Annotated in this window: 64 protein-coding genes; 9 read left to right on the forward strand and 55 right to left on the reverse strand. The window is 46.3% G+C overall.

The features are described from left to right. Positions 1-46: 46 nt before the first annotated feature. Positions 47-580 (reverse strand): hypothetical protein, encoded by a 534-nt coding sequence (locus tag EDD73_RS10795; protein ID WP_131919810.1) that lies wholly within the window; start codon positions 578-580, stop codon positions 47-49. A gap of 148 nt (positions 581-728) precedes the next feature. On the opposite strand from EDD73_RS10795, the gene EDD73_RS10800 reads away from it, so the two are divergent. After that, complete coding sequence (locus EDD73_RS10800; protein WP_131919811.1) at positions 729-1,685, forward strand: helix-turn-helix domain-containing protein; 957 nt, start codon at positions 729-731, stop codon at positions 1,683-1,685. Here EDD73_RS10800 and EDD73_RS10805 read toward each other — a convergent pair. From EDD73_RS10805 to EDD73_RS10975, 38 genes are all read right to left on the reverse strand, one after another. Further along, positions 1,605-2,621 (reverse strand): toprim domain-containing protein, encoded by a 1,017-nt coding sequence (locus EDD73_RS10805; protein ID WP_131919812.1) that lies wholly within the window; start codon positions 2,619-2,621, stop codon positions 1,605-1,607. The two genes, EDD73_RS10800 and EDD73_RS10805, sit on opposite strands and share 81 nt — an antisense overlap. A gap of 250 nt (positions 2,622-2,871) precedes the next feature. Continuing rightward, a complete protein-coding gene (locus EDD73_RS10810; RefSeq protein ID WP_131919813.1) occupies positions 2,872-4,140 on the reverse strand; it encodes a DnaB-like helicase C-terminal domain-containing protein in 1,269 nt (422 codons plus the stop codon). Then, on the reverse strand, positions 4,140-4,901 hold the full coding sequence (locus tag EDD73_RS10815) for an ATP-binding protein (protein ID WP_131919814.1): 762 nt from the start codon (positions 4,899-4,901) through the stop codon (positions 4,140-4,142). The genes EDD73_RS10810 and EDD73_RS10815 overlap by 1 nt, the downstream gene beginning before the upstream one ends. A 13-nt stretch (positions 4,902-4,914) precedes the next feature. Next, entirely contained in the window at positions 4,915-5,790 is an 876-nt protein-coding gene (locus tag EDD73_RS10820; RefSeq protein ID WP_165876464.1) for a helix-turn-helix domain-containing protein, read from the reverse strand. A 7-nt stretch (positions 5,791-5,797) separates the two neighbouring features. Further along, positions 5,798-6,004 (reverse strand): hypothetical protein, encoded by a 207-nt coding sequence (locus tag EDD73_RS14910; RefSeq protein WP_165876465.1) that lies wholly within the window; start codon positions 6,002-6,004, stop codon positions 5,798-5,800. Positions 6,005-6,109: 105 nt separating this feature from the next. Next, on the reverse strand, positions 6,110-6,334 hold the full coding sequence (locus EDD73_RS10825; protein WP_131919816.1) for a hypothetical protein: 225 nt from the start codon (positions 6,332-6,334) through the stop codon (positions 6,110-6,112). A gap of 104 nt (positions 6,335-6,438) precedes the next feature. Then, a complete protein-coding gene (locus EDD73_RS10830; RefSeq protein WP_131919817.1) occupies positions 6,439-7,119 on the reverse strand; it encodes a peptidoglycan recognition protein family protein in 681 nt (226 codons plus the stop codon). Positions 7,120-7,134: 15 nt separating this feature from the next. After that, the gene (locus tag EDD73_RS10835) at positions 7,135-7,419 is read right to left on the reverse strand and encodes a BhlA/UviB family holin-like peptide (protein WP_131919818.1); all 285 of its coding nucleotides are present in this window, start codon (positions 7,417-7,419) and stop codon (positions 7,135-7,137) included. A 44-nt stretch (positions 7,420-7,463) separates the two neighbouring features. After that, positions 7,464-7,634: a hypothetical protein gene (locus EDD73_RS14915; RefSeq protein WP_165876466.1), complete on the reverse strand. Its 171-nt coding sequence runs from the start codon at positions 7,632-7,634 to the stop codon at positions 7,464-7,466. Further along, positions 7,634-8,011, reverse strand: coding sequence for a hypothetical protein (locus EDD73_RS10840; RefSeq protein ID WP_131919819.1), 378 nt, complete (start codon positions 8,009-8,011; stop codon positions 7,634-7,636). The genes EDD73_RS14915 and EDD73_RS10840 overlap by 1 nt, the downstream gene beginning before the upstream one ends. A gap of 27 nt (positions 8,012-8,038) precedes the next feature. After that, on the reverse strand, positions 8,039-8,656 hold the full coding sequence (locus EDD73_RS10845; RefSeq protein WP_131919820.1) for a hypothetical protein: 618 nt from the start codon (positions 8,654-8,656) through the stop codon (positions 8,039-8,041). After that, positions 8,656-9,387 carry a hypothetical protein gene (locus EDD73_RS10850; RefSeq protein ID WP_131919821.1) on the reverse strand — a complete coding sequence of 244 codons (732 nt, stop codon included), beginning with the start codon at positions 9,385-9,387 and terminating at the stop codon, positions 8,656-8,658. Before EDD73_RS10850 ends, EDD73_RS10845 begins: the two co-directional genes overlap by 1 nt. An 11-nt stretch (positions 9,388-9,398) precedes the next feature. Next, positions 9,399-9,818: a hypothetical protein gene (locus tag EDD73_RS10855; RefSeq protein ID WP_131919822.1), complete on the reverse strand. Its 420-nt coding sequence runs from the start codon at positions 9,816-9,818 to the stop codon at positions 9,399-9,401. Continuing rightward, a complete protein-coding gene (locus EDD73_RS10860; protein ID WP_131919823.1) occupies positions 9,815-10,243 on the reverse strand; it encodes a hypothetical protein in 429 nt (142 codons plus the stop codon). Before EDD73_RS10860 ends, EDD73_RS10855 begins: the two co-directional genes overlap by 4 nt. Continuing rightward, positions 10,195-12,426 (reverse strand): hypothetical protein, encoded by a 2,232-nt coding sequence (locus EDD73_RS10865; RefSeq protein ID WP_131919824.1) that lies wholly within the window; start codon positions 12,424-12,426, stop codon positions 10,195-10,197. The genes EDD73_RS10860 and EDD73_RS10865 overlap by 49 nt, the downstream gene beginning before the upstream one ends. Beyond that, on the reverse strand, positions 12,426-14,456 hold the full coding sequence (locus EDD73_RS10870) for a tape measure protein (RefSeq protein ID WP_165876467.1): 2,031 nt from the start codon (positions 14,454-14,456) through the stop codon (positions 12,426-12,428). Before EDD73_RS10870 ends, EDD73_RS10865 begins: the two co-directional genes overlap by 1 nt. Before the next feature lie 66 nt (positions 14,457-14,522). Beyond that, entirely contained in the window at positions 14,523-14,849 is a 327-nt protein-coding gene (locus EDD73_RS10875; protein ID WP_131919826.1) for a phage tail assembly chaperone, read from the reverse strand. Continuing rightward, entirely contained in the window at positions 14,846-15,142 is a 297-nt protein-coding gene (locus EDD73_RS10880) for a hypothetical protein (protein ID WP_131919827.1), read from the reverse strand. Before EDD73_RS10880 ends, EDD73_RS10875 begins: the two co-directional genes overlap by 4 nt. A 72-nt stretch (positions 15,143-15,214) precedes the next feature. Next, entirely contained in the window at positions 15,215-15,634 is a 420-nt protein-coding gene (locus tag EDD73_RS10885; RefSeq protein ID WP_131919828.1) for a phage tail tube protein, read from the reverse strand. A 13-nt stretch (positions 15,635-15,647) separates the two neighbouring features. After that, complete coding sequence (locus EDD73_RS10890) at positions 15,648-16,010, reverse strand: minor capsid protein (protein WP_243116896.1); 363 nt, start codon at positions 16,008-16,010, stop codon at positions 15,648-15,650. A gap of 13 nt (positions 16,011-16,023) precedes the next feature. Next, positions 16,024-16,470, reverse strand: a complete 447-nt coding sequence (locus EDD73_RS10895; RefSeq protein WP_131919830.1) for a hypothetical protein — start codon at positions 16,468-16,470, stop codon at positions 16,024-16,026. After that, positions 16,471-16,782: a hypothetical protein gene (locus EDD73_RS10900; protein WP_131919831.1), complete on the reverse strand. Its 312-nt coding sequence runs from the start codon at positions 16,780-16,782 to the stop codon at positions 16,471-16,473. Beyond that, the gene (locus tag EDD73_RS10905; RefSeq protein ID WP_131919832.1) at positions 16,779-17,126 is read right to left on the reverse strand and encodes a hypothetical protein; all 348 of its coding nucleotides are present in this window, start codon (positions 17,124-17,126) and stop codon (positions 16,779-16,781) included. Before EDD73_RS10905 ends, EDD73_RS10900 begins: the two co-directional genes overlap by 4 nt. A 29-nt stretch (positions 17,127-17,155) precedes the next feature. After that, a complete protein-coding gene (locus EDD73_RS10910) occupies positions 17,156-17,356 on the reverse strand; it encodes a hypothetical protein (RefSeq protein WP_131919833.1) in 201 nt (66 codons plus the stop codon). Between the two features lie 73 nt (positions 17,357-17,429). Beyond that, complete coding sequence (locus EDD73_RS10915; protein WP_131919834.1) at positions 17,430-18,347, reverse strand: major capsid protein; 918 nt, start codon at positions 18,345-18,347, stop codon at positions 17,430-17,432. Positions 18,348-18,424: 77 nt separating this feature from the next. After that, positions 18,425-19,027, reverse strand: coding sequence for a hypothetical protein (locus EDD73_RS10920; RefSeq protein ID WP_131919835.1), 603 nt, complete (start codon positions 19,025-19,027; stop codon positions 18,425-18,427). Between the two features lie 158 nt (positions 19,028-19,185). Then, positions 19,186-19,341 (reverse strand): hypothetical protein, encoded by a 156-nt coding sequence (locus tag EDD73_RS14920; protein WP_165876468.1) that lies wholly within the window; start codon positions 19,339-19,341, stop codon positions 19,186-19,188. A 1-nt stretch (position 19,342) separates the two neighbouring features. Continuing rightward, complete coding sequence (locus tag EDD73_RS10925) at positions 19,343-21,067, reverse strand: phage minor capsid protein (RefSeq protein WP_131919836.1); 1,725 nt, start codon at positions 21,065-21,067, stop codon at positions 19,343-19,345. After that, entirely contained in the window at positions 21,067-22,581 is a 1,515-nt protein-coding gene (locus EDD73_RS10930; RefSeq protein ID WP_131919837.1) for a phage portal protein, read from the reverse strand. Before EDD73_RS10930 ends, EDD73_RS10925 begins: the two co-directional genes overlap by 1 nt. Before the next feature lie 13 nt (positions 22,582-22,594). Continuing rightward, a complete protein-coding gene (gene terL, locus EDD73_RS10935) occupies positions 22,595-23,833 on the reverse strand; it encodes a phage terminase large subunit (protein WP_243116892.1) in 1,239 nt (412 codons plus the stop codon). 664 nt (positions 23,834-24,497) lie between these two features. Continuing rightward, positions 24,498-26,684, reverse strand: coding sequence for a DEAD/DEAH box helicase (locus tag EDD73_RS10940; RefSeq protein ID WP_131919838.1), 2,187 nt, complete (start codon positions 26,682-26,684; stop codon positions 24,498-24,500). 14 nt (positions 26,685-26,698) lie between these two features. Further along, positions 26,699-28,288, reverse strand: a complete 1,590-nt coding sequence (locus tag EDD73_RS10945) for a site-specific DNA-methyltransferase (RefSeq protein ID WP_131919839.1) — start codon at positions 28,286-28,288, stop codon at positions 26,699-26,701. Between the two features lie 284 nt (positions 28,289-28,572). Continuing rightward, positions 28,573-29,316 (reverse strand): tyrosine-type recombinase/integrase, encoded by a 744-nt coding sequence (locus EDD73_RS10950; RefSeq protein ID WP_243116897.1) that lies wholly within the window; start codon positions 29,314-29,316, stop codon positions 28,573-28,575. Positions 29,317-29,800: 484 nt separating this feature from the next. Further along, positions 29,801-30,235: a phBC6A51 family helix-turn-helix protein gene (locus EDD73_RS10955; protein WP_131919843.1), complete on the reverse strand. Its 435-nt coding sequence runs from the start codon at positions 30,233-30,235 to the stop codon at positions 29,801-29,803. Positions 30,236-30,881: 646 nt separating this feature from the next. After that, positions 30,882-31,841 (reverse strand): hypothetical protein, encoded by a 960-nt coding sequence (locus EDD73_RS10960; RefSeq protein WP_131919845.1) that lies wholly within the window; start codon positions 31,839-31,841, stop codon positions 30,882-30,884. An 11-nt stretch (positions 31,842-31,852) separates the two neighbouring features. Beyond that, complete coding sequence (locus EDD73_RS10965; RefSeq protein ID WP_131919847.1) at positions 31,853-32,740, reverse strand: DUF1848 family protein; 888 nt, start codon at positions 32,738-32,740, stop codon at positions 31,853-31,855. A 235-nt stretch (positions 32,741-32,975) separates the two neighbouring features. Further along, positions 32,976-33,179: a hypothetical protein gene (locus EDD73_RS10970; protein WP_131919848.1), complete on the reverse strand. Its 204-nt coding sequence runs from the start codon at positions 33,177-33,179 to the stop codon at positions 32,976-32,978. A 553-nt stretch (positions 33,180-33,732) separates the two neighbouring features. Further along, positions 33,733-34,212, reverse strand: a complete 480-nt coding sequence (locus EDD73_RS10975) for a hypothetical protein (protein WP_131919850.1) — start codon at positions 34,210-34,212, stop codon at positions 33,733-33,735. A gap of 634 nt (positions 34,213-34,846) precedes the next feature. Between EDD73_RS10975 and EDD73_RS10980 the strand changes: the two genes are divergently transcribed. The 6 genes from EDD73_RS10980 to EDD73_RS11000 all read left to right on the forward strand — a co-directional run bounded on the left by EDD73_RS10980 (position 34,847) and on the right by EDD73_RS11000 (position 40,802). Beyond that, positions 34,847-35,719: a hypothetical protein gene (locus tag EDD73_RS10980; RefSeq protein ID WP_131919852.1), complete on the forward strand. Its 873-nt coding sequence runs from the start codon at positions 34,847-34,849 to the stop codon at positions 35,717-35,719. A gap of 46 nt (positions 35,720-35,765) precedes the next feature. Continuing rightward, positions 35,766-36,326: a hypothetical protein gene (locus EDD73_RS10985; protein ID WP_131919854.1), complete on the forward strand. Its 561-nt coding sequence runs from the start codon at positions 35,766-35,768 to the stop codon at positions 36,324-36,326. A gap of 1,092 nt (positions 36,327-37,418) precedes the next feature. Further along, positions 37,419-37,547, forward strand: coding sequence for a hypothetical protein (locus tag EDD73_RS15475; RefSeq protein ID WP_264672929.1), 129 nt, complete (start codon positions 37,419-37,421; stop codon positions 37,545-37,547). A 79-nt stretch (positions 37,548-37,626) separates the two neighbouring features. Beyond that, entirely contained in the window at positions 37,627-37,959 is a 333-nt protein-coding gene (locus EDD73_RS10990) for a PadR family transcriptional regulator (protein WP_131919856.1), read from the forward strand. 2 nt (positions 37,960-37,961) lie between these two features. Beyond that, positions 37,962-39,158 carry an FtsW/RodA/SpoVE family cell cycle protein gene (locus EDD73_RS10995; RefSeq protein ID WP_131919858.1) on the forward strand — a complete coding sequence of 399 codons (1,197 nt, stop codon included), beginning with the start codon at positions 37,962-37,964 and terminating at the stop codon, positions 39,156-39,158. A gap of 477 nt (positions 39,159-39,635) precedes the next feature. Beyond that, entirely contained in the window at positions 39,636-40,802 is a 1,167-nt protein-coding gene (locus tag EDD73_RS11000) for a diguanylate cyclase (protein ID WP_165876470.1), read from the forward strand. Between the two features lie 573 nt (positions 40,803-41,375). Here EDD73_RS11000 and EDD73_RS11005 read toward each other — a convergent pair. From EDD73_RS11005 to EDD73_RS11080, 16 genes are all read right to left on the reverse strand, one after another. After that, positions 41,376-41,732, reverse strand: a complete 357-nt coding sequence (locus EDD73_RS11005) for a hypothetical protein (RefSeq protein WP_207668872.1) — start codon at positions 41,730-41,732, stop codon at positions 41,376-41,378. After that, positions 41,732-42,028 (reverse strand): sigma factor-like helix-turn-helix DNA-binding protein, encoded by a 297-nt coding sequence (locus EDD73_RS11010; RefSeq protein ID WP_243116893.1) that lies wholly within the window; start codon positions 42,026-42,028, stop codon positions 41,732-41,734. Before EDD73_RS11010 ends, EDD73_RS11005 begins: the two co-directional genes overlap by 1 nt. A 57-nt stretch (positions 42,029-42,085) precedes the next feature. Then, positions 42,086-42,631, reverse strand: coding sequence for an AAA family ATPase (locus EDD73_RS11015; protein WP_131919862.1), 546 nt, complete (start codon positions 42,629-42,631; stop codon positions 42,086-42,088). Continuing rightward, positions 42,632-42,847 carry a hypothetical protein gene (locus EDD73_RS11020; RefSeq protein ID WP_131919864.1) on the reverse strand — a complete coding sequence of 72 codons (216 nt, stop codon included), beginning with the start codon at positions 42,845-42,847 and terminating at the stop codon, positions 42,632-42,634. It abuts the gene before it with no gap. A gap of 11 nt (positions 42,848-42,858) precedes the next feature. Next, positions 42,859-44,121: a DNA-methyltransferase gene (locus EDD73_RS11025; RefSeq protein ID WP_131919866.1), complete on the reverse strand. Its 1,263-nt coding sequence runs from the start codon at positions 44,119-44,121 to the stop codon at positions 42,859-42,861. Then, on the reverse strand, positions 44,118-44,330 hold the full coding sequence (locus EDD73_RS11030; RefSeq protein ID WP_243116894.1) for a DUF5049 domain-containing protein: 213 nt from the start codon (positions 44,328-44,330) through the stop codon (positions 44,118-44,120). Before EDD73_RS11030 ends, EDD73_RS11025 begins: the two co-directional genes overlap by 4 nt. A gap of 69 nt (positions 44,331-44,399) precedes the next feature. Beyond that, on the reverse strand, positions 44,400-45,308 hold the full coding sequence (locus EDD73_RS11035) for an FAD-dependent thymidylate synthase (RefSeq protein ID WP_131919868.1): 909 nt from the start codon (positions 45,306-45,308) through the stop codon (positions 44,400-44,402). A gap of 19 nt (positions 45,309-45,327) precedes the next feature. Beyond that, positions 45,328-45,519, reverse strand: a complete 192-nt coding sequence (locus tag EDD73_RS11040; protein ID WP_131919870.1) for a hypothetical protein — start codon at positions 45,517-45,519, stop codon at positions 45,328-45,330. 3 nt (positions 45,520-45,522) lie between these two features. Further along, entirely contained in the window at positions 45,523-46,005 is a 483-nt protein-coding gene (gene dut / locus EDD73_RS11045) for a dUTP diphosphatase (protein WP_131919872.1), read from the reverse strand. A 13-nt stretch (positions 46,006-46,018) separates the two neighbouring features. Further along, a complete protein-coding gene (gene nrdD / locus EDD73_RS11050; RefSeq protein WP_131919874.1) occupies positions 46,019-48,898 on the reverse strand; it encodes an anaerobic ribonucleoside-triphosphate reductase in 2,880 nt (959 codons plus the stop codon). Next, entirely contained in the window at positions 48,895-49,344 is a 450-nt protein-coding gene (locus tag EDD73_RS11055; RefSeq protein ID WP_131919876.1) for a 4Fe-4S single cluster domain-containing protein, read from the reverse strand. The genes nrdD and EDD73_RS11055 overlap by 4 nt, the downstream gene beginning before the upstream one ends. Beyond that, on the reverse strand, positions 49,341-49,676 hold the full coding sequence (locus tag EDD73_RS11060; RefSeq protein WP_131919878.1) for a PDDEXK family nuclease: 336 nt from the start codon (positions 49,674-49,676) through the stop codon (positions 49,341-49,343). The genes EDD73_RS11055 and EDD73_RS11060 overlap by 4 nt, the downstream gene beginning before the upstream one ends. Then, positions 49,676-50,602 (reverse strand): PD-(D/E)XK nuclease family protein, encoded by a 927-nt coding sequence (locus EDD73_RS11065; protein ID WP_243116895.1) that lies wholly within the window; start codon positions 50,600-50,602, stop codon positions 49,676-49,678. Before EDD73_RS11065 ends, EDD73_RS11060 begins: the two co-directional genes overlap by 1 nt. Next, positions 50,581-52,860 carry a DNA polymerase gene (locus tag EDD73_RS11070; protein ID WP_131919882.1) on the reverse strand — a complete coding sequence of 760 codons (2,280 nt, stop codon included), beginning with the start codon at positions 52,858-52,860 and terminating at the stop codon, positions 50,581-50,583. The genes EDD73_RS11065 and EDD73_RS11070 overlap by 22 nt, the downstream gene beginning before the upstream one ends. Further along, positions 52,860-53,540 (reverse strand): hypothetical protein, encoded by a 681-nt coding sequence (locus tag EDD73_RS11075; protein ID WP_131919884.1) that lies wholly within the window; start codon positions 53,538-53,540, stop codon positions 52,860-52,862. Before EDD73_RS11075 ends, EDD73_RS11070 begins: the two co-directional genes overlap by 1 nt. Positions 53,541-53,546: 6 nt before the next feature. Further along, on the reverse strand, positions 53,547-54,230 hold the full coding sequence (locus EDD73_RS11080) for a hypothetical protein (protein ID WP_131919886.1): 684 nt from the start codon (positions 54,228-54,230) through the stop codon (positions 53,547-53,549). 143 nt (positions 54,231-54,373) lie between these two features. On the opposite strand from EDD73_RS11080, the gene EDD73_RS11085 reads away from it, so the two are divergent. Further along, positions 54,374-54,784, forward strand: a complete 411-nt coding sequence (locus EDD73_RS11085; RefSeq protein ID WP_165876471.1) for a helix-turn-helix domain-containing protein — start codon at positions 54,374-54,376, stop codon at positions 54,782-54,784. A gap of 22 nt (positions 54,785-54,806) precedes the next feature. Then, positions 54,807-55,154: hypothetical protein (locus EDD73_RS11090; protein WP_131919890.1), on the forward strand; the 348-nt coding region annotated here is incomplete at its 3' end.

Here is a 55,154-nt window from a genome sequence, read left to right on the forward strand (position 1 = left end):
TACGGTTTGCGGCTATTTTCTTGATTAATTTGGAAAAAACACGGTTTCAACGGATACCATACTTGGTTCCATTGGGTTCCTGGACGGACTCTAATAGCATCAATTCTAGGATTTTTCCGAATTGCTCGTTGGTTCTCGTAAAACCAGCGAGCTTTTTTTCTATATCTACCTTTGCAATCACTTCTTCTTCTAGGTTGAACCTGTCTTCAAATAAGTTTTTATATGAAAGATTCTCAGCTGATCGAAGCGGAGCATCCATTGAAACTTCGGTACATAAAGTTCGTTTTAATCGATTACAATACCTTATGAAATCGATCTCTTTATCTTTTGCATAGGTATGAAATCGTTGGGTAAAAGCCGATCTCCCGTCATACCCCACCGACGCTTTCCAGACCACTTCTTCTAATTCACTAATAATCAGGTTCAATTCTAGTCCGGTTAGCCGGGAATACTTCCTTGCAGTGTGTTCGACAACAGGGGCCATGAGTTCCAGAAGGCGGGCTAGTGACTCTTCGCTAGGATCTTGGTCACACATCAACGCTGTTTTATTTATTAACGTCATGTCGATTATTCTCGCCATTTCTCACCCCCCTTTCAATGATATTAGATGCCGCCATAGTCGTAATTTCGTGACGGAAAATTTAATTGATAAAAGTAGATGTTTCGGGAAATACTTCTAGGGCATATTCGATTCCATACATAATTAATTTCAAGGGGTAAAATGTTTAATGGCTGCACGAAGGGCCGATCCTATTTCTCCAGAAGAACGGGTGGAAATATTAAAAAAACAGGTCGAAGCCGGTGCTTATCTCGCTCATTTACGTAAACAAAAAGGCTTAACGTACTCACAACTAGGTGAACAATTAGGGGTTTCGGCATCCTATTTATCCCGATTGGAAAAAGGTGGGGAATACCCCAGTGATCATCTTGTACGGAAGATCGCTAATCATTTCGAAATAATGGAATCTGATCTTTTTGAAAAACTAGGTCGTAGCCCATTGATCGCCCGGGAAGTGTTGGAACGTCATCCCCACCTAGCGAAAGCATACGAACAGGTTGAAAAAGATCCTGATTTCGACGACATTGAAAAAAATCAATTTTATGATGAAATTGCTCAGATGTATCAGGTAGTTTACGAAAGACGTAAATCATCTATTAAATCAGTTTCTAGTAGCAGCAAGGGGGCAGTTCTTATCTTGGGTACGAGTAGTTTCTTCTCCTACCTGATAGAAGGCAGGGACGCTGTTGACGCTTTTTTTATAGCCAGAATGGGCTGGCATAACTACGTGGTATTGGAGGATTTACTCACCTTATTTTTAGGAGGAATAGTTTTCGCACCGTTGATAACTTACGTAAACTATAGGTTGCTAAAAGGTGTTCATAAATGGGTTACTAAAGTCAGTAAGAAAGTTCAAATCGTAAATGTCATTTCTGAGGACGGAGCAGAACATCATTTTTCCGATCCTGAAAACTTTTCGGATTATATCGATTTGCTCTACTTGGCAATTTTTCCACAAAAGCGACAATTGCTTTCGAGACAAAATGGAGAAACCCTGTATTACATTAAAAAAGATCTTCAACGCTCCAGGGCTATTTGGAAATGGCTAATTACTATCGTATTGATTTTTTCGATTATCGCTTCGGTCTTGGTTATTGGAGTTACACCTGATCCCACTCAAAAATGAAGATTGAAAAGTATTCATCCCATCAATGATTTTGAGTAACTCTCCTCTGCTTAGATCGTTCACATCCTTAACATGATCAGGCAGTTGAAGTTGTTCCAGTTCCACAAAACCACCCATCTGATCGGTTACTTCTTGGGCAATTTTCTGTCCGGCCCTATCATTATCAGTTGCTAACACCAGTTTCCGAATGGGGGATTGAATCAGAAGGTTTCTCTGTTGCCTGCATAAGTTCGCCCCACCCAACGCTACCGCAGGAAATCCTGCCTGCCATAGCGTAATCGCATCGATCTCACTTTCAACGATGAACACTCGCTCCGCATTAACCTTATAAACGACGTTTAAACCGTAAATATGATTACGCACAGGCTGCCCACCGAGGAAATACCAAAACATTTTCCCATGAACACTCCGAAACTTTATATTCACTAGCTGTCCAACCTTATCGAACCAGGGGAAAGTTATGGCCCGGCTTTTCCGGTCGTATCCGATATGAAAAGCCCGTTGATACTTTTCACTTATTCCTCGTTGCTTTGCAAGGTAAGGATGCCGAAAAGAATAATCCTGTAAAACTGCCGGGTCTAATAAAAGACTCGGCTTTTTCTTTTCTGTCAAGTTCAAATTCAGCGTCAAAGAATCTGGATCGGCAATTTTGCTCCCATATTTTTGGAGCAGGTAATCTGCCGTTTCCTCAAATGTCTCATTTCGTAGCCAGGAAAGCAGTTTTACAAATTCGCCTTTATTCCATTCGGGATCATGTGAGCCGCTGTCCAACCATACCCCACGTTCTAAATGAATAGCGAAACTGGGGTTTTTCTCATTCCGGAATGGGGAACATGCTATAAAGTTCTTTTCCGTCCAACGGGGCCGCTGCCACTCATAATTCTCGATCTCTGCCCTGATATTTACCCGAATTTCGTACCCCCGGACGGTAATCATATAGCAACCCGTTTCCCAGTGACGGCTTCAGCGAAGTCTACCCACTTGGGCAGTTTGTTTTCTGTTTTGGTTCCATACGCTTCAGAACGTTGGGACTGAAATTGTTGCATTTTCGTTCACCCCTTCGTTTATTCTTTTTTTGAAGTAATAACGTTTTGACGTAAAAACTTCATAACAAACTGCTTTGCTATATTAACGAATGGACATACATTAGTCTATCTGTAATTCGCGGTAACTTTCCCAAACTAAACTAAAATAGGTCAGTTACATCCGTTTCTCGTACATATCCCAGGTTAAAATTCACGGATAATTCTACAACTTTCCCCACATTTGGTTTCCGGCATTTCTCGATTGAAATTTTGCCGATTCCGTCTGCTGCATCAAAGGTTAGGACGGTTGCCGCATCTTGGATCACCGCTATAGTTTCACTATAATCGGTCAGCTTCGGGGGCTTTACGATTCTGTTCCCCTCGTCATCTTGCTTTGCCCCCTCTTTTTCCGCAGCACCGGGGGTTTGGTGAACCACTAGACCCGCCACCCCATACCGCCCGAAAAGCTGCCGAAGTCGCCGCGAAGTCGAAGTCATAGCATCCCGTAGCCCTTTTCCCTTGCCATGAATCATCAGGTTAAAGCCATCGATGATCACCATTTTTGTATCGGGAAAGGTTTGCAGATCGGCTTCGATGGCCTCCAAGGTTAACCCGCCCGGCAGGTCTTCCATCGTCTTGATAACATAGGCACCCTGGAATTCTGCTACCTCTGGGGAAAAGGCTTCTAGGTATCTGAAATAGGCTTCTTCGTTGTCCAGCAAGCCCCGTCGTAGCTTCACATTATCGAATTTGCCCATAAGCGTATCCAGGCGAAGGCTTTGCTGCTTCTTTGAAAGTTCAGGCGAATAATGCAGCACCGGAAAACGATTTTCCCAGGCCGTAAGGCCGATATGCGAAGCGATCCACGATTTACCCCGGTTCGTGAAAGCCATTAGCAAGATAAAGTCGCCCGTTTCGAATCCCCCTGCTAAGTCTTCGGTCAGGGTCGCGTATGGGGTAGGAATATAGATCGATTCGCGGGCTGTCTTCGCTTCGTCGTACCATTCCCGCCGTTCGTTACCGTTGGCTGCATAGTTCGTTCCCAAGGAAAAGGTCGAAGCGGTTAGGGCTTCAATCCGGGCCGTTTCTTCCTTTAGCCAGGTAATGAATTTATCACCCGGTAGTTCGGAAAACTTGCTCCCAGCCTGATTTTGCAGCAGTTCGAAGGCTTGCAGCTTTGCGGTCTGGGCCTTTAATCGGGTACAAAGAAATTTGAAGGTGTCCGATACGCTGGGCATATAATCAAATTCAGTGAATTCCGCTGCCACCGTCCGGGGATCGGGGGCTTGTCCGTTATCTTTCACATAGTCACGTATAAATGCATACACCTTTTCCAGTGTGGGGAAATCATCGCTGTCAATGTTGTATAAATAAAGTTGCTGAAATGCATTTTCATCGATGGCTTTGGAAAGCAGTTGTGATTCCAGCATTAAAAAAGCCCCGCCTTTCTATGGTCTACACCCCGGAATGAAACGGGGATCGCGGCCCCCTCGATCCGGCTTGCGATCCGATCATCCAGCAGTCCGGCGATCTCGTTCAATGGCAGGTTCGACGTGTAAATGCTCGTCATTCCCTCGATGATCCGCCCGTCGATCACTTCGTAGAATTCGGATCGGTAGGCTTCCGTTGCTTCACGAACCCCAATATCATCTAAGACCAACAATTCGGCCCGCAGCATTCGCCTTTTTAGTTTGTAATATTGATAGCTTGCAGCTTGCTGCATCTCTGGGGTTCCGCGAAACTGGGCATTAAACGCATTCTGATACTTCGACGCATTGACAAAAAGGGCAGGGATTTCGTCGATCTGCCGTTCCTTTTTTACATGCTGAATCGTCCGGGCCACCATGAATTCATTCAGGATCGCCACCGCTGCCGTTGTCTTCCCAGTTCCGGTTCCTTTGGGGTTGTCCAACTGGGGAATCGAAAAAAGATATAGCCCGCAGCCCTTTGCCACTTTCCCCAGCACATCGGCACAATATTTTTGAACGGCAGTACAGGCCACCGGATTATCCTGTTCGAAGGGAAGTCTTGCCGCTGTCACCCCGGCATAGGTCTTCGGAATCCCGGCCAGGCCCCAGATCCCGCCGCGTCCTGTTTCCCCTTGCAGCTTTAGAAAGGCATAACATAGGGGGCCGCAGAAGGCGAGGTTTCCGGCCTGCTTGCACTTGCTCTTTAATAGGCAGTTGTCCACGCTTCACGCCCCCTTAAATCCGGTCTATCAATGCCAGCAGTTCATCGTCTGTCCTGCCACCATGTTCCGGTATATTCATTCTTACTTCCCGCTGCTGGGCTACTGCTAGGGCCTTTTCCGCCATCCATGTAGCCAGGGCCGCTATGCTAGGCCGGGGGAATTTTTGAAGGCTTCCCCATTTCTCGTACATTTCCACTGAAATGTCTACCATCTGCCGCAGTTGTTCCGACGAGTATTGCCCCATCAGATTCTTTTTCACCAGCTTTGTTTCCCTGGGCCAGTTAGGGGAATAGTTCGCGTTGTATTTCTTCCGGTATCTCTGGCAGAAATAGCGGATCACACTTTGAGCCGTCGCAAGGTCTTCAGCGATTGCCGCCGTTGCTTCATCAGCTTGAGCCGCTGCTGTCTTACTGTTATTACAGTTAATAACCGGGGGATCAGATATATCCGTATTCTTTGTATATACAAGATGAACGGGGTCGTTCGTTTCTGCTATGGGGTCGTTCATTTCTAATACGGGGTCGTTCATTTCGTATATGGGGCTGGGCATCACCTGGGCCGCAGGAAGGATCTTATAATGGGAATATTCGGCCTGGGAATTCGGCAGCTTCCGCATTTCCCGCACAAAAATTGCTTCCCCATTCCACCGGAATTCAAGTAGTGAGTTCACCCACCGGCTAATTGTGCATCGGTTTTTTCCTGCTAACATTGCAAGGGTTGTCTGGGAAGGCCAGCATTCGCCTTTTTCATCCATATGGGCCGCGATAATGCACAGCAGCATCCATCGTTCCGGCCCCAGCTTGGCGATCAATTCGCTCGTTATCGCTGACTTTAACACCCGAAATCCAATTAGTTCGGCCTCGGGGTGTTGAATGTTTGCGGTTTCCATGATCTCGTTACCTCCGTTCCCTGGGTTTGATACCGACATTTCCCCACAAGTGGTTTATCGTTTTTACATGGAAGTCATGATCGGACATTCCACAGTCCGGGCATCTCTTGTATCCCGTCCAGTTATCCTTTTTAAAATTCCGCCATTCACCGCAGTACGGGCACCACAGATCGCCCTTCCGCTTTTTCTTTGCCGGGTCAATGAATTTGATCATCTTTTTAAACCTCCTTATGCTGTTTTGATTTCGTTTCGTGTTCTGATTTGTGACAAAAAAATAAACCCGCCAGCCATACGGCCAGCGGGCAGACGTTCCTTTTCTTTAATTGTGAAGGGTCTTTGTGACATCATATAAGCCACAAGCGGAAAGACCAGAAATAAGTCCGTTCAAAATTCCGGTTTGCAGGTTATCTGCCGGTACCAGAAATACACCACCAAGAATACCCAAAACAAGAGAAATCGCGGGGACATACTTGGGGTCAATATAATTTTTTGCAAGTTGGCCTAGGGCCACAATAACCCCGGTAATCATACTAGCTTCGAACATTAAAAAATCACCTCAATAATTTAATGGGACAGGGGCAGCACAGAAGTCGCTTCCTCTGTCCCGTGCTATTTAGATACCGCTTCCGGGTATGATTTGTAACACGATCAAGCACTTAGTTTTTCAAATAGGCCCATTCTGTCTAATACCACCACGATACGGTAAAAAGATTGATCCCCCAGGGGGTCAGTAATCAATCCTTTTTGGTGTAATTTGATCAAGGTTGGTCGTGCCCACTCCGGGATTTTGTCATAGAGTTTCTGGGCTTCAATTTTGGCCTGCTCCGCTGCTTGCCGGGCCATTTCTGCATCCAGTCGGGTTTTTACTCCCGCGATAAATTGATCCCAGTGGGGAAGGATCAAATGGGGGCAATCTTTACCCGTCCAGTTTTTATGAGGCACCACGTTTTCAAGCGGGATTCCGTTTTCAATCAGTAGCTTGCAAACAAGATCCTGGGCATTGGCTTCAGCTTTCGCCAGATCCCCATCAGCATTTTCACAGATTTCGATTCCCACGCTGGTTCGGTTGCCGGGGCCATTTGTGCCATCCCCGGCATGCCAGGCGTTTTCAGTGATCGGCAAATGTTGAATGATCTGCTTATCGTCAACGGTATAATGCCAGCCCGTAGATCCCGCAGCCGTTGATTTGATATATTCTACATGCCCGGCAGCATTGGCTCCCTTGCTGCTGTTCCCAGTATTGTGAATCGTGAGATATGCAGGTTTCATCGGATAGCCGGGCCGATTTCTTGCACCCTTTTGGATCAATTCTTGTGTGATTTCTACCATGTTCTTTCTCTCTCCTTAGCTGTTTTTGTGGTTCCGAATCTCGTTTTTAATCTCTTGCACATCATCAGAAAGCCGTTCATACTGCCGGGCCAGGGATTCAAACTGTTTTGACATCTCAGATAAAAAAGCCGTCAACTTGTCCTCTCTACCCCTTGATTCATTTTGCTGCCGCCTGCCCTCTTGCAGTTGATAGACGTAAAGGGAAACAAAAAGGCCCGCCCAAACCCCTTGTTTTAATGCTTCACTTACAAGGGTATCCACCATCTCACCCCCGGCTGCATGTTTAGCTTTTGAGTTCAATAACAACGGCACTTGAAAAATAAAAAAAGACGTTGTTTCACGTCTTAATCTTTGGAAAGCATATCGATAATCAGATCCAACTTTTCAGCCAGGGAATCCAGGGTGGCCTTCTCGCCCTTTGCTTTTTTGCTTGCATGTTCCGCGATCTTCGCTTTGATCAACTGTTCCTTAATCTCTGCTTGTGTTTTATGGATGGTCAGGGTTGGCTTGCTCATTATTCTTCAACCTCCACCATGAGATAGGCAGGATCACACCCCGGCATGATCGTGCTAAGTGTAATCGAAATAACCCCTTTGGCGTTGCTGATAAAATCGAATTCAGCTTTGCTATTCACAGGGGCCAGGATCAAGTTTACGGGGTCGGCCCCCATCCGGGCCACTACCACTTCAATCGGTTCGGTAATACCCGGCTGGGGGGTGTCCTGCCAGTCCATGATCTCAACATTCAACGGCAGGGCTTCCCCGATCTTGATCACGTTCTTTCCCCCGGTTACAGTGATTTTCTTTGCCCCACAATAAACAGACTTTGAAAAGGTAAAATCGCCATCCTTTTCAATCTTATAGATGATTCCATTTTCTTCAATGTAGTCCACCGAATGCATCGAAAAACCTCCCAATTATTAAACCATCCGAATATAGTACACAGCCCATTTAGGGTTAGGGGTTGAGTTACTGCTGCCTGATCTCACGGAAAGTTTGAAGTTAGTATCACAGTAAAACATTGGGGGAATCGTAAATTGTGCCTTGGTGGAAAAAGTTACCGATGAATGGTATGGGTTGGGCAAGAAATACGCATTGCTTCCGTGTGACGTACTTGTAACATCGTTGTTTGTAGTATTGTAATACTCCACAATGCCGTTTGATCCGTTAGCCGTTGAACCCGATACGTTAAAAATATTGGCCCCATCAGCCACCAGGGTATAGTAGGCATATTGGCTGGTCGTGCCCAGGTCAACGTAGCCACCCAGGATCAGAATCGGCCCGGTTAATTCAAACATATCCACAGTAATATTCGCTGAAACCGTGTTTTGGTATCTTCCATATTGAATATATACTTTTTTGCCCGCCATCCACGGGGTTCGGGCTAAGGCTGTATTCACGGTCGAAAAGTTAGTATTCACGGTGTCTTTAAGATCGCCCAGCTTTGAATGAACGCTACCTGTGCCACTAGACGAATCTGTCCGAACCCCTAGCTGCCGTTGCAAAAAGGAAATCAGTGTTTCCGTTGCTCCAAACATTACAAAGCCCCCCGTTTCAGGTATGATCCGTTCCATGTGAAGGTTAAAACATCCCGAATCCCACCCTGGGACGTACCCGCAGGGGGCAAATATCGGTACATTTTAGAAATCACTTCACCGCTATATTCAACGGCAGTAAAGCCGCTGCCATAAATCCCGTGCCTGAACAATCCGCTTTCCCCGGAAAAAATCTTGTAATGGGCTGAATTCACTTGGCCCCAGGCCCCCGCCCCGTTGCGTTGATAGGTTGGATAGTTGGCATCCTGGGCCGCTTCTCCATGCAGCCGAATATAGTTGGTTGCATCCCCAGCTTTCCGCACTACTAACCAGTAACGTGCCCCGCTGGTTAGGCCCGTAAGGTCAAAGGGGATAGATACATAGGCTTTTGACGTAGTAACGAATTCAGCAGGCAGCACCATCTTTTTTAATAAAATCCCTTCGCTGCTGTCGTCCGTCACTAACCCCGCCCGGATTTCGATCACTAGATCGGCACCACTCCCACCCTTGACCAGTTCCAGTTCCACCCGTGCGACCTCCGTTACCCCCAGGGAAGTGAAATAAATTGCCGTATCATAACTTGAATTATCGAATTGATACACGCCCGCCCCGGTTTTCCCGTCCACTTGGGTTCCGTCATAAACAAGGGCGAAAGGCTGAATAGAGATCAGGGAATTCATAGTTGCTTCATCGATCACCGTTGTTCCATTCTTAAAAGCATTGATCACCGTCACTGGGCCACCCCCTATTCTTCCGCTGCAATAGTGATCCGGGCTTCCACCGTCAGCACGGTATTTCCCGCTTTCGACCAGGGCTGGGTTAGCAGGTTTAACATTGTCCCGCTACCCGCCACATCGGTTCCACCGATAAAGATTGCCGCTTTGGTATGATCACCGTTACATTCACCCTGCAAAATTTGAGTCCTGAACCTGATCAAGCTGCCTGATACGATAATCGTTGAAACGGGTTTCCGCAGCACTTCCACGATTGTTTCACCGGGGGCGGAATCATCCCCCACCACTAAATAAGGGCTGGGCAGTTCTGCAATGGTTTGGGATAAAAGCAGCAGCCCAGCAGAAGTAATCGAATTAAAAAGGGGGCCGCTCACGGCTCCCCCTTCTTCTTCAAAAAACCATTCACCCTTCAGCTTTACATTTTCCATCATTGGGAAATAACCACCTCACCGCATAGGTTGATCGTTTCATCAAGGATCTTCTTTGTGTTTTTATAGCGAATTCCCCCGCCATAATGGGCCAGTTTGAAAAATCCGGGGTAAGGTACGGTCACAGGTTCACCCAGGGCCACTTCCTGCCACCCGGTATAATTCACCCCGTCTGTACTTGTTTTCACCTTTGCCGTTACTCCCGGCAGGTTGGAATCCTTGGGCAGCACCAGCAGCCGCGATCCCACCGTTGCAATACCGGGCCTGCTTGTACCTTCAACGATCAAGGAAAAATAATTCAGCTTGGGGGAAGTAGGAAGGTCGGTCGTCAGGCTTTGCCGCACTTGCAGGGCTGCCGTTGAAAGGTCTAGCCCAGGGGTTAGGCCCGGCACTTGGCCCCGTTGGTTGCCGCCTGCCACCCTTGCCACGTCCCGCCCCCATCGGTTGAAAGGTTCGTTTCAATCACCACATCGCCGGGGAATTCCAACACCGTGAAATCAATATCTGCCGTCCCGTTCCCGCCATCATGGTTCACCACTACCACGGGACGAATAAAGGCCACCCCTGTTTTCACCGGGCCAGGGCTTGCCGGGTTGGGGTACGTTGTTACCGTTGGACTATCACTATACCCTTTAACGTACCCCGTGAACGTCTGCCACCCACCCGCCACGGTAAGGGGCGTCCCGTTTGAAGCATAGAAATATTGTCCAGTATGGGCATCGGCCCCGGCTGCATTGATCAACGTCAACCCATCAGCCGCCAGCCCTTCCACGCCCACAAAACAAGCCGCCCCGCCTGCCGTTGGGTCTACGGATTGCCTGATCCGGGCCTTGATCACATATACCTTGGTAGCATCAAAGGGGATTAATGTTTTCATGCAGTTCCACACCATGCCACCGGCACAACGTAGGCAGACCCCATCGGTTGCCGTCCCGTCATAATAAATAAATTTCGTTACCGTGCCCGATCCGCCCACGTCATCCCAGGCATCATTCAAGGTCAAGAATTGATCTTCCGCAAGGGTTCCCGCCATCGCTTCCCAGCCGATCCGGGTTTGGTCTACGCTGCCCAGCCCGGACAGGGAAAGCTGCTGCACCCGGTTCCCGCTGTTGCCCGTTGTAATGGAAAGCGATCCGTCCGTGTTGGCCTGTACGTTGGTAAGGGTTCCAGATTGGAAGTCGGCCTGCACATCTTCAATTCTTGTCACCGTGTAGGGGGTTTGGTCCAACAGTTCTTCCCGGCTACTCTCAATATAAAAGGGTAGCTGCCCCGCCTGGGTAACAAGCTGATCGCCAAAAGAAAGCCCCTCTGTACCGTAAACCAGCTTATTCAGTAAGGTCGTGACGTTGATCCCGGCCTTCTGGGCACTTACCAGGGATTGCAGCACATCCGGGATTCCCACCAGCCGCCCGCCATAACTAACCTGATACGTCCACAGATCCGGGGTTAAGGGGGTAAGGGTTACTTTTTGGATCATGAAAGTATTTTGAATTCCCCGGTCGGGTAGATCGATGGATACATATTGGCCCGGCATCCATCCCGGCATCTCTGTTTCAAAGCTGCCGCGAACCTTGGGGTTTGAATTCTGCCGTAAGTCAGCCATGCCCGCAGCTTCAGCCGCTTCGATAGTGGAAAGGGCTTTGTCAACGATCACATGCTCATACACGCCATCGCCGCCCTGCACCCCCGCAAGGGCCGCCTGGGATTGCAGATCGTCCACCGTTGTAATCACGTCCAGATCGTAACGATAGCTGAAAGTCAAGGTTGCCCCGTTTGTAGGGGTTACGGTCTGCTTGCTTGCTTTCACATACTTTTCATTGACGTTCACCAAAAAGGCCACAGCTTCTTCTTTGTCCACCCCTTCAGTTCCCACGATTACGCCCGCCCCGGAAATCTGCATGGTTAGGTTGTGGGGTTTATGGGGAAGGGGCCACGTCCGGGCCGCTCCATCTGCTTTAATCTCATAAACAAAAGGGGCGGAAAGCATAGTCCCGCCCCGTACATAAACCCGGTTACGCAGCCCGGCAGTATCCACCGAATGCTTTAGGTTGCGAAACGGGGCTGAATCGTTAAGGGTTGCCGTCAAATAAGCGGGTTCTTCCGCTGGATCAAAAAACCACACATCCCGGCTATAATCCACAAACCATTCCCACCCGCAGTATTCAGCCAGCTTTTTGAAACAGTCCGAAGGGGCCATGTAATCAAACAAGATTATCGATACTGTAGGGGCACCGGGCCTAACATGATCGGTCGTGAAAAGGCCCTGCCCATACTTCAGAATAATATCTTTGGCGATCCAGTCTGCCGTTTGCCCTTCGTAGGTTTCCACCACTAGCCGCCGGTTCAGTTGGAACGTGTAATCCTGGGCTGTTACGTCCCAGATATGCAGGCCGCCCACCGTCCGGGCCAGGTTCACCGAATCGATGATCCCGGCAAACATACGCACCCCGGAAAGTTCAACGATGATCTCGTCACCCTCTGAAGGCTGCACGTTTTTGATAGAGAAAGAGCAGGTATCAACAACAGAAGTTAATACCTGCTCGATAGAAATACCTTCAAGAAGCACATTTGTAATCTGATCTTCACCCGCGATCAAGAATACATCAGCCATTAAAATTTAACCCCCCGCCGAATCAATTGTCTTTCCAGTTCGGCCCAGATTTCTTGCCCGTTGCTACCGTTGATCGTGATATTGAAACTGTTCCCCTGGTTGCCCACAGAAAGATCCGGGGCCGTCATTGCCGGGGCCGCATATCCACCCAGGCCGCCCACCGCAGCAGCCGCCATCGCTTGCCCGGCAGCCGTCACTGTTCCAGCTTCCGCACCCATCCCCAGGGCAAACCCTTGGGCAGTATATTTCCCCATCTGCATCATTACACGGGAAGGGGAATGAATATCTAAGGCCCTTGATGCTGCATCTGTTACCCGCCGAAACACACCCAGGGCCGCATTGTATAAATAACTTGCGAAGCTGGTTAAACCACTAACAAACCCCATGATCACGTTTTTTCCCATCGTTACAGCATCGGTTTTGATCAAGTTCCAGGCGTTCATCAGGGTTTCTTTTACCGTCTGCATGCAGATCATAAGTTTAGCTGGGGCCGCGTTGAATGTGTCCATGATCCCTTGCCACAGGGCCACCGCTAACCCCCACAGGGCCACCTTTCCTTCGTCCCATAGGGTTTTCATGGTTTCCCAGGCCGAAGCGGTAATGGTATTGATCCCACCCAGCTTTTCCGTTGTCATTTGCTGAATACTGCTTGTGGTACTATTCCAGGTTCGGGAAATCCCCGCCCATGCCGATTCGACCGCACCTTGGGCCGATTGCATGGCCCCGGAAATCGCCCCCTGCACACTTTGAAAGACTGAAGCAGCCACCCCGGAAATACGGTTCCAGGCTTCGGTCAAGGTCTGGACCACGGCTGCCCCCGCCTGGGCCACTTGGTTCCATACGTTAGAAAGATAGGCAGAAATCGAACCCCAGTTCTGATAAAGATAGATCCCGGCAGCCACTAGCAGTCCGATAGCCACGACCGCAGCCCCCACCGGGCCAGCTAGGGCCGAAGTTGCAAGCGAAAAGGCTTTAATAGCTGCCGTCGCTGCCTGCACCTTCGCGATCACTTCAAAGGCTGCAAACCCCGCCGCGATCCCGGTTAAGATCGGGTAGATAATAGGCCAGTTAGTTACTAATAGGGTAAATAAGCCGGTTACTGCTGCCGTGATAGCGTTAATAACCGCAGCCACCCCAGGGGGAAAAATGGCTTCAATGGCCCCGGCAAGCCCGCCCGCTTTGAAGCCGTCCGAAAAGGCATTAACAAAATTGATCGCCAGGGGCATCAATTCCTTTAATTTTGCCGAAACGGGTTCAAACACCATTCCCAGCAGCATGTTCACGTTATCGGAAAGAGTGGAAAGCATACCTTTGAACGATTGGCTTTGCTTGTCCATCGCCCCGGCGAATTTCGTGCCCATCGCGTCAATCAAGGCAGGCACCGCTTGTTCCGCCATAATCTTACCTTGGGACGATAGATCCATAAGCTGCTGCTTACTCATGCCCATCTTTTGGGCCATCAGATCCCAGGCCGGGATTCCTCTTTCCGCTAGTTGGTTCATTTCCTCCGCCGAAACTTTCCCCTTCGTTGCCATCTGCCCCAGGGCCATCGTAACACCTTTTAACATCTCCTGATCGCCACCCACGGCAGCTACCGCATCACCCAAGGCTTTCAAGTTGGGCATCACGCTTTCAGCTTGGAAACCCATCGCCAGCATCAGCTTTGCCGAATCTTGCAGGCCGGGGAATTCGAACGGGGTTGAAGCCCCAAACTGCTGCAAGTCCTGGATCATGGCTTTGGCCCGGTCTACCGATCCCAGCAGGGTTTCGAATGAGATCGCCGCCTGTTCTAGATCGGCGTTGAAAGAAACACCTTTCCCCAGGGATAGGCCGCCCAAGGCTGTACTCACTGCACCGATGGCAGGCAGGGCCACCGCTTGGAAGCCGCTGAACGCTCTACCCATCAGCCCGCCCGATTCGCCCATTTCCTTGCCAGCGTCACGAACCTGCCCCATCGCTGTTTTAATTGAATTCTGGACGTTGGAAACATCAGCCGTAAATTTAACTAATACGCTGGACAATGCCGACATACTGATCCCCCTTCCAGGCATAAAAAAAAGCCCGCCGCCGCCATCACACAGGACAGCGACAGCGGGTTAATTCCGATCTTTGTTGAATTGTTTCTGCAATTTTTCCAGGGTTTGCAGTTGTTCTTCCCTATCGATTCGCTTGTATTCCGTCTGCTTGCCCAGCAGCAGATCCGGGGTAACGGGCCGCTTTAAGTTGCCGCTTGCATTCATCAAGTTCGCAGCCAGCCACGCCGTCCGGTTATATTCAGCTTCTTGAAGTTCCCTTTCCTTTTCATGGACAGCTTCTAACATGGTCAATAATTCATCCAGGGTTAGGTTCCAGAATTCATCGGGGGTAATCCGAAGCGATCTGAAAGCCGCTTTTTTCAGCAGGGGCCAGTCGCTTCGGTCTATACGTTTTTTCTTGTTGCCACTTCAAAGGCAGCCGCGATCTTTTCTTGCACTTGGGCAAAATTTTCAAAGTCCACCATTTCACCCACTTGGGTTTCGGTCAATTCAGTATCTTCATGGATCAGGCCCGCCCACAGGATCACCCGGATTGCCTTGATCCCCAGGTTGGCCCCGTCCATTTCCCCCACGTTCACGCCCAGCTTATCTTCAATTTCAGCCAGGGCATTTAATGTATATCGAAGGTTCCGGGGCTTATCCAGTTCGATTTCCACGATTCCACGATGTTTATTAGCCACGATCTAGCCCTCCAAAAAATGAAGCCCGAAGGCTTGCGGCAGCCATCGGGCCTTTTAATTTTCAATCAAATATTAGGCGTTAGTTGCCACCGTCAACGCACCCGAACCCGTTAAGGTCAGTTTATACGTCCCGCCATCATCAGCCGGGAATTCATAGGAAAAATCGGTGATATACACGTTGCCCGTGTATTTTTTACCGGAAGGCACTCGGATTTCCGCTTTAAGAACGTCTCGCCCGTTAAAAGCGGTGTCCATCGCGTCCAGGGCAGTATCACCCGTCACCATGAAGCCATCGCAATCAATCGACCAGGAAAGCACCCCGGCAATGTTTTCAGCCCAGGCCCCGGTTTCTTTGGACGTTGTATCGATCACCTTTGCCGAACGGTTCAAGGTTGCCCCGTTTTGGCCGCCCAGCACGGTATAAGTTGGGGTTTCAGGAGTTCCACCCGTTTGAACATACAGCAGCACGTCCACGCCCGCCACTTTAGCCATTTTCGTTTCCTCCTTATAATTGTTCAATTAGGGTTTCAAAATTAAGGGAATACAGCACCCGCCCGGTTTCATCGGTTCCAAGAAATAAGGGGGCCGCTTGTTGGGCAATACAAAAAATAACGTGAGTATTCCCCACGTTAAAATCACGCTTACCGTTTAACAGGTCGTAAATCTCCCAGGCTTTTGAATCGGCTAATGCCGGGGCTGTCCCTCTCACCAGGATTTGAAAAGTCGGTCTGCCCACGTTGGCCCGATCATCCACCGGCCTACCGCCTGTTACCTTTACTACTCCGCAGTTAGGGCCTGCCGTTGCCGGGAATGTATTAGCAAAAAGGGGCAGGTCAATCGCGGGGCCGATATACTCAATAAGTTCCATCAACCGCACGATCTTAGCCCCCTTTTTTGATCAGGTCTTGCAGTTCCGCTTCAATATGCTTTCTGTACGCTTCTTTCTCACCTTCCAGGGGCCGGGTTAAAAACTTACTGCCTACCGGGTAATGCTTATCGCTCATACCCACCCCGCCCGGCTTGTTTTCCGATCCCGGCCCCAGCTTATATTCCCCTTCGTGCATGATGATCGCATAATTGAAGTTCGTGCTTTTCTTGCCCCGTCTTTCCCGGATTGTATAGGAAACCGTTGCCGTTACATTGTCCGGGCCTGCCTGCACTTCTTTAGCAAAGGATTTTTCAAGAATACCCTTATCATGGGGGGCAGTTTCAGATGAAACCCGAACAAGGTCATCGGCACAATCATCGACAGCCCGCTTTAACCTCTGTTCTAGCTTACCCTGCACCTTTGCCAGCACTTTATCGTTGATCGTTACCTTCACGCCCATTTATACCGTCACCTTTGTAAAAAGGGGCTTGCCGCCTAGATCCCGGATAACCTGCACAACCAGCGGGCTTTTCACATACGCCAGCCCGCTTTCATCTACCCATTCAATAGCATCACTGAAGCCGATCTGTACTAGCCCCTTGATCAGAATATCAGCCGTTGTCTGCACTTCGCCACCGTTGGGGCCTTGAATCCGATCTGTCTTTTCATCAATCCGGCATTTATACGCTGTTTGAATACCCGCCGCCGGTACACCCCAGGCATCCAGTTCGCCGCCCTTGGTAATACTGACCGTCTGCTTTAAGGGGATCATCGGTCATACCTCCCCACACGCCGCCCCAAAAGGATCAGGACTTCAGGGGAAATCGGTTTCACCGTTTCACCGCTAACTTGCACCCCGGCAACGCCCACACTCCGAACCCCTTGCTGGGTTTTTCTCACCGCTTCATCCATTCGTAGCAGCCAGATCGCTTGTTCATACATTGCAGCAGCGGGCAGGGGCCGGTTGTCTGGGGTGTAGATCTTAAAATATCGATAAAGCTGCTTTTCGGCCTGCTCTAACGCCCGCCGCTTGGTGTCTGCATCAGCTTCCACCCATTCCGCGTTATGCAGCACATCGGCAAAATAAAGATCTGCTGCCGTTACATCAGCCGCCATTTGTAATCGTCACCTCCCGCTTTCCGGGGCTACTTTTGGGCCGCAGGTTTAACTTTTTTCGATTCACCCTGCTTCACTTCTTCAACGGGTTCGCAGGCATAGCCATAATCGTTCACAAGAATGAATCTTTTTTGTTCATCCTCCACAATGGCTTCACCAATGACAAATAAAACCCCATCCGTCACCCCGCTATAAGTCGGGTTTGGGGTTGTTACGCGATATTTCGCCACCGTTCAATCCTCCCCTATATAGAAATAAAAAACGTGATAGGGGGGTTAATCCCTATCACGTCATAGAAATCGATTAGCCAGCCACAACACCTTTTTTAACATGGTTAAGACGGGCAGCAGCACGGGGATGGAATACAGCCATACCACAGTAGAATTCGATCCGGGTACGGAAAACAGGTTTTTCAGCGATTTCGCCCAGGTCACGCACGTTCACGCCGCCATTCCGTAAGCCGCCGACATACTGTTCAGCACCGAATTTCACAGCATAGAGGGAAGCCGTGTCGGTTGTGCCGCCAGCTTTTGCAGCTTCCGTAAAGCCCAAAATTTCCGTGCCCGTTGCGTCCGTTTCAATTACACGAATGGGGATGCCGCCATAGGTTGCCACGGCACGACCGAAGGCATCAGTCCCGTTTTCAATGTAGTGAGTGGACTTTTGAAGCAGGGTTTTCAGTTCACGCCGCATCGCTTTGGACATGAAAAGGGCATCGGGTTCGCCTTCTACGGCATCGATCAATTCGTCAATCATGCCGATGGTCAGAACACCATCGCCCCCGTCAATCACTTGGGCACCAGTAAGACGTTTCTGCAAGCCATCGAATTGACCTGTTTGGGCAGTATCGCCTTTGAAGAAAGCACGAGTGAATTCAAGGGCCAGGGCTTTTGCTTTCATTTCCGTATGAATGGCCCGGATGTCTTGGACGTTGCCGCGGGTTTGCACTAAAAATTTGTCAACGTCTACATCGCCACCCAGAATGTAAAGACCTTCAGAAAGTTGGTTCACAACGCCTGCCGATTCCGTGTATGCGTTGTTCACAGTACGAAACGCGATACCGGGCAGGGTTTCTTCTTGGTTGTACTTATACGAGTTACCCGCGATTTCCATCCAGGGCAGCAGTTCCATAACCGCAGAATTCCGGGCGAAGGTTTCTACAACGCCACGTTGCAAGGTATCGGTAGAAAGTTTAGCTACTTCAGTAATCGTCAAAGCCATTTTGCTATTTTCCTCCTTAGTAATTGCGGGAATTAACATAATCGGGCATAAAAAAAGAACGGGGTTTCAATCCGTTCTTACTTGCTGCCATAAGCAGCCCGAAGCAGTTGGGCCGGGGTCAGTTTGTTCAGATCCGTAGTCTGGGCTTGTCCGGGATTGGTTGCCGCTCCCACAGGTTCTTCCCGTTTGGTACTCTTGAAAAACCCTTTGCTTTCCGCTTGGGTCAGCCATTCCAGTCGAGCTTCAGGGGCCATACTGCCGGGGATCAGATCATGGAATTCTTTTGGCACCGCTTTCAGCTTTGCTTCCAGCATGCCGTTGATCAGGGCTTCAAGCTGCTGCACACGGTTGGACGTTGTTTTCACTTGTTCTTTGTGTTTCGTCAGATCATCAGCAGTTGATTTATAAAGTTCTTCAAACTTGCCCTGCTGTTCTTTCGTCTTGCGATCTTGGTCGTTTTTCTCGGCAAGCAGTTCATCTAGCTTGCTTTGTAATTCCTTGTATTTACCATTCACTTCATCGAAACGGGTTTTGGGAATCATGATTTCTGCCGGTGTTTCTTTAGTTTCCGGGGCCTTTTTCGGTTCCGGGGCTGGGGTTACTTCTTGGGCCGGGGTTGGTTCCGGGGTCGGGGGTTCTTCTGCGAAAAATTGAAGGTTCATTGTCTGGGAATCTTTCATGGCTGGTTTGTCCTCCTTGCCCTTCGCTTGTTGTCCGGGTTGCGTCCCGTTGGGCAGTATTAGGGCAGGAAAGTTTATCGTCTTTGCTCCCATTGGACGTATAAAAAGACAAAAGAAAAAAGCACCCGGTAAAATCCGAATGCTTTGAAAGGTCGCTGCTACTCTTCAGGGGAATTCAAGGTTTCCGCTGCTGCCGCTTGGTATTCCTCGAATTCCTTTACTACATCTTCCGGGGCACCAGGCAACAGGTGCCAGTTTCCTGGCTCCATTACAAACCAGGGGCTATCAAAAAATTTTGGTCTGATTGTAAACATTTTAGTTTCCCCCTTTGCGGATTTCCACGAACGCTTGATCCAAGGCTTCCCCCACCTCTTTCGCAATAGGCCGGGGGTTGGGGTTGTGTAGGTACTCAGCAACGGCTTCAGCGAAGAATTCAGCATCGCTGCTTGTTGCGTACTCACTAAGTCCGCTCTTAATGTCCTTCTTGTGCTTTACCCACAGATCCATAATAACTTTCTGCCGATGGCTGGGGTGATTGTTCCTTAAAAAATTATCGATTTGGTGTGCAAACTCATGGGTAATTACAGAAGAAGGAGCATCGGTTCCAACCGGATGAAATCCAGACTGGGCACAGTGTTCGGTCGCCTGTCTCAGTTTATCGTAGCTTTTTGCATATTCCTGGTTAAAGCAGATCCCTTCTTGGGCTTTCCACGACCAGTTCGTGCTTTGTGCCATTACATTGCTTGAAACCTTTGGGGGTCTTGGGGTGATTCTTTTCGCGATCTCCCGCTGTTCCTTTTCTGTTTTGGTTGGGTATCCTTGCTTGATTATTTTCAGGTTTTCTTCCACTTTAGCTTCAAAAAGGGCTTTGTTTCGGATTTGGCACGTTGAAATCCATTTGGTTGCCGTTACTTCTTTATATCGGGTACGCAGTTTTTCCAGGGTTTCATTCAATTCGTTAGCCAGCCGCAGGTCGTGATCCTTATAGTCTACGTGGGCGATCCCTAGCTTCTTCATGGCCCATTCTGCCGCTTCTTTCAGGGTTTTGGCAGGTTGGTATTTAAGGGCTACCTGCTCTTTAGGGGCCGGGGGTTCAATCTTTGGCTGCTGCTCATAAACTTTCGTGAAATCCCCCATATCCGGGTAATTTTTCGCCATCGTCCGGGCTGCATCTTCAGCCTTCTTCCGTAAAGACGGGGGCAACAGGGAAAGATCCCTGATCGGGGAAATATGATGTTTGCAGTTGGGGTGAAAAATTTTCCCGCTATCTCGAAGCTGCTGGTACGTTGGGAAGCCGGGGGTCTGCCCATTGATAGAGACCACCATACCCTCGAACACCCGGCAAGCATCAGTTGCCCCGTGAGAGGATACCACAGCCAGATCCACGCCCCGTTCTAGGGTTTCCGTACGTACCCCCTCGATATGGGCCTGGGTTAGCTTTGTTCTCACTACCATTTCCGCATAGGTTGAAAGCTGCCACCTTCGCCCGGCTACATCCACGATCCCCACCCATGCTTCACGTTGCAGCCGTTCCGATAGCCCTTTCGCCGCCAGCTTACCCGCGATTTCGCTGGTTAAGGTTCGACGCCCTTGTTGTTCAATGGCCCTCGTCCTAATTGTATCGCTAACCACCGATCTTACAAGTTGCTTGACCTTCCGATCTGTATTTTTTGTAGCCAGCAGCAGATCCCCATACGTATCATTGATCAACGCTTCAACGCTGTTCTGGGCCAGCATAGAGAAAGAGGAAAGGGAAGCTGCTTCAGCCAGTGAAGTCGCTTCCCCCAGGGACAGCAAGGCCATTGCCTGCCCGTTCTTAAATTGCTTTTTAATCACTGTCTCACACCAGGATTTCGTTGAATCGTCAAGCCCCTTTAAGATGAAAGCGATCTGGTTCATCAGCGATTCCGATTGGGATAGTTCAATGGCATTCCCGGTATTTTTGAGAATGATAGCTGTTTCTTTGAACGCTTTTTTGTAATACTTCACAAGCTGATCCACGTCCCGATCATACTTGGGCACCGGGGGCTTTTCCGCCATTATTGATCACCTTCCAGATCGGGGATTTCCTCCTGGGCCATTTTTTCTTGAACGGCTTGCAGATCCGCTTCACTCATGGAATTAAAAATGGAAGGGTCCGCTGTCCCTTCCGCTTCAGTGATTCTTTGCAGTTCTGCTTCAGCCTGTTCTTCCGTCAAGTCATCCAGCCACATCAAGGCCGATTTCTGGGAGATCGTTGGCTTCCCGCCCGTCCGAATTGCCATAACGTTTGCCATCTCAGCGGCATCGTTCGGCAGCCCATCCTTAAATTTAATCTTGGGAATAACGGTTTCATACCCTAGATCGCCCACCCGCGATTTTTCTAGAAGCTGGGCCACAAGCAGCACCCTTTTCAGGCCCTTATCATAATACTGCCGTTTGCGGTTCACCTTCGCCAGTAATGAGTTAAGCCGCCACTTAATGGCCAGGCCCGATGATCCGCTTGTCCCGGCGTCACCCGCACCCAAGGCAATTTCAGGGATTTCACAGCTAATCAATAGCATCTGCACCAGCTTTTCCAGTTCAGTGAAAGCTGCTTGCAGTTGACCATCCCATGTAATGTATTGGGGCACCACATCATCTTTTCCCATCACTTCGAACACCTTGTCAATGCCCGCCCGAAAAATGGGGTTCCCCTGTTCATCTTCCCCTAGGGTTCCCGTTGGGACAGCCATCGCGGGATCTGCATGCTTATCCAGAATACTAGAAATCTGGGAAATACGATGGTTAATTTCATCAAACAGGGCTTTGCTTTCTGTTAGGTCATCAATACCCTCCCAGGTATCATCGGTCGAAAAGTTGGGCACATGGACAAGCAACGGGAAAGCCACCCCAGTTTCTACGACATGCCGGGCTGCCACGATCTCGGAATAGATTTTCCATTCCACGATCTCATTTTCCACCGTAATATTTACCGGGTTCATTCGGTATTGAGCATAAGAAATCATGCCGGGATAATGGCTTTCTACATTCAGCACCCATTGATCGCCATCTGAACCAGCCACCAGGACAGGGAATGCAACGTGAAGGGCCACGATTTTGCCTGCATTGCCTGGGTCTGTTTCCGGGAATACGAATTCAGGGTTTTGACTTTCAATAATCACCCGGAAAGGGTCAGATTCCGGGCCAATGGCCCCGCCATACTCCTGCCCCCATCTGATTTTATAGAAGCTATCCCCCCGATAGGCATTGGAGAGGGCACTTTCATAATTTGTAATGTTCAACGAATTATCTTCCGCGATACGCTCTAAAGCTTCCTGTTCAGGTGAGCTATCGGCCCGGCCTGCTGAATAACTGGGCTGCTCCCCGAAAAGGAAGTCTGCCGATTTTTTACACACCACGCCGGGCAGGTTTGCGGAAATATAAATGAGTTCACGCCGCCGCCCGGAAAGCCGATCCTGCACCCGCTGGAATACGTCTGCATGCTTCCCCATGAAGAGCTTTCGATTCTCCCGATAACGCTTGATCCGGGCAGCATGGGCCACCGGGGGATAGCTTTCACCGATTTGGAACATGGCCTTTTCCTCCTTACAGTCCGTTGGGCTTGTTGTGGAAGATTCGCCGCCTGTTTGCCCCGCATAACTCAATCGCCATTTGAAGGGCATCGGGTAGATCATCATGATCATGGGACGGGAATTGCTCCATCATCTCCAAAAGCAATCGCTGCTGCCGCATAAAACGTAAAATCCCTTGTTCCACTAAAGGTTCAAGGGATTCAATTCGTTCTTCTTTTTTGCCCCTGCTTACCACAGCTTTTAGTTTGGTATGGTAGACGTTACGCCGGGTTAGAAGTTCCCGAAGCTGCCGGAAAAAATCATGCTGGGCCTGCACGGTTTCCACGGAAAAAATTTTGTGACGATATTCCCCAATCTTGTCGGCCACAACTAGAAGGGCTTCATGGGCCGGGCACTTCTTCGCCCAGGCATCCACTACATATAACACCCCTGTTTTTCTGTTCCGGGCCACCGTTACAATCGCGTTATAGTCTGATCGGCTGTTTTTACCCATTGCAATATCCCAGGCCCCAAAATAATCGACAGCCCGCCGATCTAACTCTCCATAATCAAAAAACGTGAACAAGCTGGGCCGAAAAATTTGGCTTTCTTCATCCACGGGTGAATTCATAAATTCAGAAGAAAAGGCCCGCGATCCGATGTTAACCTTTTCAATCATCAGCTTTAGAAAAGGGAATCGGCTGGGCCATAACACTTCCACGCCCCGCTCCATTTCGTCCCGGTTTGTGGCATATAAAGCTAAGGCATCATCCATTCGGTTCGGGTTGTCCACGTCCCGGCAGATACTTTCGAATTGTTCCCATAGGTCTTCCCGTTCGGGCCGGGATAGGATCGCGGAATAGACCCGGCTTTCGAAGTCGGCCCGTTTCAGCACGGTAGGCAGCAAACCGTTCGGGTGTACGATGGTTCCCATGTATAGAAAAGCCGTCCGGGTTGGATCTCCGATAGGCACGACTACAGAATTAAACCAGTGTAGATTTTTTTCCCGTAGTTCTGGGGTATTCGTGTTTTTCGCGGATTCCAGATCGTCCAGAATGACAAGATCGGGCCGATATGATCCGTTCCGTTTACCCCGAAGCTGCTTGCCCATAGATGCCGATTCAATCAACACGCCTGATGATGTTAAAACGGCTTCCTGGTTGTCTTTCTCGTTCATGCTTTTTCGGGGGCTTAGGAATTCCCCAAAGTCTTCCCGCAGCTTTTCGTTAAACTTTAACTGTCCGGAAATCCATTCAATAAACTTTTTACTCATGCCGTCTGTTTCTGAAATGATTAGGATATATTTTCGCTTACCATAGACAATTTGGTGAACAGGGAAGCAGTTGGATAGATATGCCGATTTTGCATGCCCCCTGGGTGCCGCCCAGCCGATCCGGGCTGTTACGTTATCCCCTGAAACTTTGTCTAGCAGGCCGCAAAGTTCCCGATGAAAGTTTGGGGCTGTTGCCATCGTTGATCCGGTAGGGATTAGATTCTGTTCGTTGCTTGGGTTCCGTTCGTCGGAAAAGTATTCATAGCAGAAATAAAGTGCGTCTGACTCCGCCCGGTCTATACGCCTTAGCTTTACGAGTTCCCGCAGGTCTTCTGCGAATGCTGCCCGCTGGTAATCGGTTAGGCCGCGATTTGCTTCCAACCGTTCATATAACTGCACCTTTTCTTCCAGCAATTTTATCCGATGTTGCCGTAGGGGTTTATTAAGAGTATTCAAGTTTGCACAATCTCCCACCAATTAATTATTTTTAATTTATTCGTATATTTTAGTAAAATAACAGAATTTAACAAAAAGGAAGGGCACTTGTTTATGACAAGTGCCCCCGCATCTATTCATTTGATAATACAGATAGAGAGTGTCCGGTCTATAAATTAGTTTATCTTTCGGAGGAAATAACAAGCTTAAACTTATTTATAATAGCTGATTATGGATAGATTTTAATGTTATTTTTTAACTTCGGCAAGCTGTTTGTCTCAGTTATTAACTTAATAACACTTGTATGAATATTAGGATCCTGGCTTGATGTTATTTCTCCAGTTACCTTCCTATAATAGTAACCTCTTTCTTTAGATACCATTCCCACTTTTATGCCCGTAGGTAGTCCTAATAGCTTACTTTTCAATGAATCATTTAACAAGTGCTTTCCTTTTACTTCCAACGCAAGTAACCAACCGTTAGGTAGCCAAACAAGGAAGTCGGGATAAAAGTGTCTACTTCCATCTTCAGAGGGAGAAGGTAAAGGTATTGAAAAAGAAGACATTCTTACCTGATTTCTAACCCACGGGAAACCTGTAGATTCTATAGCATTGGCCGCTTCAATTTCATCATTATTTAGAGCGGAGTACCACTCGTGTAATGCATTATTAAAAAAAACTTTATTTACTGGTCTTAATTCTATATCTCCTACTATTGGAATAGGAAACTTAAATTTTTCTATCTCTATATCTACACAATTATCATAAATCGGAATTAATCTATTTACTGCACGCTCATGTGCCTCTTTTTCAGCACGACTCCCTCTTGAGAAACTCTGCTTCCATTCCTTCTCACTAAGCCATTCAGTGTCTATTTGTGGCCATATTTGTGGGTTTCTTTCATCTAAAGCTTCTCTGACAGCATCCATAAGAGTAATCCTTATACTCTGTCCAAACTGCTGTTCCTCAATTGGCCCTATTAAACATCCATCACCAGTTGCTACTTTTTGAACTACTGCTTTTCCTTCACTGCTACACCACTCTTTAGGCATGCCTCCAGGAATAGGAATTTCTTTTGTTGCATTTTTAATATCGTTTAATCTTTTCTCTATCGTTAACCTTAAAGAAGGTAGCCTTTTATATTCTTTCGCAGGAACTTTAATAGGTTCTTCTTTCGGTTTAACAACCTTTATATTGACAACGCCTTCCCTTTCTAGATAAGTTTGAACATCGGAAATTATTTTTTCATAATTACCATTAAGGCAGTTCAAAACAAAGAATGCTGTGTTTAATATTTCATTATCAAAATGGTTCCCCATTGGTTGCCTTAATACCCGTCCAATTATTTGAGTTATTCTATTAGTTGAATTCGTATCTTGATCTATATAGGCAAGGTATACCTCCGGATCGTCCCAACCTTCCTGCAAACGTTTATTAAAAATAATATGCTTATAATGTTTTCCTTCCATATCCTCAAGTGTTTCAGCATACAGTACCCCTCTCGGTAGTATAGCTGTTTTGCTTTTTTTTGTAGCTAATACTATGGTAGAGGGACTAACCCCTAATCGTATAAGGGCGTCCATTATCTGATACGGACGTTCTTTTGAATCCTCCACTACATATATGATTTTTGGGTTAATATTTGAATTCACCAAGCGTTCTTCAAGATGTTTTAGTTTTTCTAAAGCGATTTCTATTCTAGTTTCCCAGTTGTGTCTGTAATCTCCTATTTCAAGGGTCGTCTTTAATAGTCCATGATCTACTATTCTTTTAGCTGGAATATGTATAGGTTCTATTGGCCACGGCTTCAGTTGATCTGGAAGTGGACTTGCTGAAGCAATCAAATATGCAGAAGGATTTAACTCGCCAAGTCGATCTAATTGTGCTACAGATGCATTATGGCCTTCATCATAGACTATGATCAATGGTCTCCTTCTCATATTTTTTAGAAGAACCCAAAAACTATCCCCGCCATCTTGTGTAGCTTTTGTTAATTTTAATGATTCTTTATCGCCTCTATTCCATAAACCAGTCGTAGCTACAATAATATCTAATCCTTCATTCTTTTCTATAATATCTGTTTTTATATCATCTGATAAATTTGAGGCTTCATAAACATCCGCATGGGACAACAATGTATTATATTTTCCTAGTAAGTTTATAAATGTTTGTTTAACCACAAAAGATAAGGGTGTTGTCCATAGAACAATCGCTCCTGGTTCAACAGGAAGACTTCCAAGAAATTTAGCCATAATAGGCGTTTTTCCGCCCCCGGTGATTACCTTTAATTGCAAAACACACGTTTTTTCATCCTTAGTAGGATGGCCCCCCTGTACTCTCCAAAAAGGATTATATTGTCTTAAACCATTATACAAATGTCGTACAGCTTCTTCCTGAAAGTCTTTTAACGTAAACATTGGATCCTCCTAAATTAATACTTAAGCCGTTGTAGAATTTTGTCCGGTATCTTTTGAAATTCAAATGATATTCCATCGGGGGCTACTGTTGTGCTTTTCGCATATATTCGTACTGTTCCTTGACACTCCGATTTGTAAGCCTCTTCGTATATAAAATCTAAATCCTTACTAGTCATTCCTGAATTTTTCCCATTCCAAACTAATGCAATACCTCTTCCGTTTCTAGCTTTACCAAATAGGTATTTATTGGTAGGAAGCTCTTTAACACCCTCTAAATCGTCCGTATCTAATATTAGTTCAATGATTTCTTCACGTTGCATTTGTAGAATTGCTTCTGCATCAACCTTAGAAGTTATTCTTTTAAACGTAAATCCTCCTGGTATAGGACTTACTTTTCCTTTAGCCCATTCACCAGTAATTACACGTTTTATTCTTTCTGCTGTTAGTGTTAAGCAGAAATTATCTTTGCCGTTTCCATTTTCCACTAAGATAAATCTTCTATTTCCACCATCTTCACTATTTAATTGTAATGTTGCTTGCCCAGTTGTTCCGCTACCAGCAAATACGTCCATAACAATACCGTCATCAATACCTGCAATCTGTATTAGATACTTTATTAGTTCTACCGGTTTAGGAGTATCAAAAACCTTACTTCCCATGATTTCTTTTAGAGCTTTAGTTCCATCAGCATTAGTACCGAATTCAGTTAAAATACTTCTATAAGGAATATATCTCTTGTCGTTAGTCCTTATTTTTTCGTAAGCAACGTATGTAGAATTATCCCTTTTTACGAATTCTACATCCCCATTATTAACAGCTTTCAGTAGATTATCTTTTTTCCACCGCCACCGACCTTCAGTGCCATCATTTCTAATAGGCCAAACATCTACGCCATCAGGACCTGGTATAGGAAACCACATCGTTTTTCGGTCTTCTCGCCTCGAACCTGCACCCCATTTATTTAACTCCCTACCACGCCTGTAGGGACCTTTTTCGTCACTCAAATTTAATTCATATTCTTCCATTTCCCTTTTCTTAAAGTTACACTTATCAATTTTTCGAGCATAACACAAAATATATTCGTGTTCAGTGACAATATTTGATTCTCCACTTCCACCCCCTTTTTTTGAATGATAAACCATAATTCCAATTTTATTTTGAGGACCAAAAACTTCATCCATTAGTAGTCCAAGTCTATAGATCTCCCTATCATCTATAGAGACAAAAATAACCCCGTCCTGAGTAAGAAATCTTCTAAGCATTTTTAATCTGGGATACATAAATTTTATCCATTTTGTATGACGTCCTCCGTCATCTTCTCCTACCCATTCTCCTGGACCTTCATCGTTCCAATCATCCTTGTATCTAAAATCTTTATTCCCGGTATTATAAGGTGGATCAATGTAAATTAATTGGACTTTTCCTTTATATTTTGGCAATAAAGAAACCATAACATGTAGATTGTCACCTTCAACAATAAGATTATCTTTATACTCGACTGATCCAAATGAATCTCCTCTCGTTAACTTTCTAGGAGTAATTAGTACCCTTTGTCCTGATTCTTTTCCATCCCAAATTAACGAGATTCCAACTTTATTAGACATAGATATAATCACCTTTCTAAAAAAAACAAATAATATTAATTTATTACTAGCCAAATTATTTCCTGTAAAAATGTTTGATATATCGTTCTACACATGAAAGCAAAATCCTTCTAGTGATTTATAAAATTTTAAAAATTTTTCTCTTATTTCCTGGTTTTTACTTGTTCAGGGATTTAACTGCCACAAATGTATCACCTCATAATTTTATTATTCCCCAGTATATTACACCTCTCTGTATAATTTTGTATAGAGCTCTTAATCGCCAACAAATGTTTTTAGACAAATCAAGTCCATTCTAGTTCATTCACCGCAGTCGCCAGATCGTCAGGGCCAGGCTGGGTATAAATAATCGTCGTTGCTATACAAGGATCGCCGTTCGCCTTTTGGTGCCCCATCAGCCGGGCCACCACGTCCAACGGAATCTTCCGGCTTGCCAGTTCATGCCCGAAGGTATGCCGCAGGCTATGGCAAGTAAGATGATCAATCCCTGTCATATCTTTGTACTTGTTGATAATCACCTGGGCTGCTCTTGTGGTCATTTGGGGCGATCTATTCGTAAAGAAAAGGTAGTCATCGGCCTGCCGTGGGAATTCCGCTAGGTACGTCACCAGCACCTTCCGCACATCGTTATTTAACGGAATCTCCCGGTACTTGCCCCCCTTACCGTTGCGAACGATCAAGAGTCCTTTACGATCAGACAGGCTTATATCAGACATTCGCACGTTCACCGCTTCATTCACCCGCAGCCCCGTATGTAAGAAAACTGTTATCAACGCCAGATCCCGCAGGTTGCCCTGTTGTCGAACGGTACGCACCAGCATGTTCTGTTCATTGCGGGACAGCCACTTTATGTTCTGGGCCGGTGTCGGCACGTTCTCCACGTCAGCGGCAGGGTTGTCCGGTATATCGCCGCGTTTGACGTAGAATTCAAAGATCACCCGTAGCTGAGTTATGGTCAGGGCCACAGTACGGGGTTTGTAATGATTTCCAGCCCACCTTTTGAAACGTGATACGTCCGATTGAAGCACTAACCCCAACCCTCGGGGTGCCCCCTGGGGGTGTGGTGGGGGTGCGGCTTTCCATGATTCCGTCGCGTCCCGTTCACGGTCGAACCATTTACTGAACCGCTGCCATGTTGCTTTGTACTGTTGGATCGTTAATGGACTTTTCCCCCGCTGTTCCAAGTCTGCTATGAATTGTTCAATCATAAAACGCCATCTACCCTTCCACGTTATCAATATGTGATCAAATATTCCGGAGATAACGGGGCCAATTTATTAGGGTTCCGGTCTTTATTATACCATATTTGATCGCATATTCTAAAGAAGAACGAATAAGCACTTAAGCCTTCGGTCCAGTGATAACTTGCAACGGCAGGGCCAGCAGCAAGTCCGTGATTATCCATACCAAGGCTGTAACAGGCCGGGCCAATCACGATAAGGACTGGGGAATGTATAAGTCACCAAGAAAAAAAAATAAGGGCAGCCGCCCGAAAAGGGGAAGCTGCCGTGATTATTCACCCAGGGCCTTTTTCAGTTCTTCGATTTCCGCTGCCAGGGCTTCATCCGATCTGTTATCCTCAACGGTTGCCGTGATCTCCTTCACGTCTGTTAGCTTGCCCCGGTTCTTCAGCAGCAGTTCAAGGGCTTTCAGTTGGGTCTTTTCGTTATCGGCTCGTACTAGGCCACGTAGCCGCACGTAGGCTTCAGTAATGAAATCCTCCATCAAGAGGTCGGCAAGGTAATTTTGATAGGCCAGGAATTCCGGGTCTTGCTTCCAGCGGTAAATTGTCCGTTCACTTACCCCAACCTGTTCCGCGATCTCAGCGATGGTCAGCCTGCCGTCCAGTTCATTGCCCACAAAAAGTTCCGCTGCCTTCGCCTGCTCGGGGGCCACAGCGAATGCAGCACGTCCATTTCTGCCACTCTTAACCTTTCTCTCTGCCATGTTCTGATCACCTCCCGTTCGGAATTCTGATTTTTTCCTTCTATAAAACAGGCACAAAAAAAGGGCCGCGATATGCAGCCCGTGTTTATGTCATATGCCGGTAAAAATCCTGCCCTATACGTTAAGCCTACGGTAAGTCCTTGATTGCCCACAGCAGCCACAGAAAGCCATCCTTAAGACCGTCCAGTATGGTCAGCCTACGGTTCAACAATAAAGCCCCCTGCCCTCTTACTCACTTATAGTATAGACCTAGAAGTATTCTTTACAAGTCGGGGACGGGCTGCTTACAGTATATATACAGTAATAGATCAGTTATTACAGTTATACAATACATATCTTTATATATAAAATATGAACGGGGTGTTATACAGAATGAACGGGGTGTTTCACTTGGTATAACAGATTATCATTTTTGGATGTAAAGAATGTTCTTAATGCTATACCTTGAGTATCAACCTTAGAATATCCCCATAAAAAACTTTGGCCAACCGTCGATTTCCTTCCTTGTCCGATTTTTTCGTTAATGTATATTTCATTAACCGGGGCAAATCATTCAGGACTATACTAATTTTTTTATATAAATCCGGACTGTTTAATATAACATAAATAAAACACTATTAGTTTTTGGATTTTATTCTTGTTTGATTTACGAATTGTGATGAAATATGGCCCTTCCGTATTTAGATGTAAAGTATTTAGATGTATAAATATCATCATAATTTTTTTGTTTCATCTTACATACTTCAGAATACAATTCAGATTCGGGTAGAATAGAATCTATGAATTCCCAATTATTTTTTTCTTGAATTATAATTACTTGGTAGTATTCTTCTCTTAAATTATTTGATATTGACTCATGGCTAGCAATTACTTTTTTAGCAGATTCACAGTTTCTTGTTTTGTAATCTTTACAGAAATCACAGTATCCCCAAGAACCATCATCGCATTTCCACCTATTTAATAAAGGAACCAATACGTTACTATAAAATATTAATTTTGGAGGATTTTCGAAGTCTATTATTGCTTTATTAATTTCACTAATTGCATCAGGATATTCCTCACATATGGTAATAATTTTCGGTTTAACGCTAAAAAATTTTTCAATACCCCCGTATTTGGAAGATATGTATTCTAAGTAATTTTTTATTAACTTAGATGCCTGACTTAAACAGTCGTTATTTTTATCTACAAGTAAAAATCTAAATTCTATTGGTACTTTATAAGGCCAGGCTATATTGAGATCCGTTAGCACGAAGCCAGATATAACTTGAAAATAATAGTCCAACGCGGCCAAAGAAGCCGTACCCGGACCACACCCAATATCTAGTATAGTAATTGTTCTAAAACCTCTACTTAATAAATCTTCGCCCTTTAATGAAATATCGTGCAACGTATGCTGTATTTTTAAAAAGTGTCTAGGAAAGTATTTCTTGAAGAAACCTTTAACATCATTTATATCATTAATTGCTACATTATAAGTAAGTTGAGTATCATCATATGTTTCAATCTCTGAACGATACACATGCCTCATTTCAGGAGAAAGCTTCCATGCACCATTGTGGATTAGCCATCCTTCAACCTTTTCTAAAACTCTTTTATTAATCATTTATATCACCTTTAATCTATATATTGTGAATTTGCATAACAATAGTCACAACCGGTATAGCACTTTTTTGGGGGCCATCCACCTATATCAATTGAATGCGTACACCCACAAAGAGCTCTTTTCTTGGGTTGTTGTAATGATGTAACTTCCTTATCTGGATGTAGTTGGCTTAGTAACTCACCGTCAATACACCTTGTCACTGGAAAGCCTTGTACACAACATGCTGATATAAGAATGTTATATTTATCTTCCAACTTTTTTAGCCATACTTTAGTTTTTTCACGTTCATCATTAGAAGGTGGGTAGATAGTACATCCTAAGTCTTTAAACCTTTTATCTACTTTTCTATGCATTCCATTCTCTAGAAAACTAAAACTGAAGTGCTTTATTCCATATCCTGAAGCTTTTTCTACGATATTTTCAAACAGAAAAAGACTATTAAATATTTTTTGGTTAAAATCAATGATTCTTACTATAGGATCTATCCTCAATCTAATTCTTTGCGGGTTTTCTACTAATTGTATTAGACTTGGTATAGCATCTAAAGAATCAATATACGGAGGGCTATTGGGTTCAAGAACTAGTGGTTTTCCATCTTTCTTTGTTCCTAGTATCATTTCACCTAATCCGGTAATAGTTAACTGAATATACAATGGTATATTTCGTTTTTTTAGTTTCTCTAAGTATTCTAACAACGGGTTAGCTAACAATGCTCTAGGATGCTTGGTCCATAGAACTAAAGTATGAATATTCATACCTTTGACGTATCTTTTCTCAACTTCATCTATTAAATCTTTTGGATAATATTTAGGCATATCGGTCATTCTTGAAGCACTTAATATGATTTTGTTAGCTTCTTTTTTATTAGCGTCAATGGGCTTTCCGTCAAATATCGACATGGCCCCCCCCCCAATCCTCAGTCGTAGTAAAACACGAGTATTTTATGCTACTAAATATATAGTGTGCTATTGAGGGTATATAATTTCCAAATCTACCTTAAACGACAAATATATATACAATATTAATTGTTTTTACAGCGTAGACCCATTTTATACCAACCCATTGCCTTTATACTTAGTCTCTGTCGATGCTTAATAAGTAGAACACGTCGTTATCTTTTAGATCATCTAATGTTTAATACTTTTGGTCCAACTCTTCAGCCACTTCACGCTTCCACAGAGTTCTTAAGATAAGGTATTGTGCCTGGTCACCGTTCTGTTTGGCCTTGTTCATTTCGATTTCTAGACGCTCTCTCTTCGAAAGGGCATCTCCTTTATCACTACAGCCGGGCAACATCAGAATACTGAGAAGTAAAAACGAGACCAATTTTAAATTCATAAAAAAACCTCCGATTCAAGAAGTATCCAATAACATATTCTTGGAAGGAGGTGTTTTTCCTCTTCTCAAATTTAAACATAAGCCAAAGGGTTGACCCAGTAGCAGCCTTCTATTAATTGTCAGCTTTACTGACCTCCCCATATAAACCCATGCAAACTGGGTTTCCGTACGGATATACGGAGATCCGTAGTAGATCAGTAATTACGGTTTACAGTGTCTTAATACCGGGCGTATGAGGGTATTAATTTTTTCGGATAAATTGGGTATGCATTTTCGTGAAGGTACCGTGGTTAGCGATAGCGGCAATGGTTACACCTCTCCCCCGCTATTTGCAACACAGTTATCACCTAATAATCGGCAGAATGGTACGTGAGGGCACACGATGGTCGACGTTTGATGCTGTGTTTGCCGTGGGGGTGTTGGTTATTGAAAAAGAAATCAAACAATAAAGGCCAGGATGAACGTCCTGGCTTTTTAGCGTTGAATATCAAATCTTTGTGAAGTGCGGACTACCGGAATTTTTGAAATCAAAATTAATAGCTATTTCTAATAATCAAAAATTATTTTCGATTCCTATCTGATTCTTAATCTGGGTCAATTCTTCAATTATATTATCAATACCAGCCATTTCTACTTTTATTAAAAATTCTCGCCGTTCTTTAGCCTGTGACTCATCTTCAAAAAGAAGGACGTAATTATGCCAAAATGCTTCTTTTTTTTCATATTGCACGAATAACAAACTACCTTCCCTACCAAAAGCCTCTTTTATCTTGTTTAAGATTAAAAAGGAGCAACCTGTTTTTATGTAATCACCCTCTGTACTAGTTGAAACTGTATCGATGGTAATAGCCGTAGTTAAAGCATCATAATAATCTCCTGTGCCCTTAAGTATTGATACCATGACTTCGTTTATGTACGTATAGTCGTTATAACCCGAACATAAAGCAAAGTTGAATTCATTCATATTATTTACCATTTGAATAATCCACTTCGAGAAATTTTCAACATCGCCTCTTTCAATTATTTCAGACATCGAATTACCTCCTTGATTTATTGTCTTGTTGCGTAAAATTAAGACTACTTTAATCCCCAAATAAACCCATTAGAAAGAAAGTTCATTAGGCCAAAGGTTTCTTTTCCCGATAGCTTATACCTCCCTTTTCAATGACGATATACCTATTATGGATAATAATGTTCTGTAGTAATTGTTAAAATCCTGCCTTTTACAGCAAATTTCGTGTAACCAATCGCGAACTTTTGTTCAATATTCGAGGGAACATCGTAGCCCTCTCCCACGCAATTATCGCCCAATCTTAGCCAGTTGGCACGTGTGGTCACAGGATGGCACAGGTTCAATGCCGTGGGGTTACTGGGGTAAACAGTTTAGGGCGAGATTTCAGTAGGCGTTACGAGGCACGTGTGGGGCGGTTTTCGACGGAGGGGGCGGAGATTGTGTGGGACTGTGATATATAGCAAAGAAAACAGCGTGGTCATTGTAGTTATGCTATGTTTTCCATTAAAACCAAGAAGCATATTGATTAATCTTTCATCGAAGGTTATTCTTATTATCAGGATTTAAATTATGGAAAGGTGTGATGGTTTTGGATTTATTGACAACCCTTTTAAGCCATGTATTCTTTAAATAATTGAGAACCGGAGGGATATATGTGAATAACAATATATCAACCAACAAGAAATTGCTGATGTATTTTTTTATATCAATACTTTTGACATTTGGCCCTGTCGCTTGCTCAACACAAAGTGAGCCAATTACCTTAACTCCCGAGGAAGAAAAATATCAAAAAAGCTTAGTACTAATCCGCAATCACGATTATGAATCCGCTAGAAATATTTTACACGAAATAGGTGGCTATTATAAAGATAGCAGAAAGTTAATTTTATTTACAAACGCAAACATTTTTGTCCAGAAGATGTATAACTCCGAATTAAGCGAAACCGACAGAATTAATTCTAACGAATTAGCTTTGTCAGTTCTATCAGAAATAAAAGATGGCGATTTAAAAGAATTCCAGAAGGACATCGATGAATTGAGAAAAAAGGTAAATTATGAATCAGTATATATCAAAGCAAAAGGATATTTTGAAAAAAAACAATATGACGCAGCTGTAGATTATTTTAATAAAATTCCTGGCTACAAAGATAGCAATAGAATGTACAAGTTATCTCAGGTCTTTAAGCTCATTAAAGACGAAAAAATATACAGCCATGTCGATAGAAATAATTTTAAATCTGAACTAGCTAAAATAAATATTACCTCTGATGAATACGGCGAATATGCAGCTGAGATCTCCACTTCTATCGATGAAATATTAAAAAAAGAAGAATGGCCACAACTTCAAAAGGCAAAAAGTGGTGTAAGAATTGGCATGACAAAAGCGGAAGTTTTAGAATCAAGTTGGGGAAAGCCACAGCATGTAAATAAGACTACAACATCGTATGGGACAAGTGAACAGTGGGTATATGGAATTAATAGTTACTTGTATTTTGAAGATGGTATTCTCACTGCAATACAAAACTAGTTTTCTCAATCTTTTATCAGCAACATAAAAAGGGGTTATTATATTCATGGAAATTATGCCTCAGATAATAATCAATAATTCCACGTCATCGTTAACAATGAATATCATTAACTCTCTAGGTGTTATTATTGCATTAATTGGTGCCTGGATTTCCGTGAAAAAGTATTTTCACGAGAAAAACAAAGAGGTATACGAAAAAAGATTAAACGATGTTTATTCACCTTTATTCGGATACTTGGTTAAACAAGAAAAGTTCAGAGAACTATACGTTCCAAATTTCAATCGCAAAGGATTCCCTATTCTTACCTCTAATAAAACAGAACTATTAGATCGCAAGAAATTTATTGAATCATTAAATAAGACCAACTTCGGCTTAGCAAGGCCAAATCTAATAATACTTATAAATATATATGAATTGTTGGTTAATTTAGAAGAAACACTAGAAGAGAACAGTCCTGAATGGGAAAAGGCATCGGCGGAAAAAGTTAAAGTCGAAAATGAATTATACGAAGAAATTCTAGACGGATATATAGAAACTACCAAAAGACTCAAATTAGATGATAATATCTTAGCATTATACAAACTCAAGTTTGAAAATCATCAATAAAATATTATTTTTCACCAGTTGACTTCCCTGCCCCACCAAAAGCGATACTCACCCCGCGACCACCACTGGCCGACTCCAAGGGACAGCGGGACTAGGACAACCGCAATCGAGCGAGACAATACAAAAGCCTCCAAGGTTAAAACCTTGAAGGCCTGTTCCGGAAAAAATCGTTGTTCCGACTCTACCCTGTTTTGGTAGCATGAAGTTGATTAAAGAAGCGAAAAATTGCTACAGCACTGTAGCAGTTACTGTAGCAATCTGCCGGGTTTTCTGTAGCAATTTCTATAGCATTCTCAGTCAGAGCAGATCGTCCGAACACCCCAAACCTTATAACACCGGGCTTTCCGACGATCTAGACATCAAGTATCAGGCCATGTATTCCTCCCCACCCTTGGTTCGGGACCAAGAGGCCGCAGGTTCAAGTCCTGTCGCCCCGACCATAATCATATCGGGCTTTTACAGTGTGAACGTAGGGGTTATGGTGTTAGTGACGCCTAATGTGACTCCTATGAAGTTTCAAAACAGATGAATATCGAGTAAACACGAAGGCCAGGATGAACGTCCTGGTCTTTTTGCGTGTTTGTTAAAATTTTTTAACAATGCTGTCCTGCGCGGGGTTAACGTGGGTCGCGGAGATTCCCGGTCGCACAGTAGTAGCGGTGCTTCCCTGTCGCGGGGCACGGTGGCTACGGTGGCCGCAGTGGTAGCGGGGGTTCCTCGTCGAGGAAACACGGTGGGCTAACGATCGGCAACGCTGCTCCCCCATCGCGGAGACACAGTGGGTAGCGGGGGCGGCGGGGGGTTGCGGTGGTTCCCGGTTGTGGAGGCGTGGGCATAGTGGGTTAATGATGGCGGCAGTAGTAGCTGTGGTTCCCTGTCGTGGGGCACAGTAGTCAGCAGTGGTTACGCCTCTCCCCCGCTATTTGCAGCGCAGTTATCGCCTAACATTCACCAGATGGCACGTGAAAGCACACGATGGGCGACGTTTGATGCTGTGGTTATCGTGGGGGAAACGGTCTACGTTGCGATTTGACTGGCGTTAACGGGGCACGTGTAGGGCGGTTTTCGACGATTGCCGGAAGCGTTATGACCGTGGGCACAGTTGTTACGGTGGTTAGCGGGGGCGGCGGTGGTTACGGTGGTTCCCGGTTGTGGAGGCACGGTGGCAGCGATGGCCGCAGTGGTTACGCTGCTTCCCCGTTACGGAGGCACGGTGGCTAACGATGGTGGCTTGACTAATCATTTATGTATAGCTATACTATGCATAGGTAAACTATGTATACAAGGAGGGAGATTATAAGTGAGGATAAATAAAGAATTGTTAAAAGGTAGTACCGTTATCTTAGTCTTAAGCTTGCTTGAATGTGAATCTTTGTATGGGTATCAAATGATAAAAAAAATTGAAAATAAATCGAACGGAGTTTTTCAATTCAAAGAAGGAACTCTATACCCTATTTTACATTCCTTAGAAGCCGAAGGCATGATAGTGTCTTACTGGTGGGGGAATGAAGGTACTAGACAAAGGAAATATTATCGAATTACCGATAAAGGAAAGCGATTATTAATAGAAAAACTACAGGAATGGGAAACATTTAGGTCAACCGTTGATAGGGTCTTAACGGGGGAGGTGTAGACATGGGCACAGTAAGAGATGTTAAAATAGACGAGTACATAGAAAAGGTATGTTCACAAATTAAATTCCGTGAAGTTCACCAAGAAATAAAATTAGAATTAAAGGGCCATCTTGAAGAATTGATTGAGGAACTTTTATCTGATGGTTTATCAGAGGAGCAAGCCGTCGACAAGGCAATTCTCCAAATGGGGAGTTTTCAGAGTTTAGGAAAAAAATTAAATGAAATCCATAAGCCTAAGCCGGAATGGTCTATTTTATCATTAAGCTTAATTTTTTTAATCATTAGCATATTTTCTATGTATTTAATTGAGCGACAAGGAATACTTCCTGTTACTTCGATCTTTACCAGAAGTTTAATATTTATGGTCATTGGGATGTTAATGGTTACTGGTTTTTATTTATTTGATTATAGAAAACTTGAACCTTATTCAAGACATATTTATTGGGGCATTAGTTCCATTTTATTTTTAACAATTATTTTTGGCTCACAGGTAAACGGCAAATCTTACTTTAGCATAGCTGGCATTTCTATCGACGTAGTAGAAATCAGCCCAATGTTGTTTGCTGTTGCTTTGGCAGGTATATTTAAAAATTGGAATTGGAGTGAAAAAGTTAGTGCGTTACAAGGTCTGGCATTATGTATAATACCAGTAGCTTTAATCATATCATCAGGTTCTTTTTCTTCGTCAATGATAATGTTTGTTGCTTGTATCACGCTAATGATTGTAACTGGGGCAGGGGTTTTGAACTATCTTTCAATATTTGGATTTTATTCTCTGACTATCCTAGCCTTTGTGATCATGTACAAAATACAGGGATTCTCTGTATTCGTGTTTTCAATAGGTACATCACAAGGTGCAGGAATTCATACAGATTTTGTTTTCACTTACATATTGCATACTTTTGGATGGGTAGTTTCTATAGTTTTAATTGCATTGATTATCATATTTCATGTTCGACTTTTAAAAGTTATAGGTGTAGCCAAAAACAATTATGCTAAATTGATGATCAATGGATTTATAAGTATTTTTGCTGTCCAATATATGTGGAATATATTAATGAACCTTGGATTTGTTCCGATCACTGGGATCGGATTGCCATTTATAAGTTATGGTGGGTCACAACTATTATTAAATGCGATGTCACTTGGGCTAATATCAAGTATTTATAGACGTAGAAATATTTCATCTACAATATGACTAAATCGATTTCCTTTGAAGGTGAATCCTCCTTGGGCAAAACCGATAAAGAGTAATCACCTGATTTTCACACCGCCTCGCTTGAGGCGGTTTTTCATTTAATGACTGCGGTTATCGCCCAATCTTAGCCAGTTGGCACGTGTGGCCACAGGATGGCGCAGGTTCGATGCTGTGGCGCTGCTAGGGGAAACAGTTTAGGGCGAGATTTCAGCAGCGTTAACGGGCAACGTGTGGGGCGGTTTTCGGCGGAGGGGCGGAGATTACGCTAATAAAGCAACAACAGCCCTCCGTTGCCGAAGGACTGTCGCTGCCGGTCATTAATTGAGTTAGCCATAATTATTAATAGATATCACTTGGAATTAAAGGAGTTTATCATTCATTGACGAATAATTTTTGTAAAAAATAAACCTAAAAAAGAGTTGACCAATGAATATATTTTCACAATCAAACACTAAGTGCACTAGAGGAGTGAGAGAAATGATCCCTCAAGATAATTTTCCTATTAAACTATTAAAACAAAAATACCTATTAGCACTAATAATAATTATAAGCACGATATGTATTAGTTTTGCTATAAAATCATATCAAATAAACATGAGCAGTCATTATGCACTTTTGATTAACATGAGCGGAAAACAAAGAATGTTGTCTCAGAAAGTTGCTATATTAGCACAAGAATTGGGGTACAGTAATTCTGATAAGAAGGATTCAATAAAGGCCGATTTAAAAGAAACAATCGCGCTAATGAACTCTAATCATGCTTTCTTAACTCAATACACAATTAGTATTCCGTATAATTTGGAGCAAAATCTACTCTCATTTTACGAGACAACAAACAATTTAATTGATACCCCAAATACTGAGATTGATATTAAAAATCCACAAATTAATCAAATTCTTTTGCTAACCAAAGGAGAACTTATACAAGCACTAAATCTAAAAGTTAGTGATTTTCAAAAAGAGAGTGAATCAAAGACCAAGGAGTTAGAAATAGCCGAAATAATCTTGCTTTTAGCAACTTTATTAGTTCTTGGTTCAGAACACTATGTTATTTTTCGTCCATTACAAAAAACACTACATCAAACGCATCGCGAATTAGAATATGCTAACCAAGAGTTGATATTGTTGTCTTCACTTGATGGTTTAACAGGTGTTACAAATCGTAGATATCTGGATAATTATCTCGATAAAGCTATTAGTACAGCTACACAAACTAATACACATTTGTCGGCCATCATGGTAGATATCGATTATTTCAAGGCATATAATGATACATACGGTCATCTTGAGGGAGATAATTGTCTAAAGAAAATTGCTACAATCCTCAAGCAGAATATTCGCAATGAATCTGAGGTTGTAGCAAGATACGGAGGTGAAGAATTTACGATAATTCTACCAAAAACAAACATTCATCATGCCGCTATTATTGCAGAGAGAATAAGAAAAGAAATCGAAGATTCAAAAATTGAGCATAAAGGCTCCCTAATTTCAAATCATGTAACAATTAGTTTAGGGGTTGCCGAATTAGTTCCAAATAGACAACCTGAGTTAGGATTAGCGTTAGCTGACCAAGCTCTGTACAAGGCAAAACAAGGCGGTAGAAACCAAGTATATTGCTGGCCTCCTGAATTACTTGAACAATGATAATTTAGACTGGAAGAGAACCGCTGCGACTCTCTGCATCAAGTATGGCATCGTAAAAGGAGCCAACGCGATATTGCTGCCCAATAAGAACATCAGCCGCGCGGAAACCGCTGCGTTGGTTGTGCGTATGCTGGAAAAAACCGATAAAGAGTAATCACCTGAATTTCACGCCGCCTCGATTGAGGCGGTTTTTCATTTGGTAGCCGCTATTATCGCAACATCATTGACTTCCCCGCCCCACAGAGCGATACTCTCACTGCGGCCACCACTGGCCGACGCCAAGGGACAGCGTATTTGAACCCCGCTGCCCCATCAACTTCATAGCGTCAACCATCGGAGGGCGGCTTGTTACCTAACCTTCCGTAACAACAGCATAGCGACCACAGCGATATTCCTTAACCTCGGGTTCTTTAATGGCTGAGTTTCAACAACAGAATAATAATCATTAACTTCGTGTAATTATGGTGTTATGACAACCAAATAAAATTACTCGAAGAAGCAGTCAGACCTCCGTTGCCTAACGAAGCTCCCAACGATGCAGTTATCAAAGAGCGATGAGCCACAGTGCCTCAGTCACGCCGACTCACAGTAATACCGCTTCTTCCGCATCCGATCCTTACTGCAAGTAGCCATCACGCCCACATGTTCCGACGACATCTCGCGACGGCACCTCAGCTTCCACTGCCCTTCGTTCAACGCTGGGTACTCAGTACGGCTCACTTTATCCGGCTGATTCACCGAGTCTCGCAGTAAATAATTCGCCAATCGCTCCAACTGTTGCCCATCGGGCACTTCGCCAACCTGCGCCACATACGCCTCAATCAGATCGTCAACGGCTTTCACACGCCAAGGAACCGGCATATCCTGCGATACCAACTGTGTGACCGCTTTGCGAAATGAATCTTTGTAATCATGGGAATCTGCGGACATCACGCCACCTCCTTATGTTCACTCACCTCGGCAATCCGCTGGATTGCAGTCCGTACATGATCACTCACGGCTTGCTGCGAAATGTTCAGCCAGTGCGCTGCGTCCCTCTGCGTAAAATCACGAAGGAACACGAGGTATAACGCCTGCCGCTGCCGCTTGGTCAACTGGGCTTCGCGGATGGACTGCGCTAAGTCCAGCAGCAATACGCTGGCGTCGTAATCGCCACGGGTGTAGCGTGATTCCCTAACGTGATGCAGATGGATCAGCATGGCGTAGATGCCGTAATCTTTGTCCAATGGGTACGCGTCCTCCAGTCGACGCTGCCGGGTTGCCAAATCAACAACTTTGCCCAGTTACGCCACCTTCTTTGTCAGATTGATGAGCACTTGATCCATCTGGCGATACATCTCCTTCACGGAGCCTTCGTTCTCAATTTCAAAGTCGACGAACAACTTGTCCACGACCTTCTCGGTCTTATGGCGGATGCGGTTCACGTTGACCTGATCGCCCAGCGCTTTCATGCGGCGGATGCGCGTAATCTCCGATGCGTTGACGCGACCGATGAGGAAGCCGTTATCCATCATGGAAAAATACTCGTCCCACTGGCGAATGTCGGTGACCACGATGTTGTCATCATGGCGGGTTTCTTCATCAATGCGGCGCAGTAAATGATTGATCCACACATCAGACTCGATCTTCCGCATAGCCTCCCCTACGTTCTGGTACAGTGTGCGCGGTTTGCCGTTAGCGTCTGCGCCGGGGAACAGCTGGCTACAGAGATCGCGGATGCCGTCGCCCAGTGCAAAGCGTTTGAAGCCAAGGTAGTTCACGAGGTAATCGGCAGCGGTGTCTTTTCCAGCACGCATCTTTCCTGTCAAAGCAATCTTCATTCCTGTCATTTATGCAGCAGTCCTTTCTTTTCGCTGTTGATCAATGATTAGCCAACGGTGGAGCAGTTCCAGTCGATTATTTAGATGCTGGTAATAATCAAGTTCCTGATGTGTGAAGCGGTGGGTCTTTTGCAGGTTAATCATGTTGTTGACGTAGATAACGAACAGCCGCGCTTCCCCTTCCGCTTGGGCCAGTAGGGTGCGATAGTCGATAACTTTTCCCATACTGTGCCTCCTTAACTGGCTCTTGCCCTTGCGACTTCGGCGTACTCTTCCTCACGCTCAATCAGGATATAGTTGAAGCCGTGCTTCCTCGCTGCCACTGCGGTGCTACCGCTTCCACCGAAGGGATCGAGTACCGTGCCTCCTGGCGGTGTGACCAGTTTGATCAGCCACGCCATCAGGTCTACCGGCTTTACGGTCGGGTGGTGGTTGCGGCTTTTCACGGGCTTACGCTCCTTGCCGTCCATTGTGTAAGGACTGTTGATGACGCCACGACCGCTTCCGGGATAGGTGCGACGTTCTTCCAAGTTGATGACGTTGCCCTGCCAGTCGGAATTGCGGTCTTTTTTGCTGGACTTCTTCGATAGCTCCTGTGGCGTGATGTTGAAGTACGGGCTGAACCACTGGTCGGCATCGGTGGTTACGCAGTTGGCGGGGAAACGTCCCTCCACTGGCGGTAGGCCGTCCGGCGTCATGTAGCCGATAACCTCGCTGGAGTTCTTCCAACTGTTACCCTGATTTTCAACCGGACTATGGCGTAGCTTCTTCCGTTCGTTATCGTTGGCAAACGGAATCCGGCAATCGCGGATATTGATCGCGCCGGTGCCGTACTGCTCGACCGTATCGCAGATGGTGCCGATCAGCGGTTTCCTCGCCATAATTACCGGCTCATGTGCGGGCTTGATCGATGAACCCCAGCCGTCCCACTGCTTGGCAAGTTCAGTCGTAGGCTCACTGATGAAGTGAACAATCTTGCCGGTCTTCTCCCCCGCGAACATCGCTGAACCATACTCGCGACCGTGGCCGTTTCTGATGTCGACGACTTCGCGCTGGCCGATGATGTGACGCTCGACACCGGCTTTCTTATCGAAGGCTTTGCTAATGTCCATGCTCTTAGGAAAGCCGCTGACGTAAAGCCACTCGATTACATCGCGAATCTCGAAGCCTCCCATACGCAGCGCAATGGTCATTAAATCCTGTGTGCGAGTCCCGGAGAAGCACAAGATGTGCCCTCCGGGTTTCAGTACGCGAAACACTTCTGTCCAGATCGCGGGGCCGGGTACGAAGGAGTCCCACGTCTTGCCCATGAAGCCTTTCGCTCGATGCGCGTAGTCCTCACCGGTCATCCATTTCGTGAGCACTTCGCGGATGTTTGGTTCTTTCGATAGGCCGTAAGGCGGGTCGGTTACGCAAGCGTCGATGGAGTTATCCGGCATCGTCTTGAGCACGTCAAGGGAATCACCGGTAAGTACAGTGTTGAGCGGTAAGTTCGTCAATCGCGTTCCTCCTTGTCTTCCACTACTTGAAAGCCCTCTAAGCAACCTTGAAAGTAATCTTCGCGATGTTCCTCAATCCAGAGCACCAAGCGATAGAACTCCATATCGTAGGCCACTCGTTGCACTGCGTGTGTGTCCAGCATGTTGGTTTTTCCGGAAAGGCGAACCTGTTCAAGCATCTCCTTGACAGCTTTCGGGATCGTAATCATGGCCATCTCTCCTTCATTAAAAACGGTGGATGTTAGCTTATCTCTGTATCCCCGCTGGTTCAAGTGGAGTTAGCTGGCCTTCTCCCACATCGTCTTCGCACGTTTGCCCATTGTGCCCATCAGCAAATCATAGACGTCCGTATCCCCCAGGTCGCCGTTAAGCGGGCCAAACTGGGCCAACAGTTGCCGCAGTGTGGGCCGCTGTTCCCGCAGCTTGAACATGGCTCGGCGGTGGTCATCGCTGTGAGCATGGTGTTCCCGCAGGGTTTCCCACTTCTCCGGATCGAGTTGGCGGACAGCTTCGAACATGGCATTTACGATCTGCCACGTCTCCCCCTGTGTGCCGCGCTCCCAAAGCCGCTGTTTGAACACATGCTTCGCCAACGCTTCCTCCGAGAAGTCCAGCATGAACGGCGGCATCATCACGCCCATCGGGTACAGCGATCGGATGGCTTGTAGCGGTTCGTTCGATTCCTGCCGCAGTTGTTCGCAGCGGGCCAACTGTGCTTCCATCATCTTGCTGTAGGCCAAGGTGTCGTGAGCTTCCGTTGGGATAACGTAGCCCCAGGGCTTGTTGGCGCGGAAGCCACCGGCGATACGGCGGTTACGGAGTGTGTAGGTCACGAGATGATCGTAGGTCGGTTTGCCTACGCCGATAAACAGGAAGCTCACGCTCTCGCCACGGATCGGCTCGTAGGAATGACCGGCCCTGACCATGCCATGAAGGAAGCGCTCGGTGTTCCCCATATCATCGTAGCGCCCAAGGTACAACGCAGAGGCGAAGGCGCTGGCTTTGCGGCCTTTATCGGTGGAGCGCAGTACGATGACGCGACCGTACTGGCGAACCTGATCGCCTTCATTGACGAAGTTCTCATTAATGAAGTGTTCAATCTTGCGGATATCGGGGATGCGCTCAGGGTCAAGGCAGACGCGAGAACTCCAGGCGATTTGATCAATGTCGATGGTGAATTTTTGCAAAAGCGATGTCTCCTTTCATTTAAGAGGCGTCTTTGTAGTACTGCTTGGCATCGATGGCATACTGAACTCGCTTCGCTGCCCACGCTAACGTATCCGCTTTGCTTTGCAGACTTCGAGTATCGCCTCCATTCAACAACAGATTCCGGCATCGTTCTTCGGCAGAAAGAAACTCATCTCTCAACAAGTACAAAATGGCCATCTCGTTACTCATGATTTAACCCCTTCCTGTATGTCCGAATCCGCCGTTGCTGCGCTGGGTAAACGATAGCCGCTTTACCTGCAAAAACTCAATTTCATGATGTACATACTTAAAGACCAGTTGAGCCACACGGTCACCCTTAGATATGTCGACAGGCTTATCCCCGAGGTTAATGAGAATCACGCCAATATCGCCGGTATAGTCGGCATCGATCGTGCCGGGACTGTTCAGCACAGTAAGACCGTGCTTCAACGCCAGGCCGCTACGTGGGCGAACTTGCGCTTCCATCGTGGACGGCACCTGAATGGCGATACCGGTGCGAACGAGTACCCTCTGACCGGGGCGTAATTCGATCGTTTCGAACGAATCATTGTAGGGATCGCTAACATTACCGGGGCTAACAACGTCTAGCGCGTAGAGGTCAAAGCCGCTGGAAGACTTAGTTTGCTGTTCGGGAAGAATGGCACCCGGATGCAGACGGTTGATTAGAACTTTCATGCGGTGCTCCTTTCTAGGCCACGTTGTTGAACTGACGTTTCGGGTACTCATAGTTCTTACGCACATCGCCCCAAGAAGAAACCTTCGTGAAGTAGCCGATCACTCGCGTGAGGTGATCGACAATCGGTTCTCCGCAGATGGGACAGGTCGTGCCATTTCCGACAATCGACGTGTGCCCCTGTGCACAAATTCCAAAGCCGTAGTTGATCGCGAAGTGTTCTACGCCCTCAGCCAACGACAGGAGAATCAGCTTCTTCATGATGGCAGGGTCGGTGATTCGCTCTTGAACATTGAGGTGCAAGATGCCGCCGCCGCTGACGTGTTTCATAAAGCGCCCGGTCAGCTTGATGCGATCGATGCTTCCCATATCGGCGATCAACGGGATGTACTGGTTCGAGTAGAGTTCAAAGGGCTGCTTGTCGCCAAAGACCAGCCGGTCCTTTTTGGCCAGCGTGATTGCCGTGCTCTCCGCAGGGATTTCTTCGGTGTTGAAGGAATGACCGGTTTCTTTACTGAAAGCAACGGCATATTCCTCAGTGCGCTTCAGGACTTCTTCGGTGAATGCTTGTCCTTCTTGTGTTTCCATATCCAGTCCAAGAAAATGACACATCTCATACTGGCCGTGGATGCCGATCGTGGAGAACAGCATATCCAAGGAGAACCAGTGCAGCGGCTTGAAGAACTTGAGAAATCCTTGATCGACGCGGCGGCGCAGGATTTCTTCACGGTGCACCAACAGTAGATCCCTCGCCATCTTCAACCGGCGATCCAACAGCGCAAAGAAGTGCTTTCGATCATGGGCTTCTAACGCGATTCGCGGGAAGTTGATGGTGACAACTCTGTGGGCGCCGATGTTAAGACCGCCGTTACCAAAGCTGTCGGCGCGATACGTCATTCGCTCGGTATCATTTACAAAGCGACAGTTATGCGTGATTAACCCATTGGCAAGTTGGAATGTGTGTTCTTCAGTATCAACTTCAAAACAATACGCCTTTTCTACTTTTTCTTTCAGGACTGGCTGGATATCGGTAATATAAAACCAAACTTGATGCCCATTTGAATCCTTTTCCCATACGCCTCTGTAACTTCTTGTTGTCAGACCAACTGAGTCGTACAGCTTCACACAATAGACGGTTGAGTCTCCGTATCCAGTGGACCGATTATCCTCCAACTTCACATTCGTAACACGCCCAAGACTTGCTGCGACCGCAGATAAATCGGCAACCATACGTTTTGAGGTCGTGTAGATGCGTTCTTTTGCTCCACCATCCGTGGCAAGATACCCGTCGAGTAGACCTTCTCTGAACGGAATGCTCTTTTGTAATGCTCGGCTATTAATGCCTTTGTTCTTGGCACCGTCTCCGATGACAAATTCCCGAATCAATGCCTTTACCGTCGATGAGCGAGTCGTCAGGTTTAATACATTCCCTTTATCTTGGAAGTGAACGGTTCCGCCTAATTCCTCGGAAATGAATGTTTGTAACTTGTTAAATACATTCATTTTTGTAGTGTTGTTCAATGAAAAGATGGCTGTTCCGTTGCTAATGCATCCGTCCCCAAGATAAGCCCCAACCAAGTATCCGAGGTCATAAGAGCCACCGTTCCCTTCGTATGGAATTAGGTTGAATGGAAGGGTGTCTCCTACAACAAGGTCTTTTGTCTTCAGCGTACCTCGTTGGGTTACGTTCAAATGATTATCTGTAACTGTGACCTTATGACCGTTTGATAACGTTATTTCATAAAAATCTTTACTCTGAACTTCAATAAATCGACCTTTTACAAATCTTCCCTGATGCAATAACTCATAGGTTTGCTTCTCTTTCCTTCCGAGTGAACCGATTTTGACCTTAAATAATCCTTTGAAATTCCGAATAATCACTTCTTCATCTTTTGCTAACGGACACATTGCGATCTTCGAACCTTCGTTAGCGTAGATGTTCTGCGATCCGAGCTTCACATTAATCGCGCTGATGAAATTGAGGAAATCATGGTCGACCGGTTGACGGTTTTCATCGACGGAAAGATTGACCGTCATGACCGGGAAGCGATACGGCAGTCCCGTCTTGGGATCGCCTTCTGCGAAGAAGGCAGCGATTACCTTCTGTACGGCCATCACATACTCGACGTCGATGGCTGTGCCGTCGGGGTAGCGGTACTCGGAAAACAGCTTCTTCAGGTTCTCACGGTCAAAGATGGATACGTTAGAAAACGGCGATTGCCCTGAAATTCTGAACTTGTTGTTTGCGACGTGAACAAACTTCTGCCACAGGTTTTGGATGTAGGCGCGGTCCTCTGTTTCCTCGGGATCACGACCTTCCTTTTGGAGATACCACGCCAGATTGACAATGAGGTCTCCCGGCGCGACGGCCCCCGCAAACTCCTGACTGAGATCCATTACGACCTCAGTGACTTGCGCGACAAAGCTATCGGATCGTTTCGGCGGCAAGCTGTGCAACTGGCCGTAGGGGCGACCGTCCACCATCAGGTTGGCGGTGGAGAAGGCGAAGCAGTACGGCACTTGAATACCGTGGCCGGAACTGTCGTGGAAGTACAACTCCCCTCGCCAAATCGCGGTAATCAACTGGTTAGCTCTGCGAAATCCGAAGCGTTTCTTCGCGTAGCGCCACAACAGATAGTAGCCCTCCAACTTGAGAATCCCTTTGGTAATCTCCGCTTGATAGTTGTTGGCCGACATCTCCTCGTTGGAATTAGCATTCTGATCGACGCTAACATCAGCAAGGCGCTTGGTGAAGTAATCGTGGGACATTTGACCCACGTCAATCTTGTTGGGGCTAATCCCTTCGAGTTCTAACTGCTTGATACCGAGAGGGTCTTTGGCAAACTTCTGATACAGGCGATCAAATTCCGCTTCAAAAGTAAGTGCTAAATTCAAGCTGCTTTCCTCCGTTTATCGAATACGATTTGATTGGAACTCGCAGGGAACCCTCCAGTTTGTAACTCCTGATCGTATTCCCCGGCAACGATGACGTCGCAGTAGGTCGCGATCTCACTTGGAACTTGGTCCAGTTGATAACCGGTGTACAGCCAGGTTTCTAAACCAAGGGCTTTCACGCCGATCAACAGTTCTTGCAGTGCTTCCGGCTGTTCTAACGGTTCTCCACCAAGGAAGGCCGCGGCATCATAGATGTGCAGATGTTCCTCGATGGAAGCAAGAATCGTTGCGACTTCGATTTCGATGCCATCATGGAAGGACTGTAGTGCCGGGTTGTGGCATCCTTCGCAGCAGCGATTACATCCTTGAAAAAAGATGCTGTACGCGATGCCGTCGGTATCGGATGTATTAAGGTCATGGACGCCACCGATACGCACTGTGGTCATGATGCTACCTCCTGCACACTGTCGGCGGTAACTTTCCACTTACGAAATCCCTGCCGGTCAATCCAAACCCACAGTTCGAAGTCCATCACATCGCCGAAATTGTAGTCGTTGATTAACGCTTTAATCTCCGCGATCTCCTTTTGATAGCTGGACATCGAGAACCGCTTGGTGCGTTTTGATTGCACCGCGACAATGCGTTCTTTTTTGATGCCAAGCACATCAATTTTGGAGTGGGAACCGGCGGAGCGAAGCACCAAATAGCCTCGCCCCGTCAATTCATGGACGATCTTCCGTTCAATCTCATAGCCGCGCTGATAGTTCGTTCGCGCCATTACGCCGCCTCCGCTGCGTTCGATTGACAGCGTGGTTTGTACGGGCAAAAGATGCACTTCGTCGGATCGGCGGGAGGAATCTTTCGCGCTTTAACCATCGACGCCACCCGAGCAAACTTGTCGATCAGTTGGCTCCGGTCTTCATCAGTCACGTGTAAGTAAAACGCTCGCATATCCGGCTTCGCATCACCCCCTTTCATCCAACTGTCTTTGGCCAGCGATTCATACACGATGAGAAACTCGTCCAGATCGAACAAGAGCGAATACGCCACGCACTGCAACTTGTGATCGTCCTGTGCGTCTTTCATGCGATAGCTGCCTACTGTTGCAATTGTCGTGGACTTTGTCTTGAACTCCAGACCGATGGAACTGCCATCGCGATACGTGAGAATCCCGTCCATCATGCCGTGAATCTGAAACGGGACATTCGCTTCATCAAACAAGCGTACCTGACGGATATTCCGCTCCCACGCCGGACTTCCGTTTGGCAATCGGCGAACTTTGAATCGCGGATGTTTCAGATATTTCTCGGCATACAGCAAGTCCCTTTGGACAGCCGCATGGACAGCGGTTCCATTTCTGGCCCATCTACGCTGATACGGGAAACGATCCTCCATCGACTTTGGAGTGCGAGTTGCTTTATAATAGAGTTCACGTTCACATTTATAGGCCGACGAAGGCGAGAATGTCGTTACACCCGGCTGAAAGTGAACGCCCTGGCGATTGGGATCGAGTCCATCCAGTTCATCCTGGAGAAAGTAGCGTTCGAGTTCGATATCATTCTCCACGTCAAGGGAATGAATGGCGTCAAAATGGTCAAGAATCGCTGTTGTTACTTCACGGCTCCGTTCGCTTTTCCATGAGACCACTTCATCACGCAGTTCCTTGGCTCCGGTGCGACTAACTAAGCTGCCGATACGAACCACTCCTTTTTTGTAATGCCTTCTCCCCATCGGGTCATCAAGTCGGTGTCCACTTTTAAGGGAATATCCAGTTGGGCGGCGCAGGTCATGCAGTGCTCCATTTCGGCCACTTCCTGCGCGGTAATCGATGCGTCGACAATCATCAACGCTTCATCGTGAACCGTACCGCACAGCGCCCACCCTTTCGTTGTGCAATATCGATGCAGGTTCAACATGGCTCGTTTCATGATGTCGGCAGCGGTGCCTTGGATAACGGCATTGACGCTTTGTCGCCGAGCCGATTCCACGTCGCGCTTCACATCGCGGAATTGATTTTTCAACTCGCGAGGGATCGCTTTGTTCTGCCAGAAGTCCACAGGCAATTCATCGACACCGAGCAGTTTGCAAATCTCAGCGACCGTCCGATCATAGACCTTGGCTTTTTGCCGATGACCGGGGAATCGACGCTTGCGACCGTAAAGCGTCTCTACGTACTCGTTTTCCTTCACGAACTCGTGGGTGCTTTTAATGAAGGAATGCACTCGCGGATACGTCTGAAAGAAGTCCCGAATGAACTGCTGCGCTGCTTCTTCCGTGATACCAAGCTGGCTCGACAGCGTGTGCATACTCGTCCCGTACATCACCGCAAGAAGCCCGACCTTCATCATCTTTCGGTACTTCGACCCATCACCGCAGTCCTCCATCGGAACCTTGAACACCCGGCTTGCCAGCGTCGAATACAAGTCCTGACCCCGTAGGTACGGTTCTTGCAGATGGGGATCGCCGCTGATGTGCGCCAGAACCCGTGGCTCGATTTGCGAAAAGTCGCTACCCACCAACAGCTTGCCGGGTGGTGCCACAATCAGCTTTCGCGCCTTCGTGGGCAGATTCTGCAGATTCGGCTCATTGCTGGAGAATCGTCCGGTCACCGTGGCCACTTGATTGAAGGAACCGTGGATGCGACCGTCCGATTTCATCTGTTCCGGCAGTGCTTCCACGTAGGTGCTGAGTAGCTTGGAGAGTTCACGATAACGCAAGAGCACCTCAATCCCCGGATGTTTGTCGCGCAGTGCCTTCAGCGTTTTCATATCCGTCGATCGCCCGTTGACTTCCGGTAATTGCAGTTCATCATAGAATTTCCGAGCCAACTGAATGGGAGAGTTAAAATTCAGCTCACCGAAATGGTCGTGAAGCGATTGTTGAAGCTTGGTGATTTCTTGCCGTAGTTCTTCGCCATAGACCCCGGCATATTGCCGATCAATCAGGAAGCCGGTCTGTTCCATATCGACACAAACGTCAATCAGCGGATTCTCCAGATCACGATACAGCCCGTCCAACTTCGATAACCGGTTCAGGTGCTCCCGTTGCCACTGATACAGTTTCCAAGTGAGGTGCGTGTCCTTGGCGGCGTAGACCAGGGCAACATCTAAGGGAACATCGTCAAAGCGGGTTTTGCCAAACAGGTCTTCAAAGGTGTGACTCGTATCGTGGAAGCCGAAGAATTTTCCATACTTGGTCGCCAGATTCTTGAGGGCGTACGACGGTTCGTTCTCGTTGAGCAGCGCCATCGCCACGCGGGTATCATGAGCCAAGCCGCGCATCCGCACGTTGTGGCGTAGCAACATGTGGATGTCGTACTTGGCGTTATGAAGCACTTTGCCAATGGCGGGGCTGCTCAAGCACGGTTCGAGCCGTTTCAAGACCGTGGTTCGATCAAGTTGCTGCCCGACCTTATGGGCTACCGGGATATACACGTGGAAATCGGCCTTGGGAAGCGTCAGCGACATCCCAACAATCACGTCATTGTAGACATCAAGCCCAGTGGTTTCGGTATCGAAAGCCACGATGGTTTCCTGTGCAAGATCTGTGACCAATTGGGCTAACTGTTCTCCCGTTTGAATGAGGCGATAATTTGCGGGGGTTTTGGCAACCATATCTTTGAGTACCGTATGCTTGCGAAGATCCTGTAACTCACGCCATAACCGTAGTGCGTGGGCTTTCGTGAACTTCCGCAAACTTTCAACACCCACGCCGATCTCGCCAGCATCAATCGCAGCTTTAACCGTCTTGAGCCGTTGTTTATCGAGATCAGTAAGCCCCGTTTGAAAGATGGCTTTCTTGAAGGTGCCGGTGTAACTTGTCCAACCGGTGACCCACACTTCATCCCACGTCGGTTCACGCTTCGCCATTTCCTTCTTGTGTTGGGCTTCCCACACACGATCCAATGCGTTGGGTAGCGTTGGTTCCCTTAATCCCTCCAGTTGCAGTTTTGGATTGATCATTAGAACGGCAGTTCTTCCGTCGATTCGTCAATCGGTGTTACACCTGCATCCGGCAGTTCATTCGTAAAGCATCGCTCAACGGGAAACCCGGCCTTCTCTAATTCCTCAATCTGCTGCTGCCGGGTACGCGGTTGAAGGACAGCCTCATAAATTTCATCTTCCACCGCACCCTTGTCAAAGCGGTTAAACTTTTCCCGGTCATCGGGTTTCAGTTTAATGATCGGATTGAGCGTGAACGTTGTGTCTACTTTGGTTCCGGTTCGTTTGAACACAAAGGCCAGTTCAGCGAGGTCTTCTTGATATTGCTCGATCGTCTGGATCAATCCGTGGGCTTGTCCTTGGCTAGCATCAAAGATACGCACCATCCCTTCATCGATATCAGCCATAGCAAAGAGGTAGCGTTTACGAGCACGAAGTGACTCAAACTCTTCCACACCGGCCTTTGCCGCCTCACAGTGGGCACATTTTTGCCCCGCCGGTTCAATGCACGGCTGCGTGTAGATGCCTTGCTGATACAGACCGTGGGCACGATATTCCACGTAATCTTCGGGCGACAGTAAACGAACACGCACCGAGTCGCCGTCTTTCAATCGGATAAACACCTTCTTGAAATCGATCGCGGAGTTTCTCTTGTTGACAGATTCCTTGGCATCTTTACCTTTCGCTGTGATTACACCCATGTTTCTTCATCCTCCATAATTGTGTTGTTTTTTACTCTTAAAAATCGTTTGTGGAGACCATTCTTCAAGCGCAAACCCGCCCGTTTGTGAAATACCTTGAAGATATGCTCTAAAATGTTGTTTTGCTCGTTGCACCCCCTTTCGGCAACGGGCATCGTATTTGTTCGTACCAAATACGGTGCGTGCGATCTCATTTTTTGGGCGATCCGCATATAACAAGCGAATGATGGCTCCATAATGCTCGTTGGTTTTGGCATAACCATCGAGTATTTTTTTTATGTCCATTTCTTCAATCACCGATTGCTCGAATGGCTCCAAACTCGGCAGGAACTCCTTGTGATTGCCGTCTTCTTCATCAAGAATTTGGTCTAACGAAATTGTTCGGCTGGGATTGCGTTTTTTTGCTAAATGATAGCGTAACGTACTGGCCATTGCAGGCTCGGAAAAATAGGTCAACCTCTGCAAAATATTGGTTTCTCCGTTAAAATTCCGTGCCGCGTTCCATAACGCTTGAGAATAGACGCTTTCAACGTCACTCGCTGGCATTTGATAACGCCGCTCCCGATCTCTTGCTTCTTTTTGGATCGAAGGCTTTACTTTTTCAAAGAGGCGATTGAAATAGCTTTCATCCTTTGACTCCGCGTATCGTAACGCCATTTGATCAAGCTGCTTTACCTCGGCTTCCTTCATGATCCAAGGCTCCTTCCCGTTTGATTTCAAGTTGTTTAGGAACACTAATCACACAACGTGTTATTGCCTACAAGCGTATATGCTTATCTGCTTAACGTTAGGCTACAAGAATGGACGGAGGCTCCAACTGGATATGGTTATACATGAATGAGAGTCGTGAAGAACGAATTGAAAAAGTGTCCCGAAACATGGACGTGGGCGAGTATCTCAAAGAATTACGTGCACAAAAGGAACTGTCTCTTACCCGAGTCGGGCAGGATCTAAAGGTAAGTGCCACCTATCTTTCAGAAATTGAGCGAGGCCAAAAAGTTCCCAGTGATCATCTCATTCGGCAAATGGCTTCCTACTACGCGATTGATGAAGATTTATTATTCTCAAGGTTTGGAAAGGTACCGGTCGCTGCACGTCGGGTGCTTGAGGATCATCCTCGCTTAATGAAAACACTCGCTGACATCGGACGCCACGATGCTCTTCCCGAAGATAAAAAACAAGACTTGTACGACTATTTGGATCGTCTATACGAAAGCCTTGGAACTCGAAAAAAAGATTCATAACCTTTTAAGGAGGTTTTCTGCAATGTTATTCTTTGATAATGGCGCAGGCTCTTTTTTTCACTATTTCGTGGCCACCTTCGGCTGGGAATTTGCGGTTCGTATAAAAGGATTCTTCGGGATTATTGCGGGAGTTCTTCTCGGAATTGCACTTACCGTTGTATATGGAGCGATCATCTACCTCCGTATTCGCCGTGCCCATAAACTCATACAAGAGAAGGAACTCGAAAGTTTTCCTGAATATCTCTCCTTATTGATCATTCCGCAGGAGGTCAATCCTGTTTTAGCTAACGCAAAATGCCCAAAAGCTGACGACATTGCCTGTCCGGAACCTGCTGTATATAATGGCCATAGGAAATACGGAAGGGAAAAA

Source organism: Heliophilum fasciatum (assembly GCF_004341395.1).
In the GTDB taxonomy this organism is placed as follows: domain Bacteria; phylum Bacillota; class Desulfitobacteriia; order Heliobacteriales; family Heliobacteriaceae; genus Heliophilum; species Heliophilum fasciatum.

Bases quoted from the DNA above. Each gene is read 5' to 3' on its own strand.
- EDD73_RS10795 (WP_131919810.1), bottom strand. From the start codon at position 580: ATGGCGAGAATAATCGACATGACGTTAATAAATAAAACAGCGTTGATG.
- EDD73_RS10800 (WP_131919811.1), top strand. From the start codon at position 729: ATGGCTGCACGAAGGGCCGATCCTATTTCTCCAGAAGAACGGGTGGAA.
- EDD73_RS10805 (WP_131919812.1), bottom strand. From the start codon at position 2,621: ATGATTACCGTCCGGGGGTACGAAATTCGGGTAAATATCAGGGCAGAG.
- EDD73_RS10810 (WP_131919813.1), bottom strand. From the start codon at position 4,140: ATGCTGGAATCACAACTGCTTTCCAAAGCCATCGATGAAAATGCATTT.
- EDD73_RS10820 (WP_165876464.1), bottom strand. From the start codon at position 5,790: ATGGAAACCGCAAACATTCAACACCCCGAGGCCGAACTAATTGGATTT.
- EDD73_RS14910 (WP_165876465.1), bottom strand. From the start codon at position 6,004: ATGATCAAATTCATTGACCCGGCAAAGAAAAAGCGGAAGGGCGATCTG.
- EDD73_RS10825 (WP_131919816.1), bottom strand. From the start codon at position 6,334: ATGTTCGAAGCTAGTATGATTACCGGGGTTATTGTGGCCCTAGGCCAA.
- EDD73_RS10830 (WP_131919817.1), bottom strand. From the start codon at position 7,119: ATGGTAGAAATCACACAAGAATTGATCCAAAAGGGTGCAAGAAATCGG.
- EDD73_RS14915 (WP_165876466.1), bottom strand. From the start codon at position 7,634: ATGAGCAAGCCAACCCTGACCATCCATAAAACACAAGCAGAGATTAAG.
- EDD73_RS10845 (WP_131919820.1), bottom strand. From the start codon at position 8,656: ATGTTTGGAGCAACGGAAACACTGATTTCCTTTTTGCAACGGCAGCTA.
- EDD73_RS10855 (WP_131919822.1), bottom strand. From the start codon at position 9,818: ATGATGGAAAATGTAAAGCTGAAGGGTGAATGGTTTTTTGAAGAAGAA.
- EDD73_RS10865 (WP_131919824.1), bottom strand. From the start codon at position 12,426: ATGGCTGATGTATTCTTGATCGCGGGTGAAGATCAGATTACAAATGTG.
- EDD73_RS10870 (WP_165876467.1), bottom strand. From the start codon at position 14,456: ATGTCGGCATTGTCCAGCGTATTAGTTAAATTTACGGCTGATGTTTCC.
- EDD73_RS10885 (WP_131919828.1), bottom strand. From the start codon at position 15,634: ATGGCTAAAGTGGCGGGCGTGGACGTGCTGCTGTATGTTCAAACGGGT.
- EDD73_RS10890 (WP_243116896.1), bottom strand. From the start codon at position 16,010: ATGGAACTTATTGAGTATATCGGCCCCGCGATTGACCTGCCCCTTTTT.
- EDD73_RS10895 (WP_131919830.1), bottom strand. From the start codon at position 16,470: ATGGGCGTGAAGGTAACGATCAACGATAAAGTGCTGGCAAAGGTGCAG.
- EDD73_RS10900 (WP_131919831.1), bottom strand. From the start codon at position 16,782: ATGATCCCCTTAAAGCAGACGGTCAGTATTACCAAGGGCGGCGAACTG.
- EDD73_RS10905 (WP_131919832.1), bottom strand. From the start codon at position 17,126: ATGGCGGCTGATGTAACGGCAGCAGATCTTTATTTTGCCGATGTGCTG.
- EDD73_RS10915 (WP_131919834.1), bottom strand. From the start codon at position 18,347: ATGGCTTTGACGATTACTGAAGTAGCTAAACTTTCTACCGATACCTTG.
- EDD73_RS10920 (WP_131919835.1), bottom strand. From the start codon at position 19,027: ATGAAAGATTCCCAGACAATGAACCTTCAATTTTTCGCAGAAGAACCC.
- EDD73_RS14920 (WP_165876468.1), bottom strand. From the start codon at position 19,341: ATGTTTACAATCAGACCAAAATTTTTTGATAGCCCCTGGTTTGTAATG.
- EDD73_RS10925 (WP_131919836.1), bottom strand. From the start codon at position 21,067: ATGGCGGAAAAGCCCCCGGTGCCCAAGTATGATCGGGACGTGGATCAG.
- EDD73_RS10930 (WP_131919837.1), bottom strand. From the start codon at position 22,581: ATGTTCCAAATCGGTGAAAGCTATCCCCCGGTGGCCCATGCTGCCCGG.
- terL (WP_243116892.1), bottom strand. From the start codon at position 23,833: ATGAGTAAAAAGTTTATTGAATGGATTTCCGGACAGTTAAAGTTTAAC.
- EDD73_RS10940 (WP_131919838.1), bottom strand. From the start codon at position 26,684: ATGTTTACGTTAAAAGACTTTCAGGAAGAAGCTGTACGACATTTGTAT.
- EDD73_RS10945 (WP_131919839.1), bottom strand. From the start codon at position 28,288: ATGTCTAATAAAGTTGGAATCTCGTTAATTTGGGATGGAAAAGAATCA.
- EDD73_RS10955 (WP_131919843.1), bottom strand. From the start codon at position 30,235: ATGGCAGAGAGAAAGGTTAAGAGTGGCAGAAATGGACGTGCTGCATTC.
- EDD73_RS10960 (WP_131919845.1), bottom strand. From the start codon at position 31,841: ATGATTAATAAAAGAGTTTTAGAAAAGGTTGAAGGATGGCTAATCCAC.
- EDD73_RS10965 (WP_131919847.1), bottom strand. From the start codon at position 32,740: ATGTCGATATTTGACGGAAAGCCCATTGACGCTAATAAAAAAGAAGCT.
- EDD73_RS10970 (WP_131919848.1), bottom strand. From the start codon at position 33,179: ATGAATTTAAAATTGGTCTCGTTTTTACTTCTCAGTATTCTGATGTTG.
- EDD73_RS10975 (WP_131919850.1), bottom strand. From the start codon at position 34,212: ATGTCTGAAATAATTGAAAGAGGCGATGTTGAAAATTTCTCGAAGTGG.
- EDD73_RS10985 (WP_131919854.1), top strand. From the start codon at position 35,766: ATGGAAATTATGCCTCAGATAATAATCAATAATTCCACGTCATCGTTA.
- EDD73_RS10995 (WP_131919858.1), top strand. From the start codon at position 37,962: ATGGGCACAGTAAGAGATGTTAAAATAGACGAGTACATAGAAAAGGTA.
- EDD73_RS11000 (WP_165876470.1), top strand. From the start codon at position 39,636: ATGATCCCTCAAGATAATTTTCCTATTAAACTATTAAAACAAAAATAC.
- EDD73_RS11005 (WP_207668872.1), bottom strand. From the start codon at position 41,732: ATGTCCGCAGATTCCCATGATTACAAAGATTCATTTCGCAAAGCGGTC.
- EDD73_RS11015 (WP_131919862.1), bottom strand. From the start codon at position 42,631: ATGACAGGAATGAAGATTGCTTTGACAGGAAAGATGCGTGCTGGAAAA.
- EDD73_RS11020 (WP_131919864.1), bottom strand. From the start codon at position 42,847: ATGGGAAAAGTTATCGACTATCGCACCCTACTGGCCCAAGCGGAAGGG.
- EDD73_RS11030 (WP_243116894.1), bottom strand. From the start codon at position 44,330: ATGATTACGATCCCGAAAGCTGTCAAGGAGATGCTTGAACAGGTTCGC.
- EDD73_RS11040 (WP_131919870.1), bottom strand. From the start codon at position 45,519: ATGAGTAACGAGATGGCCATTTTGTACTTGTTGAGAGATGAGTTTCTT.
- dut (WP_131919872.1), bottom strand. From the start codon at position 46,005: ATGAAAGTTCTAATCAACCGTCTGCATCCGGGTGCCATTCTTCCCGAA.
- EDD73_RS11055 (WP_131919876.1), bottom strand. From the start codon at position 49,344: ATGACCACAGTGCGTATCGGTGGCGTCCATGACCTTAATACATCCGAT.
- EDD73_RS11060 (WP_131919878.1), bottom strand. From the start codon at position 49,676: ATGGCGCGAACGAACTATCAGCGCGGCTATGAGATTGAACGGAAGATC.
- EDD73_RS11070 (WP_131919882.1), bottom strand. From the start codon at position 52,860: ATGATCAATCCAAAACTGCAACTGGAGGGATTAAGGGAACCAACGCTA.
- EDD73_RS11075 (WP_131919884.1), bottom strand. From the start codon at position 53,540: ATGGGTGTAATCACAGCGAAAGGTAAAGATGCCAAGGAATCTGTCAAC.
- EDD73_RS11080 (WP_131919886.1), bottom strand. From the start codon at position 54,230: ATGAAGGAAGCCGAGGTAAAGCAGCTTGATCAAATGGCGTTACGATAC.
- EDD73_RS11085 (WP_165876471.1), top strand. From the start codon at position 54,374: ATGAATGAGAGTCGTGAAGAACGAATTGAAAAAGTGTCCCGAAACATG.